The sequence below is a fragment of the Acidiphilium sp. 20-67-58 genome, from assembly GCF_002255515.1.
In the GTDB taxonomy this organism is placed as follows: Bacteria; Pseudomonadota; Alphaproteobacteria; order Acetobacterales; family Acetobacteraceae; genus Acidiphilium.
This window is the reverse complement of the sequence record NZ_NCAS01000003.1, coordinates 1-56205: the sequence shown is the minus strand read 5'-3', so window position 1 is coordinate 56205 and position 56205 is coordinate 1. Positions and strand designations below refer to the sequence as shown.

General features: G+C 69.7%; 49 protein-coding genes and 1 tRNA gene. 28 read left to right on the top strand and 22 right to left on the bottom strand.

Annotated elements, in window-relative coordinates:
- Positions 1-99: 99 nt before the first annotated feature.
- Entirely contained in the window at positions 100-1839 is a 1740-nt protein-coding gene (locus tag B7Z76_RS02260) for an ATP-binding protein (RefSeq protein WP_291341875.1), read from the top strand.
- 51 nt (positions 1840-1890) lie between these two features.
- Here B7Z76_RS02260 and B7Z76_RS02255 read toward each other — a convergent pair whose 3' ends face one another.
- The 4 genes from B7Z76_RS02255 to B7Z76_RS02240 all read right to left on the bottom strand — a co-directional run bounded on the left by B7Z76_RS02255 (position 1891) and on the right by B7Z76_RS02240 (position 4989).
- The gene (locus tag B7Z76_RS02255; protein WP_291341874.1) at positions 1891-2913 is read right to left on the bottom strand and encodes a glycosyltransferase family 4 protein; all 1023 of its coding nucleotides are present in this window, start codon (positions 2911-2913) and stop codon (positions 1891-1893) included.
- Positions 2914-2990: 77 nt separating this feature from the next.
- Positions 2991-3398 (bottom strand): hypothetical protein, encoded by a 408-nt coding sequence (locus tag B7Z76_RS02250; protein ID WP_291341873.1) that lies wholly within the window; start codon positions 3396-3398, stop codon positions 2991-2993.
- Positions 3395-3826, bottom strand: a complete 432-nt coding sequence (locus B7Z76_RS02245) for a rod-binding protein (RefSeq protein ID WP_291341872.1) — start codon at positions 3824-3826, stop codon at positions 3395-3397. Before B7Z76_RS02245 ends, B7Z76_RS02250 begins: the two co-directional genes overlap by 4 nt.
- Positions 3823-4989, bottom strand: a complete 1167-nt coding sequence (locus B7Z76_RS02240; protein WP_291341871.1) for a flagellar basal body P-ring protein FlgI — start codon at positions 4987-4989, stop codon at positions 3823-3825. Before B7Z76_RS02240 ends, B7Z76_RS02245 begins: the two co-directional genes overlap by 4 nt.
- 122 nt (positions 4990-5111) lie before the next feature.
- Here B7Z76_RS02240 and B7Z76_RS02235 point away from each other — a divergent pair, with 122 nt between their 5' ends.
- Together B7Z76_RS02235 and dksA are read left to right on the top strand one after the other, a co-directional pair.
- A complete protein-coding gene (locus B7Z76_RS02235) occupies positions 5112-5507 on the top strand; it encodes a flagellar assembly protein FliX (RefSeq protein ID WP_174504516.1) in 396 nt (131 codons plus the stop codon).
- Between the two features lie 121 nt (positions 5508-5628).
- Positions 5629-6045, top strand: a complete 417-nt coding sequence (gene dksA, locus B7Z76_RS02230) for an RNA polymerase-binding protein DksA (RefSeq protein ID WP_174504515.1) — start codon at positions 5629-5631, stop codon at positions 6043-6045.
- 148 nt (positions 6046-6193) lie between these two features.
- Here the strand turns inward: dksA and ligA are convergent, their stop codons facing one another.
- From ligA to B7Z76_RS02215, 3 genes are read right to left on the bottom strand one after another with little or no spacing between them, the layout of a single operon-like run.
- On the bottom strand, positions 6194-8233 hold the full coding sequence (gene ligA, locus B7Z76_RS02225; RefSeq protein WP_291341868.1) for an NAD-dependent DNA ligase LigA: 2040 nt from the start codon (positions 8231-8233) through the stop codon (positions 6194-6196).
- Positions 8230-9909 (bottom strand): DNA repair protein RecN, encoded by a 1680-nt coding sequence (gene recN, locus B7Z76_RS02220; protein ID WP_291341866.1) that lies wholly within the window; start codon positions 9907-9909, stop codon positions 8230-8232. The genes ligA and recN overlap by 4 nt, the downstream gene beginning before the upstream one ends.
- Before the next feature lie 18 nt (positions 9910-9927).
- A complete protein-coding gene (locus B7Z76_RS02215) occupies positions 9928-10842 on the bottom strand; it encodes an outer membrane protein assembly factor BamD (RefSeq protein ID WP_291341864.1) in 915 nt (304 codons plus the stop codon).
- A gap of 382 nt (positions 10843-11224) precedes the next feature.
- On the opposite strand from B7Z76_RS02215, the gene rpsA reads away from it, so the two are divergent.
- Positions 11225-12952, top strand: coding sequence for a 30S ribosomal protein S1 (gene rpsA / locus B7Z76_RS02210; protein WP_174504512.1), 1728 nt, complete (start codon positions 11225-11227; stop codon positions 12950-12952).
- Between the two features lie 388 nt (positions 12953-13340).
- On the opposite strand, the gene B7Z76_RS02205 is transcribed toward rpsA, so the two are convergent.
- Entirely contained in the window at positions 13341-13694 is a 354-nt protein-coding gene (locus B7Z76_RS02205; protein WP_291341862.1) for a hypothetical protein, read from the bottom strand.
- A gap of 144 nt (positions 13695-13838) precedes the next feature.
- On the opposite strand from B7Z76_RS02205, the gene B7Z76_RS02200 reads away from it, so the two are divergent.
- The 3 genes from B7Z76_RS02200 to der are packed head-to-tail and all read left to right on the top strand — an operon-like array spanning position 13839 to position 17217.
- Positions 13839-14507 carry a tetratricopeptide repeat protein gene (locus tag B7Z76_RS02200; protein WP_174504511.1) on the top strand — a complete coding sequence of 223 codons (669 nt, stop codon included), beginning with the start codon at positions 13839-13841 and terminating at the stop codon, positions 14505-14507.
- Between the two features lie 11 nt (positions 14508-14518).
- Positions 14519-15865: a PQQ-binding-like beta-propeller repeat protein gene (locus B7Z76_RS02195; protein WP_291341859.1), complete on the top strand. Its 1347-nt coding sequence runs from the start codon at positions 14519-14521 to the stop codon at positions 15863-15865.
- Positions 15862-17217, top strand: coding sequence for a ribosome biogenesis GTPase Der (gene der / locus B7Z76_RS02190; RefSeq protein ID WP_291341857.1), 1356 nt, complete (start codon positions 15862-15864; stop codon positions 17215-17217). The genes B7Z76_RS02195 and der overlap by 4 nt, the downstream gene beginning before the upstream one ends.
- Before the next feature lie 229 nt (positions 17218-17446).
- Here the strand turns inward: der and B7Z76_RS02185 are convergent, their stop codons facing one another.
- The 3 genes from B7Z76_RS02185 to B7Z76_RS02175 all read right to left on the bottom strand — a co-directional run bounded on the left by B7Z76_RS02185 (position 17447) and on the right by B7Z76_RS02175 (position 20299).
- Complete coding sequence (locus B7Z76_RS02185; protein ID WP_291341856.1) at positions 17447-18013, bottom strand: YMGG-like glycine zipper-containing protein; 567 nt, start codon at positions 18011-18013, stop codon at positions 17447-17449.
- 378 nt (positions 18014-18391) lie between these two features.
- Positions 18392-19621: an argininosuccinate synthase gene (locus tag B7Z76_RS02180; protein WP_291341854.1), complete on the bottom strand. Its 1230-nt coding sequence runs from the start codon at positions 19619-19621 to the stop codon at positions 18392-18394.
- Between the two features lie 75 nt (positions 19622-19696).
- The gene (locus tag B7Z76_RS02175) at positions 19697-20299 is read right to left on the bottom strand and encodes a TlpA disulfide reductase family protein (RefSeq protein ID WP_174504504.1); all 603 of its coding nucleotides are present in this window, start codon (positions 20297-20299) and stop codon (positions 19697-19699) included.
- On the opposite strand from B7Z76_RS02175, the gene argH reads away from it, so the two are divergent.
- From argH to B7Z76_RS02155, 4 genes are read left to right on the top strand one after another with little or no spacing between them, the layout of a single operon-like run.
- Positions 20298-21743, top strand: a complete 1446-nt coding sequence (gene argH / locus B7Z76_RS02170; RefSeq protein WP_174504503.1) for an argininosuccinate lyase — start codon at positions 20298-20300, stop codon at positions 21741-21743. The two genes, B7Z76_RS02175 and argH, sit on opposite strands and share 2 nt — an antisense overlap.
- The gene (locus B7Z76_RS02165) at positions 21740-21868 is read left to right on the top strand and encodes a hypothetical protein (protein WP_255540109.1); all 129 of its coding nucleotides are present in this window, start codon (positions 21740-21742) and stop codon (positions 21866-21868) included. The genes argH and B7Z76_RS02165 overlap by 4 nt, the downstream gene beginning before the upstream one ends.
- On the top strand, positions 21865-23181 hold the full coding sequence (gene lysA, locus B7Z76_RS02160; RefSeq protein ID WP_291341853.1) for a diaminopimelate decarboxylase: 1317 nt from the start codon (positions 21865-21867) through the stop codon (positions 23179-23181). The genes B7Z76_RS02165 and lysA overlap by 4 nt, the downstream gene beginning before the upstream one ends.
- Positions 23181-25514 (top strand): DUF4175 family protein, encoded by a 2334-nt coding sequence (locus B7Z76_RS02155; protein WP_291341851.1) that lies wholly within the window; start codon positions 23181-23183, stop codon positions 25512-25514. The genes lysA and B7Z76_RS02155 overlap by 1 nt, the downstream gene beginning before the upstream one ends.
- Positions 25515-25602: 88 nt before the next feature.
- On the opposite strand, the gene B7Z76_RS02150 is transcribed toward B7Z76_RS02155, so the two are convergent.
- Together B7Z76_RS02150 and B7Z76_RS02145 are read right to left on the bottom strand one after the other, a co-directional pair.
- Positions 25603-27480 carry a ribonucleoside-diphosphate reductase subunit alpha gene (locus B7Z76_RS02150; protein WP_291341849.1) on the bottom strand — a complete coding sequence of 626 codons (1878 nt, stop codon included), beginning with the start codon at positions 27478-27480 and terminating at the stop codon, positions 25603-25605.
- Between the two features lie 318 nt (positions 27481-27798).
- Entirely contained in the window at positions 27799-29001 is a 1203-nt protein-coding gene (locus B7Z76_RS02145; protein ID WP_174504499.1) for a pyridoxal phosphate-dependent aminotransferase, read from the bottom strand.
- A 172-nt stretch (positions 29002-29173) separates the two neighbouring features.
- Here B7Z76_RS02145 and B7Z76_RS02140 point away from each other — a divergent pair.
- The 4 genes from B7Z76_RS02140 to B7Z76_RS02125 all read left to right on the top strand — a co-directional run bounded on the left by B7Z76_RS02140 (position 29174) and on the right by B7Z76_RS02125 (position 32304).
- Positions 29174-29248, top strand: a tRNA-Gln gene (locus tag B7Z76_RS02140).
- 67 nt (positions 29249-29315) lie between these two features.
- Positions 29316-30197 carry an ABC transporter permease gene (locus B7Z76_RS02135; RefSeq protein WP_174504498.1) on the top strand — a complete coding sequence of 294 codons (882 nt, stop codon included), beginning with the start codon at positions 29316-29318 and terminating at the stop codon, positions 30195-30197.
- Positions 30198-30200: 3 nt separating this feature from the next.
- Entirely contained in the window at positions 30201-31010 is an 810-nt protein-coding gene (locus tag B7Z76_RS02130) for an ABC transporter ATP-binding protein (protein ID WP_174504497.1), read from the top strand.
- A 277-nt stretch (positions 31011-31287) separates the two neighbouring features.
- Positions 31288-32304: a ribonucleotide-diphosphate reductase subunit beta gene (locus B7Z76_RS02125; RefSeq protein ID WP_291341845.1), complete on the top strand. Its 1017-nt coding sequence runs from the start codon at positions 31288-31290 to the stop codon at positions 32302-32304.
- 177 nt (positions 32305-32481) lie between these two features.
- Here the strand turns inward: B7Z76_RS02125 and B7Z76_RS02120 are convergent, their stop codons facing one another.
- Positions 32482-32625: a hypothetical protein gene (locus tag B7Z76_RS02120; protein WP_174504495.1), complete on the bottom strand. Its 144-nt coding sequence runs from the start codon at positions 32623-32625 to the stop codon at positions 32482-32484.
- 504 nt (positions 32626-33129) lie between these two features.
- Here B7Z76_RS02120 and B7Z76_RS02115 point away from each other — a divergent pair.
- Positions 33130-34380 (top strand): DNA methyltransferase, encoded by a 1251-nt coding sequence (locus B7Z76_RS02115; protein WP_291341842.1) that lies wholly within the window; start codon positions 33130-33132, stop codon positions 34378-34380.
- Between the two features lie 181 nt (positions 34381-34561).
- Here the strand turns inward: B7Z76_RS02115 and B7Z76_RS02110 are convergent, their stop codons facing one another.
- Positions 34562-35362, bottom strand: coding sequence for a carbon-nitrogen hydrolase family protein (locus tag B7Z76_RS02110; protein ID WP_291341839.1), 801 nt, complete (start codon positions 35360-35362; stop codon positions 34562-34564).
- 54 nt (positions 35363-35416) lie between these two features.
- Positions 35417-35647: a hypothetical protein gene (locus B7Z76_RS02105; RefSeq protein ID WP_174504492.1), complete on the bottom strand. Its 231-nt coding sequence runs from the start codon at positions 35645-35647 to the stop codon at positions 35417-35419.
- A gap of 152 nt (positions 35648-35799) precedes the next feature.
- Here B7Z76_RS02105 and B7Z76_RS02095 point away from each other — a divergent pair, with 152 nt between their 5' ends.
- The 6 genes from B7Z76_RS02095 to topA are packed head-to-tail and all read left to right on the top strand — an operon-like array spanning position 35800 to position 43305.
- On the top strand, positions 35800-36633 hold the full coding sequence (locus B7Z76_RS02095) for a S24 family peptidase (protein ID WP_408736361.1): 834 nt from the start codon (positions 35800-35802) through the stop codon (positions 36631-36633).
- Between the two features lie 45 nt (positions 36634-36678).
- Entirely contained in the window at positions 36679-37614 is a 936-nt protein-coding gene (locus B7Z76_RS02090) for an aspartate carbamoyltransferase catalytic subunit (RefSeq protein ID WP_174504490.1), read from the top strand.
- A complete protein-coding gene (locus tag B7Z76_RS02085) occupies positions 37607-38893 on the top strand; it encodes a dihydroorotase family protein (protein ID WP_174504489.1) in 1287 nt (428 codons plus the stop codon). The genes B7Z76_RS02090 and B7Z76_RS02085 overlap by 8 nt, the downstream gene beginning before the upstream one ends.
- Positions 38890-39468 carry a glycerol-3-phosphate 1-O-acyltransferase PlsY gene (gene plsY, locus B7Z76_RS02080; protein WP_174504488.1) on the top strand — a complete coding sequence of 193 codons (579 nt, stop codon included), beginning with the start codon at positions 38890-38892 and terminating at the stop codon, positions 39466-39468. Before B7Z76_RS02085 ends, plsY begins: the two co-directional genes overlap by 4 nt.
- Positions 39465-40586 (top strand): DNA-processing protein DprA, encoded by a 1122-nt coding sequence (dprA, locus tag B7Z76_RS02075; protein WP_291341837.1) that lies wholly within the window; start codon positions 39465-39467, stop codon positions 40584-40586. The genes plsY and dprA overlap by 4 nt, the downstream gene beginning before the upstream one ends.
- Before the next feature lie 19 nt (positions 40587-40605).
- Positions 40606-43305, top strand: a complete 2700-nt coding sequence (gene topA / locus B7Z76_RS02070) for a type I DNA topoisomerase (protein ID WP_174504486.1) — start codon at positions 40606-40608, stop codon at positions 43303-43305.
- 24 nt (positions 43306-43329) lie between these two features.
- On the opposite strand, the gene B7Z76_RS02065 is transcribed toward topA, so the two are convergent.
- Positions 43330-44406: an anhydro-N-acetylmuramic acid kinase gene (locus B7Z76_RS02065; protein WP_174504943.1), complete on the bottom strand. Its 1077-nt coding sequence runs from the start codon at positions 44404-44406 to the stop codon at positions 43330-43332.
- A gap of 99 nt (positions 44407-44505) precedes the next feature.
- Between B7Z76_RS02065 and B7Z76_RS02060 the strand changes: the two genes are divergently transcribed.
- The 3 genes from B7Z76_RS02060 to B7Z76_RS02050 are packed head-to-tail and all read left to right on the top strand — an operon-like array spanning position 44506 to position 47505.
- Entirely contained in the window at positions 44506-45774 is a 1269-nt protein-coding gene (locus tag B7Z76_RS02060; RefSeq protein ID WP_291341836.1) for a glycosyltransferase family 87 protein, read from the top strand.
- Positions 45775-45817: 43 nt separating this feature from the next.
- Positions 45818-47071 carry a tyrosine--tRNA ligase gene (gene tyrS, locus B7Z76_RS02055; RefSeq protein WP_291341835.1) on the top strand — a complete coding sequence of 418 codons (1254 nt, stop codon included), beginning with the start codon at positions 45818-45820 and terminating at the stop codon, positions 47069-47071.
- Entirely contained in the window at positions 47068-47505 is a 438-nt protein-coding gene (locus tag B7Z76_RS02050; RefSeq protein WP_291341834.1) for a SufE family protein, read from the top strand. Before tyrS ends, B7Z76_RS02050 begins: the two co-directional genes overlap by 4 nt.
- Here B7Z76_RS02050 and B7Z76_RS02045 read toward each other — a convergent pair.
- Together B7Z76_RS02045 and B7Z76_RS02040 are read right to left on the bottom strand one after the other, a co-directional pair.
- Positions 47500-48459: a glycosyltransferase family 2 protein gene (locus B7Z76_RS02045; protein WP_291341833.1), complete on the bottom strand. Its 960-nt coding sequence runs from the start codon at positions 48457-48459 to the stop codon at positions 47500-47502. The genes B7Z76_RS02050 and B7Z76_RS02045 overlap by 6 nt on opposite strands.
- A gap of 154 nt (positions 48460-48613) precedes the next feature.
- Positions 48614-50068: a DUF2142 domain-containing protein gene (locus B7Z76_RS02040; RefSeq protein WP_291341832.1), complete on the bottom strand. Its 1455-nt coding sequence runs from the start codon at positions 50066-50068 to the stop codon at positions 48614-48616.
- Positions 50069-50292: 224 nt separating this feature from the next.
- Between B7Z76_RS02040 and B7Z76_RS02035 the strand changes: the two genes are divergently transcribed.
- The 3 genes from B7Z76_RS02035 to B7Z76_RS02025 are packed head-to-tail and all read left to right on the top strand — an operon-like array spanning position 50293 to position 53065.
- The gene (locus tag B7Z76_RS02035; RefSeq protein ID WP_291341831.1) at positions 50293-51141 is read left to right on the top strand and encodes an undecaprenyl-diphosphate phosphatase; all 849 of its coding nucleotides are present in this window, start codon (positions 50293-50295) and stop codon (positions 51139-51141) included.
- The gene (locus tag B7Z76_RS02030; RefSeq protein WP_291341830.1) at positions 51141-52319 is read left to right on the top strand and encodes an MFS transporter; all 1179 of its coding nucleotides are present in this window, start codon (positions 51141-51143) and stop codon (positions 52317-52319) included. Before B7Z76_RS02035 ends, B7Z76_RS02030 begins: the two co-directional genes overlap by 1 nt.
- Positions 52316-53065, top strand: coding sequence for a GDSL-type esterase/lipase family protein (locus tag B7Z76_RS02025; RefSeq protein ID WP_291341829.1), 750 nt, complete (start codon positions 52316-52318; stop codon positions 53063-53065). Before B7Z76_RS02030 ends, B7Z76_RS02025 begins: the two co-directional genes overlap by 4 nt.
- Positions 53066-53107: 42 nt before the next feature.
- Here B7Z76_RS02025 and B7Z76_RS02020 read toward each other — a convergent pair whose 3' ends face one another.
- The 3 genes from B7Z76_RS02020 to B7Z76_RS02010 form a co-directional block, all read right to left on the bottom strand.
- Positions 53108-54670: a lysine--tRNA ligase gene (locus B7Z76_RS02020; RefSeq protein WP_291341828.1), complete on the bottom strand. Its 1563-nt coding sequence runs from the start codon at positions 54668-54670 to the stop codon at positions 53108-53110.
- A gap of 86 nt (positions 54671-54756) precedes the next feature.
- On the bottom strand, positions 54757-55422 hold the full coding sequence (locus B7Z76_RS02015; RefSeq protein ID WP_291341827.1) for a hypothetical protein: 666 nt from the start codon (positions 55420-55422) through the stop codon (positions 54757-54759).
- Positions 55423-55503: 81 nt separating this feature from the next.
- Positions 55504-55998, bottom strand: a complete 495-nt coding sequence (locus tag B7Z76_RS02010) for a restriction endonuclease (protein ID WP_291341826.1) — start codon at positions 55996-55998, stop codon at positions 55504-55506.
- Between the last annotated feature and the right edge of the window lie 207 nt (positions 55999-56205).

Here is a 56205-nt window from a genome sequence, read left to right as displayed (position 1 = left end):
AGGGACCGCGATGCGGAACGCGGCGTCCGAACGGCCACTCCGATGGTGGCAAGCCTGCGGCGGGATCCGCCCGCATCGCAGGATGGAGGCGAACACAACATGACGGTCGGTTCCATTCCGCTGACCCTGGCGCGCGTCAGCCAGGTGCACGCGCCGCAGCCCGATCGAGCCGCGCCGATCCCGCTGCGCGCGCTGATCGAGGCGTTTGACTGGGGGGCCACGCCGCTCGGGCCGATCGGCTCGTGGCCGGCGATCCGCCGCCGCCGGATCGAGCTGATCTGCGCCTCGCAGACCGCCATCGCCACCATGTGGGGCAAGGAGGGCGTGCTGATCTACAACGATGCCTGCGCCGCATTGCTCGGGCGGTGGCATCCGCACAGCCTCGGGCGGATGGCGCGCGAGGCGCCGGGCGGGGTGCGGCGGCTCATCCTCGACATTCTGCGCCGGACGCTGGAGGGCGAATGCGTGATCCTGCCGGATCATTGCCTCGTCGCCGACCGCAACGGCAGGCCGGAGCGGGTCTGGCTGGGCCTGTCCTCGGTACCGATCATCGACGGCGCCGGACGGATCGACGGCGCGCATGTCGTGCTGCGCGACACCACGGCGGAGGTGCGCGGGCGCGCGGCGGTGGAGGCGGAGCTGCGGCAGGCGCACAAGATGGACGCCATCGGCCAGATGACCGGCGGAATCTCGCATGATTTCAACAATATCCTGACCGGGATCCTCGGCAATCTCGACATGCTGGCGGCACGGCTGGAGCAGGGTGAGATGGCGGTCGCGCGGTCGTATCTCGAAGGAGCGCGCAGCGCCGCCGCCCGCGCCGCCGGCCTCACCCAGCGCCTGCTCGCCTTCGCGCGGCGGCAGACGCTGGCCCCCGCCGCGATCGACATCCCCGCGCTGATCGAGGACATGCACGAGCTGATCGACCGCATGGCGGGGCCGGCAATCGCGGTGCGGACAATCTGCCCGCCCGATATCCGGCCCGGCTTCTGCGACCGCAACCAGCTGGAAAACGCGCTGCTCAACCTCGCGATCAACGCGCGCGACGCCATGCCGGAGGGCGGGGTGCTGACGCTGGCGGCGGCCAACGCGATGCTCGGCCCGCCGCCACGCGGCCAGCGCCGGGGCGAAGGGGCGTATGTGCGGATCGGCATCGCCGATACCGGCAAAGGCATGACGGAGGCGGTGATGGCGCAGGCCTTCGAGCCGTTCTTCACCACCAAGCCGGCCGGCCAGGGCACCGGGCTCGGCCTGTCGATGGTCTATGGCTTCGTCCAGCAATCGGGCGGGCATGTCGAGATCGCCAGCCGGATCGGCGAGGGCACCACCGTCGACCTGTTCATCCCCTGCCCCGCCGCGGACATGCCGGCCGCACCGGCGACAGAGACGCAGGCCGAGGTGGCCCCGCTCGCCTCACGCCTGCCGGCGGGGCGCGACGTGGTGCTGATCGTCGATGACGAGGACGCGCTGCGGTCGCTGCTGGCCGACATGCTGGGCGAGCAGGGATTTGCCGTGCGGCAGGCGGCGGAGGCCGAATCCGGCCTCGACTGGCTGCGCGCCGATGCGACGATCGGCCTGCTGATCGCCGATATCGGCCTGCCCGGCGCGATGAACGGGCTCGCCCTCGCCGCCAGCGCGCGCGAGATGCGGCCGGATCTGCCGGTGCTGTTCGTCACCGGGCTCGCCGAGGAGGCGGGAGAGGTGGCGGCAGGAGATTCGGTGACAGGGGATGGGGCGGCGCGGACGGCGATGCTGCGCAAGCCATTCACCTTCGAGTGCCTGTGCCGGCAGCTTTTTCTCCTGCTGCACGGCGATGATGACAAACCGCCGATAGGATGAGTGGGCGACGCGCGGCGGCGGTCAGGCCGATGCTATGCCGGGCGGCGGCGGTCAGGCCGCCGCGAGCGCGAGACCGCGCAGCGCCCGGGCCTGGTCCGGCCAATGGGGCAGGCCGCGCGCGTGTTTCCAGGCGATCGCCCCCATCTGCGCCCGCAGCGCGGGGCTGAAGACGAGCCGGCGCATCGCCTTGCCCAGCTGGGCCACGTCATCCACCGGAGCGACGATGCCGGCCCCGGTCGGCACCAGTTCGCCGGCGGCACCGCCATCGGTGATCGCGACCGGCAGGCCCCGCGCCATCGCCTCGGCGACCGCCATGCCAAACCCCTCGAAGCGGGTGGCGAGGGCGAAGAGATCGGCTTCGGCCCAGGCATTCTCCAGCGCGCTGCCGGTGAGCGGGCCCCGCCGCTCCACCCTCGACGCGACGCCAAGCTCGGCGGCAAGCCGGTCGAGACCCTCGGCATAATCAGGGTCGCGCAGCTCGCCGGCGATCACCAGCCGCCAGTCGAGATCGTGCAGCGAGGCGAGCGCGCGGATCAGGACATCGTGCCCCTTGCGATAGGTCAGCGTGCCGAGGGAAAGCACCGCGCAGGGGCTGCCATCGGGCAGGACCGGGTTGAGCGTGCGGCATTCGTAGCGGTCGGTGCCCGGGACGAGAACGCTGATCCGGTCGTGCAGCACGCCGAATTCGGCGGACAGGCGCCCGGCGATCGGCTCGCTCGCGGCGATGACCCGGGCGAAGCCGGGCAACGCCTCCCGCTCCAGCGACTTGAACGCCTGCCGCACATCTTCCGGCGTGCCGGGTTCGAGCGAGGTCGGGTGATGGATGAGGGCGAAGGCGCCGCGCGCCTGCAGCGCCGGGATCGCGGCGCGGGCATGGGCGAAGGCCGCGCCCTCCAGCAGGATCGGGCCATCTGGCCGCAGCCGATCGGCGAAATCGGGGCCGATCGGTTGATCGAGCGCGAAGATCTCGACGCCGCCGCCCGCCTCGCGCCAGGCGGCGAGCAGGCGGCGATGGTAGAACGAGGCCCCGGTCACCGAGTCGAACGGGGCTTCCGTGATCAGGATCAGCTTCATTTGCCGGCCATGCCACAGCCGCCCCGATCTGGCCAGAGAGGCATGCCAGAGAGGCGTGTCGGAGAGGTGTGGCGCGATCAGGCGCGCAGGTTGAAGGCGACCGGCGGAACCGGCCTGCCGGCGGCGTCCTGCGCATAGGATTGCAGCGGCTCGACCGCGGCGCGGCTGGTGTCGAGCGCCTGCATGACGGTGCGGATCACGCGCTGCTGGGTCTCGATCGCATCGCGCAGGAGCGCGCCATTGGCGCTGACCGCCTTCTCCAGCCGGCGCTGCGCCGCCTCGGCCTGCCGGCGCTCGCGCGGCGGCAGCTTCGCGCCGGCTTCCACCGCCGCCTCGAACGCGGCGATGGCCCCGCGCTTGGCCGCTTCCAGCGTGGCGCTGGCGGCGAAATCGTGCAGGGAAAGACGGCGGTTTTCTTCCTCGAGAATGGCGGCAAGGGCGTCCGCGGCGGCGATGGGGCCGCAGGGCGAGGTTTCGGTGTTCATGATCCGGCTCCTGGGGATGAGGATGGGGCGACCGATCCGCCGGGGGCGGGGACGGAGCTGGAAGGGGAGGTCGCCGTGGCGGGCTGGGGCTTGGTGCTGTCGCGCTCGGCCAGGAGCGCCTGTTCGATCATCGGCGCGAGGCCGAGGCCGCCGCGCGCCTCGATCGATTTCGCGACCGCGTTGATGAAGAAGGGGCGGAACGATTTTTCCACCGCGCCGCCGCTGAACGGTGCCGCGGCGGAGCCGGCGGAGGCGAACATCGGCTTGAGCAGCTGGGCGATCGCCATCGCCTCGAATTTGTGGGCGGCCTGGACGATGGCCTGATTGCTCATCGGCGCGGTGCCGCGGGCGGGCGGGGTTGCTACGGGCCTGGTGAGCTGATCGAGTGAAACGGCCGATGCGGCGCCGGGGATCGGGCTCAGGCTCATTGCACGACCAGCCGCGCCTGCAGGGCGCCGGCCGCCTTGATCGCCTGGAGGATGCTGATCATGTCGTGCGGCGCGACGCCGAGCGCGTTCAGGCTGGAGACCAGCTGCTGCAGGCTGATATTGCCCTGGACGATGTCCATTCTCTTGCCTTTCCCCTTCTTGACGGAAATCGAGGTCTGCGCGGTCGAGACCGTGTTGCCGCCGGCCAGCGCGTTGGGCTGGCTGACCACCGGGGTGTTCTTTACCGTGACGGTGATGTTGCCCTCGTCGATGGCGACGGTGCTGATGCGAACATTCGCCCCCATCACGATCGTGCCCGTCGCCTCGTCGACGACGACAACCGCCGGCGTGGAGGGCTGGACCCGCAGATCCTCGATATCGGCGAGGTTCTGCACGACGTTGCGCCCCTCGAGGTCGAGGGTGATGGTGCGCGGATCGTCGACCGTGGCGATGCCGGGGCCGAGCCGCGCGTTGATGACCTGGGCAATGCGCGTCGCGGTGGTGAAATCGGGGTTGCGCAGTTCGAGCTTGGGCTGCTTCTGCGCGGCAAGCTTGAAATTCACCGAGCGCTCGACGATGGCGCCATTGGTGATGCGGCCGACGGTGGGCACGCCCTGGGTGAAGGAGGCGTTCGCCCCCGCCGCCTGGATCGCGCCGGTGACCAGCGAGCCCTGCGCCACGGCATAGACCCGGCCATCGGCGCCGAGCAGCGGGGTGACGAGCAGGGTGCCGCCGGTCAGGTCGGTCGCATCGCCCATCGCCGAGACCGTGACGTCGATCGTCTCGCCGCTATGGACGAAGGCGGGCAGGTTCGCCGTCACCATCACCGCGGCGATGTCCTTGGTCTGCAGGTTGGCCGCCTGGCTCTGGGTGTTGACGCCGAGGCGCTCGAGCATGCCGATCAGCGACTGGCGGGTGAACACCGAGTTGTTGAGCGAATCGCCGGTGCCCTTGAGACCGACCACCAGCCCGTAGCCGACCAGCTGGTTGTTGCGGATCCCCTGGATGTCGGTGATGTCCTTGATCCGCACCTCGGCGAAGGCCGGCCGCGCGCAGGCGAACAGCAGATAGAAAGCTGCCCAGAGCAGCAGAATTGCCGCGCGCCAGCGATGGCGGCCGCGGAGGCAGATATCAGCGAAATCCGAGGTGAAATTCAGGTTCATCTGGCGCGATCATTTTGGTCACAGGACGCAGTTTCGCAGGAAAAGGTTAATATTTTGCCTCTATGAGACAGGCTGACCGAAGGAAAGCGGCGCGCCCGCGCGAGGCGCCCAGGGAGGTGAGGATGACACGGGTTTCAGGACTGGGCGGGCCGGGCGGCATCGGCGGCACCGCGCGCGGCGGCACGGCGCGGCCGGCCGGCGAGAGCTTCAGCCTCGCCGCCCCGGCGCAGCACGCCACCGCCGCCCTCGCCCCGGTGAGCATCGCCGCGCTGATCGGGTTGCAGGACGAGGGCGGCGAGGCCCGCCGGCAGGGAGCAGCGAAACGCGCCGGCGAACGCGCGCTCGGCGCGCTGGCCGCGTTGCAACGGGCGGTTCTCGGCGGCGGCGCGCCGGATCTCGACGCGCTGGCGCGGAGTGCTGCAGAGATCGAGCTGCCGGCCGACCCGGCGCTGCGCGCCATCGTCGGCGCCATCCGCCTGCGCGCGCGGGTCGAGCTCGCCCGCCACGGCAGGTTGTGACCATAAGGTGAATTGCACCCTCCCCGCCCTTGGCGGCGGCGGTCGGCACGGGTATAAGCCGCCAGCCTGAGGCCTCACCCTTACTGACCCCGGGGCCCGTGCGTTGGAGGAAGTGACAGTCATGTTAATTACTCTTGCACCGGACTACATCCCGAGCGATGATGAAGAGTTCATGAACCCGACCCAGGTCGAGTTCTTCCGGCAGAAGCTGCTCCGCTGGCGGCACGACCTGCTGATGGAGGCGAACGGAACCCTCGCCAGCCTGTCCGAAGGCGGCATCCTCGAGCCCGACATCACCGACCGCGCGAGCGTCGAGACCGACCGCGCGCTCGAACTGCGCACCCGCGACCGCGCGCGCAAGCTGATCGGCAAGATCGACCAGGCGCTGGCGCGGGTCGAGAACGGCACCTATGGCTATTGCGAGGAAACCGGCGAGCCGATCGGGCTGAAGCGGCTGATGGCGCGGCCGATCGCGACCCTGTCGATCGAGGCGCAGGAACGCCACGAGCGGCAGGAACGCATCCAGCGGGACGACTGAGTGCTGCAGACCGCCGATCCATCCGGATCGGGGCGTGTTCTGCCTGGCAACAAGATAGAGCACTACATCCGATCCATCAGGATCGGAAAGTGCTCAAGTTATTAGAGAGTAGAGCACTACATCCGATCCATCAGGATCGGAAAGTGCTCTACAACCCCGCGATCTCGCGGAATTCAGTTTCGCTCAGCATGGTCACGCCGAGGCTCGCGGCCTTTGCCGCCTTCGAGCCGGCTTCCGCCCCCACCACGACGAAATCGGTCTTTTTCGAGACCGATTCGGTGACTTTGGCGCCCAACGCCTCGGCCCGCGCCTTCGCCTCCGGGCGGGTCAGCGTTTCCAGCGTGCCGGTGAAGACGATCGTCTTGCCGGCGAGCGCGCCGCCTTCCGCCGCAACCTCGTCCTCGATGGTCAGCATCGGCACCAGCCGGTCGAGCAGGTCGCGGTTGTGCGGCTCGGCGAAGAAGCCGGCGAGTTCCTCGGCGATCGACGGGCCGATGCCGGAAATCGAGCCGAGTTCCAGCCGCGCATCCGAGCCGATCACGCCGGCCTGCTCCATCTGCTGGCGCCAGGCGGCATAGGAGGAATAGTGGCGGGCCAGCAGCTTGGCGTTCTGCTCGCCGATCCGCCTGATGCCGAGGGCGAAGATGAAGCGCGCGAACGGCACACGCCGGCGCGCCTCGATCGCGGCGACGAGCTTGCGCGCCGAAACCTCGCCCCAGCCCTCCAGTGCCGCGATCGCGGCCTCGCGGTCGCGCAGGGCAAAAATATCCGCAGGGCTCCGGAGCCAGCCGAGGGCGTGGAACTGCTCGACCGTCCGCTCCCCCATCCCCTCGATGTCGAAGGCGGGGCGCGCGCAGAAATGGATCAGCCGCTCGACCACCTGGGCCGGGCAGCTCAGCCCGCCGGTGCAGCGGCGCACCACCTCGCCGGCCGGGCGGATCGCCAGCGCGCCGCAGGCCGGGCAGTGATCGGGGAAGACGAAGGGCACCGAATCGGCCGGCCGGCGCTCGGGCAGGGCGCGGAGGATCTGCGGAATGACGTCGCCGGCGCGCTGAAGCTCCACCGTGTCGCCGATCCGCACATCCTTGCGGGCGATCTCGTCCTCGTTGTGCAGGGTCGCGTGGCTGACCAGCACGCCGCCGACATTGACCGGGTCGAGCCGGGCGCGGGGGGTGAGCGCGCCGGTGCGGCCGACCTGGATGTCGATCCCGCGCAGGGTGGTCAGCGCCCGCTCGGCGGGGAATTTCCAGGCCACCGCCCAGCGCGGTGCGCGGCCGGCGAAGCCGAGGCGCTCCTGCAGCGCGAGATCGTCGATTTTATAGACGACGCCGTCGATATCGTAGTCGAGCCCGGCGCGGCGCTCGGCCACCGAGCGCTGGAACGCCTCGGCCTGCGCCTCGCTCACCCGTTCGGCCAGCGGGTTCACCGGGAAGCCCCAGCGCCGCAGCGTGGCGAGATAGTCCCAATGGGTCTCGCCCACCGCAGCACTCGCAGCCCCCCGCGCATAGGCGAAGAGCGAGAGGCGGCGGGCGGCGGTGATCGCGGGGTCGAGCTGGCGGAGGCTGCCGGCGGCGGCGTTGCGCGGGTTGGCGAACTGGCGGGACTGGCCCTGGTTGAGGGCGATGAAATCCGTCTTGGTCATGTAGACCTCGCCGCGGATCTCGATGAAATCGGGCGCGTCGTCCGGCAGGGTGGCGGGCAGCTCGCGCAGGGTGCGGAGGTTTTCGGTGACGTCCTCGCCCTCGGTGCCGTCGCCGCGCGTGGCGCCGCGCATGAAGCGGCGGTTCCCGTAGGTCAGCGAGATCGACAGGCCGTCGATCTTGGGTTCGGCGACGAAGGCGAGCGGGGCCGCGCCGAGGCCGAGAAAGCGGCGGATGCTGGCGCAGAACTCGGCGAAATCCGCAGGCTCGAACACGTTGTCGAGCGAGAGCATGGGCACGCGGTGGCGCAGCTTGCCGAAGGCGCCGGAGGGGGTGGCGCCGACCTGGTCGAGGGCTGCGGCGCTTTCGGGATGGGCGGCGCGCAGCGACTCGGCCTCGCGCCGCAGGGCGTCATAGGCGGCGTCGTCCATGATCGGCGCATCGTCGCGGTAATAGGCGGCGTCCGCCGCGGCGAGGCGGGCGAGCAGCTCGGCGAGGCGGGCCTGCGGGTCGGCCGCATCGGGCAGGCCAGGCGGGCGGGCGCTCACGAGTGGCCCAGCAGGCTGCGCGCGGCGTCGCGCGCGGCATCGGTAATCGTTTCTCCGGCAAGCATGCGGGCGATTTCCTCCTGCCGTGCAGCGGCGTCAAGCCGGCTGATGAGCGTCATCGCGCGGTCGCGCCCGCTCGCCTTGCTGACCTGGAAGTGGGAATCGGCGCGGGCGGCGACCTGCGGCGAATGGGTGACGACAAGAACCTGGGTGTCGCGCGCGATCCGGGCGAGGCGATCGCCGACCGCCGCCGCGGTGGCGCCGCCGATGCCGCTGTCCACCTCGTCGAAGATCAGGGCGGCGACGGGCGATTCGCCGGCCAGCACCACGTTCAGCGCCAGCAGCAGGCGCGACAGCTCGCCGCCGGAGGCAACCTTGTCGAGCAGGCCGGGCGCGCTGCCGGGATTGGTGGCGACGAGGAAGCGCACCGAATCGGCGCCGTTCGCGTTCCACTGCGCCTCCGCGAGGTCGGTGCGGGCGACGAGGAAGCGGGCGCGATCGAGCCGGAGCGGGGGAAGCTCGGCGGCGATGGCGGCGGCGAGGCGCTCGGCCGCCGCCTGCCGGGCGGCACTCAGCGTCGCGGCCGCCGCGCCATAGGCGGTGCGGGCGGTGCGGCTCGCCGCCTCGGCGCGGGACAGAGCCTCGGTGCCGGCATCGAGCGTGGCGAGGCGGGCGCGGAACCGTTCGAGCAGGGCGGGCAGTTCGACGACGGGCACCGCGTGCTTGCGCGCCATGCCGCGCAGGGCGAACAGCCGCTCCTCGATCGCCTCCAGCCCGCGCGGATCGGCCTCGGCCTCGGACACGGCGCGGGAGAGCAGGGTCTCGGCCTCGGCCAGGGCTTCCTCGGCGCGCTCGATCGCGGCGAGTGCGGGGCCAATGGACGCGCCCTGCTCGGCCTCGGCGATGCGGGCGAGCGCGCGGGCGGCCGCACGCAGCGTCGCCGCCGGTCCGGCAGAGCGGCGCTCGCGCGGGGCAAGCTCGGCAAGCGCGCCGCCGATCGCCTCGGCGCGGCGCTCCGCCCCTTGCAGGCGCTGGCGGGCGGCGGCGAGTTCCTCCTCCTCGCCGGCGCGCGGCGCGAGTGTTGCGAGTTCGTCGGCCGCGTGGCGGAGGAATTCCTCGTCGCGCCGGGCGGCATCGAGCGCGGCTTCGGCCTCTTCGCGCGCCGCCTCCGCGGCGCGCCAGGTGGAGAAGGCGGCGGCCACCTCGTCGCGCAGCGCGGGCGCGACGCCGAAGCGGTCGAGCATCTCGCGCTGGGTTGCGGGGTCGGTCAGGCCGAACTGGGCGTGCTGGCCCTGGATCTCGATCAGCAGGTCCGCGACCCGGCGCAGCAGGGCCACGCTCACCGGCTGGTCGTTGACCAGGGCGCGGGACTTGCCATCGCGCGCGACGATGCGGCGGAGCAGGATTTCATCGCCGGTCTCGATCCCCTGCTCGGCCAGCAGCGCCAGCGCCGGATGGGTGGCGGGAATGGCGAAGGAGGCGGTGACCACCGCGCGGGCCGCACCGGCGCGCACCAGCCCGGCATCGGCGCGGTCGCCCAGGGCGAGGCCGAGCGAATCGAGCAGGATGGACTTGCCGGCGCCGGTTTCGCCGGTGAAGACGGTCAGGCCCGGTTCGAAGCCGATATCCAGCCGGTCGATCAGGACGACGTCGCGGATGGACAGCGCCGTGAGCATGGCTCCGCCCGCCCCCGGTCAGAGCAGGCCGAAGAGGAACCCGCCCGTGGCCTTCGGCTTCGCCGCGTCGGTCACAAGCCCGTGCCGGCGCAGCGTGTCATAGGCGTGAAGGTACCAGCGCGAGCCGGGATAATTATGGCCGAGCACGGCGGCGTTCCGCCGCGCTTCCTTGACCAGCCCGAGATCGAGATAGCACTCCACCAGCCGGTCCAGCGCCTCGGGGGCGAAGGTCGTGGTCTGGTATTGCTGGACCACGACCTGGTAGCGGCTGATCGCCGCGGCGTAGAGATTCTGCCGCTGGTAGAAGCGGCCGATCTCCATCTGGTGGCCGGCGAGACGGTTCTCGACCAGGCGGAGCTTGATCCGGGCGTCGCGAGCATAGGCGCTGTCGGGGAAGCGGGAGACCACGTCCTGCAAGGCCTGGGCGGCTTCGAGGGTGAAGGTCTGGTCGCGCTGGACGTCCTCGATCTGCTCGTAGAAGCAGAGCGCCTTCAGGTAATAGGCGTAGGCGGCTTCGGGGCTTGCCGGGTGCAGCTCGATGAAGCGGTTCAGCGCGCTTACCGCGGAGTCGAAATTCTGCCGGCGGTATTGCGCGTAGCCCTGGAGCAGCTCGGCGTGGCTCGCCCAGGTCGAGTACGGGTAGTTGACCTCGATCTCGCCGAAGAGCTGGGCGGCCTTCTTGTTCTCGCCCTTGTGCAGCTGGGCGATGCCCTCGGCATAGAGGGCGTCGGCCGGTTGCAGCGGCTTGGCGGCGTGCTTGTGCGCGGCCGCGTCGGCGCCGGTCTTGGCGCTGCCGCCGAACAGGCCGCAACCGCCGAGGGCGAGCGGCGAGAGCAGAAGCAGGGCCGGCAGCGCGCGCGGGCGGCGCCGGCGCGTGCGCGGCTGCGAGGGGGTGAGGCGGGCCGGCCGAGCCGGAGTCTGCGAATGCGTCATCGGGGCCGGCTTATAGCATGTGATTCGGCGCCGCGAAGCCTCTGGCCCGCCCGCGCGCGGCGAAACGTGCGGGAAAGCTTGCAAATCCGGGCGAAAAAGCCTATTCCCGCGACAGTCGCGGACATGGTGTCCACGGCTTGTCGCCAGACCGATGCCGGGACGAATTGGACTATCCCGGCCGGAACAGCGCGCGGTTCTGCGGATTTCCCGCTCGGGGGATTCGCGGAGTGCCGGCGCCGCCCCGGAACGGTCCGCCACGGCGGCACCCGAAACCTCGTCCGGACAGATCCGGACAGTCGTGACCGCACCGGATGAAACTCCGCGCGGCGCGCCAGCCAAACCGGCCGCAAGACGGTCTCGTTTCAAGGATTCAAACCGCTTCATGGGTTCAACCGCAACTGCCATGCGCTCGCAGGGCGCTGATCATAATTCCGGCACCGAGGATTTCGCCGCGCTGCTCGACAGCACGCTCGGCAGCAATACCGGCTTCGAGGGCTCGGTCGTCTCTGGCCGGGTGTCGCGCATCGATGATGATTTCGTCGTCGTCGATGTCGGTCTGAAGAGCGAGGGCCGCGTGCCGCTGAAGGAATTCGGTGGCCAGGAGATCAAGTCCGGTGACACGTTCGACCTGTATATCGAGCGCTACGAGGACAAGGACGGCTCGATCGTGCTGTCGCGCGAGAAGGCGCGTCGCGAGGAGGCATGGACGGCACTGGAGCGCGCCTATGAGCAGCAGGCCCGCGTCAACGGCGTGATCCACGGCCGCGTCAAGGGCGGCTTCACCGTCGATCTCGGCGGCGCCACGGCGTTCCTGCCGGGCAGCCAGGTCGATATCCGCCCGGTGCGCGACGTCACCCCGCTGATGGGCGTGCAGCAGCCGTTCCAGATCCTCAAGATGGACCGCGCGCGCGGCAACATCGTGGTCTCGCGCCGCGCCGTGCTCGAGGAAACCCGGGCGGAACAGCGCAGCGAGCTGATCCAGGGCCTCAAGGAAGGCCAGATCCTCGATGGCGTGGTGAAGAACATCACCGATTACGGCGCCTTCGTCGATCTCGGCGGCGTCGATGGCCTGCTGCACGTGACCGACATCGCCTGGCGCCGCATCAACCATCCGGCCGAGGCGCTGACCATCGGCCAGCCGGTGCGGGTGCAGGTGATCCGCTTCAACCCGGACACGCAGCGCATCAGCCTCGGCATGAAGCAGCTCGAGACCGATCCCTGGGAAGGCGTGGACGTCAAGTATCCGCCCGGAATCAAGGCGACCGGCCGGGTCACCAATATCACCGACTACGGCGCCTTCGTGGAGCTGGAGCCGGGCGTCGAGGGTCTCGTGCACGTCTCCGAGATGTCGTGGACCAAGAAGAACGCGCATCCCGGCAAGATCGTCGCGACGAGCCAGGAAGTCGAGGTCATGGTGCTCGACGTGGATGCCGGCAAGCGCCGCATCTCGCTCGGTCTCAAGCAGGTCCAGCGCAACCCGTGGGAGCAGTTCCTCGACGAGCATCCGGTTGGCTCGATCGTCGAAGGCGAGATCCGCAACATGACCGAGTTCGGTCTGTTCGTCGGCCTCGCGCCGGAAATCGACGGCATGGTCCACATGTCCGACCTGTCGTGGGACGAGCCGGGCGAACTTGCCATGGCGAAGTTCAACAAGGGCGACATGGTCAAGGCGAAGGTTCTCGACGTCGATGTCGAGAAGGAGCGCATCAGCCTCGGCGTGAAGCAGCTTGAGGAAGATCCCGCCGCCGGCGTGCTCGACCGTGTCCACAAGGGCATGATCGTGACCTGCGTGATCACCGCCGTGCAGGCGAACGGCCTCGAGGTGAAGGTGGACGACGTTCTCACCGGCTTCATCCGCCGCGCCGAACTCGCCCGCGACAAGGCCGATCAGCGGCCGGAGAAGTTCGCTCCGGGCGAGAAGATCGACGCCAAGATCACCGCCGTCGACCGCGCCGCGCGCAAGCTGCAGCTCACGGTCAAGGGCAAGGAGATCGACGAGGAGAAGCAGGCGATGGCCGATTACGGCTCGTCCGACTCGGGCGCCTCGCTCGGCGACATCCTCGGCGCCGCCATCCGCCGCCGCAACCAGCAGGCGCAGGGCGAGAACTGAACCGGCGCGCGCCCGGCTCCGGCGCCATGCCGGGTCCGGGCGATGCCGGGCGGCGCCTTTGCTCCGCAGGACCAACGCGAACGCCGCCCCCCCCCAGGGGCGGCGTTTGTCGTTGCGGTGTTTGTCGTTGCGGATGTTGTTCGGGACGCGGCATGATCCGTGATGCCGGGCGGGAGGCGTGCCCTATCGTATCGATAAACAGAGCATCCTTATCCGATCGGATGATGCTCTATTTATCAAAAAGATAGAGCACTACATCCGATCCAATCGGATCGGAAAGTGCTCTAGAGCATCATCCGATCAGATGGAATCATCTGATCGGATAAAGATGCTCTATTTATCAAAAAGATAGAGCACTACATCCGATCCGATCGGATCGGAAAGTGCTCTAGGGCCAGCGACCCTCGGCGCTTTCGATCTGCGCGCGGGTGGTCAGGCGGTAGGGGCCTTCGGCGATTTCCGGCGCGTGGTCCGGCAGTTTTTCGGGATCGGCCCAGCATTCGGGGGCGCCCAGGGTCTGGGTGCAGTAGGGCGGCGGCGGCGGCGGGATGTATTTCGGCGCGCAATAGCTCTTGTCCCGGTCGAGCCGGACCATCGAGCAGTCGCGCCCGGTGACCAGCGAGACGACCGCATCCGGCACGGTGCGGTGGATCGTGGTCAGGGTGACGACATTCGCGGCCACGGTGGCACCCGCGCCGATGCCGCACCCGGCGAGCGGAATTGCACAGAGCATGACAAGCATTCGTCGCATTAGCGGCAGAATGCCATGAAAAAATGAAGACCTGGTTACGTTGCCCAACGTGCCGCGCGCGGCTATGGTCCGCCGCGATGACCCGATCCAGCCCGCGGGATACCCCTCCCCGGCGCCAAGCGAGCGAGAGCCCGAGTGCCCGATATTTTCGATGAAGTCGCCGAAGACCTGCGTGCCGAGCGCACGCGGCAGTTCCTCGTCCGGTATGCCGGCGCGATGGCTGCCGCCGCACTGGTCGTGCTGGCCGCGATCGGCGGATGGAAGGCGTGGCAGTGGCACCGCCATCAGCTCGATGTGCGGGCGGCGGAAGGCTACACCGCGCTGATCGCCGAGATCGGCCAGCAGGCTGGCGGAGCGACCAAGGCGGGCGATCTCGCCGATGCGAAGCGCCTCGCGGGATATGCCGCCACCGCGCCGGCCGGCTATGCCAATCTCGCCCGGCTGCGCGCCGCAGCGCTCTATGAGCAGGGCGGCGATGGCCAGGCCGCGCAGCGCCAGTGGTCGGCGATCGCGGCGCCGGGCAGCGGCGCGCTGCCGACGATCCGCGATCTCGCGATCCTGCTCGGCGCGCAGCACGAGATGGGGGCGAAGGACGATGCCGCCGCCCGCGCCGGGCTGCAGACGCTGAACCGGCCCGGCAATCCGTGGCAGCCGCTGGCCCAGCTCGATCTCGCCCTGCTCGACATCAAGGCCGGCAAGACCGCCCCTGCCAGCGCGCTGCTGGCGGAGGTCAGCGCCAATCCCGCCTCCGCGCCCAATCTGCGCAATCTCGCCCAGGGCCTGATTGCGAAACTGAAGGGATGACCCTCCGGACCATGACCGATCTTCGCGCCCTTTCCACCATCGGGCGGCGCGGCGCGCTGCTGTCCTCGCTGGCGATGCTCTCGGGCTGCGGCCTGCTCTCGACGCCGCCGAAACCGCCTGTGCCGGGCCGCAAGATCCCGGTGCTGCCGCCACACAACCCGCTGCGCGCCGGCGCCGCGGCGCCACCGGTGACGCTGCCGGCGCCGCAGACGCGGACGGTGTGGGGCCAGGCCGGCGCCACCGCCGCGCATGATGCCGGCGTGAGCGCCCTGCCCGCGCGGCTGCGCATGGCCTGGCGCGACGATGTCGGCGCTGGCGCGACCTATCGCCGCACGCTGCACGCAGCCCCCGTGGTCGCCGCCGGGCGGGTGTTCACCATGGATGCCAATGGCGTGGTCGAGGCCCGCGCGGTTGCCGACGGGCACCGGCTGTGGCGGCGCCCGATGCGCCCGCGACACGACAACAGCTTCGCCTATGGCGGCGGGATCGCGGCGGATGACGCGGCGCTGTATGTCGCCTCGGGCTTCGGCCAGCTCCTCGCCCTCGATCCGGCGAGCGGCAAGCCGCGCTGGACCAAGACGCTCGACCAGCCGTTCCGCTCGGCCCCCGGGCTCGGCGGCGGGATGATCTTCGTGACCATGCTCGACAACACGCTCCAGGCCTTCGATGCGAAGACCGGCGCCTTCGCCTGGCGGTTCCCGACCGGGACTGGCGCCGCCGGGTCGATGTTCGGCGCCGGCACGCCGGCCTATCAGGATGGCATCGTGGTCGCCGGTTTCGGCTCGGGCGTGCTGGCCGGGGTGAACGCTACCGGCGGCTCCGCCGTGTGGGAGCAGAGCCTTGCCGCGGGCTATGACCAGACCAATCCGCTCGATGTCTCCAGCATCGTCGCGAGCCCGGTGATCGCCGGGGGGCTGGCGATCGCCACCGGGCTCGCCGGCACCACCGTCGCCTTCGACCTGCGCTCGGGACGGCGGATCTGGAGCATCGGCGCCGGCGGCGGCGAAACCCCCGCCATTGCCGGCGACTGGCTGTTCCTGCTGACCGAGGGGCAGCGCCTCGCGGCGATCCGGGTGGCGGACGGCGCCGTTGGCTGGGTGACCGACCTGCCGGCCTATGGCAATCCGGCGCGGCGGCGCCAGCCGCTCACCTGGCACGGCCCGCTGGTGGCCGGCGCGGGGCTGCTGCTGACCGGCTCGGACCGGCGGATGATCGTGGTCGACGCCGTGACCGGCCGGCTGCTCACCCCGCCCGACCAGGGTCTGGCCCTCAATGGCGAGGCCGACCTCGCCGCGATCACCGCTGCGGGGACGCTGTTCGCGCTGACCCGCAACGCGGTGCTGACCGCGTATCGATGACCACCTCCCCTGCCCGCACCCCGCGGGTCGCGATCTGCGGGCGGCCGAATGTCGGCAAATCCACCCTGTTCAACCGGCTGGCGGGCAAGCGCATCGCGCTCGTCGCCGACGAGCCGGGGGTCACGCGCGACCGCAAGGAAGCCTGGGGTGAGCTTGCCGGGGTGAAGGTGCAGCTGATCGACACCGCAGGGCTGGAGGAAGCGCCGCCGGACACGTTGCCGGGGCGGATGCGCGCCTCGACCGGGACGGCGGTGGACGAGGCCGATCTCGTGCTGTTCGTGTTCGACGCCCGCGCCGGGCTGCTGCCGGAGGACCGGCATTTCGCCACCTGGCTGCGCCGGGCGGGCAAGCCGGTGATCGTCGTCGCCAACAAGGCGGAGGGGCGCAGCGGCAGCAATGCGGCGCTGGAGGCCTATGCGCTCGGCCTCGGCGAGCCGGTGCCGGTTTCGGCCGAGCATAACGAGGGCGTCTCCGACCTGGTCGACCGCATCGTCGAGGCGCTGCCGGAGGCGGACGGCGCTGCGGAGGAGGATGGCGAGCGGCCGTTGCATCTGGCCATCGTCGGGCGGCCGAATGCCGGCAAGTCGACGCTGATGAACCGGCTGCTGGGCGAACAGCGGGTGATCACCGGCCCCGAACCGGGCCTGACGCGCGATGCGATCGCCGCCGAGCTGACCGATTCGGACGGGCGGGTCTACCGGCTGTTCGACACGGCCGGGCTGCGCCGGCGCGCGCGGGTCGAGGCGGGGCTGGAGAGGCTTTCGACCTCATCGACGATCGAGGCGCTGAAATTCGCCGATACGGTGGTGCTCGCGATCGATGCGCATGAGGGGCTGCACGACCAGGATTTCACCATTGCCCGGCTGATCGAGCGCGAGGGGCGCGCCTGCGTGATCGCGCTGACCAAATGGGACCTGGTGGAAGATCGCGACCGCACCCGCCGCGCCATTCTCGAACGGCTGGAACACTCGCTCTCGCAGATGAAGGGGATCACGCTGGTGCCGCTTTCGGGCGAAACCGGCGAAGGCGTCAGGAAACTGCTGCCGGCGGTGCGCGAGGCGGACCGGATCTGGAACACGCGGGTGACCACCTCCGCCCTCAACCGCTGGTTCGAGAGCGCGCTGGAGCGGTTTCCGCCGCCGCTGGTCGAAGGTCGGCGGCTCAAGCTGCGCTATATCACCCAGGTGAAGGCGCGACCGCCGAGCTTCGCGGTGTTCGGCACGCGGGCGGAGCTGACGCCGGACAGCTACCAGCGCTACCTGGTGAACTCGCTGCGCGAGCGGTTCAGCCTCGAGGGCGCGCCGATCCGGCTTTCGCTGCGCGGCACCAAGAACCCCTACGTGGACGAATAGGCCGGCGGACCGGCGGCGCGGACAGAGCATCATCCGATCAGATGGGATCATCTGATCGGATAAAGATGCTCTGGTTATCAACGAGATAGAGCACGACATCCGATCCGTGAGGATCGGAAAATGCTCTACTGCGTGATCCGACCAGATGGAAGCATCTGATCGGATAAAGACGCTCTGGTTATCAACGAGATAGAGCACGACATCCGATCCGTGAGGATCGGGAGATGCTCTAATATTGGCCGTTCTGGTAGCCGTTACCCTGATTGTAGGGGGTTCCCTGATTATAAGGGTTGCCCTGATTGTAGGGAGTCCCCTGGTTGTACGGGTTGCCCTGGTCGGGAGCGCCGTTGTCATAGCGGTCACGGTGATCCTGCCGGTATTGGCCGTTCTGTTGATACTGGCTGTCCTGCCGGTATTGGCCATTCTGCGGGTACTGATTGCCCTGCTGATACTGGCCGCCCTGCCGGTACTGGTTGTACTGGCGATACTGGTCGCCTTGCGGCCCGTCGGGGCGACGATAGGTGCCATAGGCGCCGGGCGGCGGGGCGGGTTGCGGGGTTGTCAGCGCGCCACCGAGGGCGCCGACCGCGCCGCCGATCAGCGCGCCGGTCGCGGGGCTGCCGCCGGTGGCCGCCCCGATCGCGGCCCCCGTGCCGGCGCCGATCGCCGCTCCGCCCAGGGCGCGCTGGCCGGGATCATAGGGGTTGGTGCAGCCGGCCAGCGCCAGTGCGACGGCGATAGTCGCGGCGGCGGCGCCGGAGCGGCGCAGGGAAAGGCGGGACGGGATCGGGGTCATGCTCTGCTCCTCCACAAATGGACTGCATCTCTCGCCGGACCGACCGGACCGGACCGCACGCAGCCATGAAAACTCCGTGCGGGCAAGAGATGGCCCGGCGATGGTGGAAATGTGGCGATTGTGGAGCAGGTCATCCACGCCGCAAGGGGAGGCGCAGCCTGTCCGACCGGATGGAGACATCCGGCCGGACCGATGCTCTGGTCATCAGCAAGATAGGGTATCAGCAAGATAGGGCGCGACGTCCGATCCGTCGGGATCGGGCCGCGCCCAGCTCCTAGAGCACGTTCCGATCCGGTTGGATCGGATATCGTGCTCTATCTTGTTGATAACCAGAGCATCTTTATCCGATCAGATGAGTCCATCTGATCGGATGATGCTCTACAGCGCGCCGCCGCGCCGGCCGATGGCGCCGCCCAGGCGCAGGCGCAGGGCGTTCAGCTTGATGAAGCCCGCCGCGTCCTGCTGGTTGTAGGCGCCCTCGTCATCCTCGAAGGTGACCATCCGCGCCGAGTAGAGCGAGTTGGGGCTTTCGCGGCCGGCGACGATCACGTTGCCCTTGTAGAGTTTCAGGCGCACCCGGCCGGTGACCGAGTTCTGGCTGGCGTCGATCAGCGCCTGCAGCATCCGCCGCTCGGGGCTGAACCAGAAGCCGTTATAGATCAGCTCGGCATAGCGCGGCATCAGGCTGTCCTTCAGGTGCGCGGCCTCGCGGTCGAGCGTGATGCTCTCGATGGCGCGATGCGCCGCGAGCAGGATCGTGCCGCCCGGGGTTTCATACACGCCGCGCGACTTCATGCCGACGAACCGGTTCTCGACGAGGTCGAGCCGGCCGATGCCGTTGTCGCGGCCCAGCTCGTTGAGCCTGGTCAGCAGTGTGGCCGGCGAGAGTGCAACGCCGTTGAGCGCGACCGCATCACCCTGCGCGAAATCGATGCTGATTTCAGTGACCACATCCGGCGCCGCCTCGGGGCTGATCGTCCGCTGGTAGACGATCTCGTCCGGCGCCTCGGCGGGGTCTTCGAGGATCTTGCCCTCGGAGGAGGAGTGCAGCAGGTTGGCATCGACCGAGAACGGCGCCTCGCCGCGCTTGTCGCGGGAGATGGGGATCTGGTGCGCCTCGGCGAATTCGAGCAGCTTCGTGCGGCTGGTCAGGTTCCACTCGCGCCAGGGGGCGACGACCTTCACATCCGGCTTCAGCGCGTAATAGGCGAGTTCGAAGCGGACCTGGTCGTTGCCCTTGCCGGTCGCGCCATGGGCCACCGCATCCGCCCCCACCGCCTCGGCGATCTCGATCTGGCGCTGCGCGATCAGCGGCCGGGCGATCGAGGTGCCGAGCAGGTACTGGCCCTCGTAGAGCGCGTTGGCGCGGAACATCGGGAAGACGAAATCCTTCACGAAGGTCTCGCGCAGATCCTCGACGAAGATTTCCTTGACGCCGAACATCTCGGCCTTGCGCCGCGCCGGCTCCAGCTCCTCGCCCTGGCCGAGATCGGCGGTGAAGGTGACGACCTCCGCCCCGCGCTCGGTCTGCAGCCAGCGGAGAATGACACTGGTATCGAGCCCGCCCGAATAGGCCAGCACAACTTTCTTTACGGTGTTTTCAGCCATCGTTCTCTGTCCCGGTTCTGCCTCAGGCGCGGCCTATCAGCCGGATCGCGGCGCGGCAAGAGCCGGCGCGGCGGATCAGGTCGACGTGGTGGACGGTGCGGCGTGCGATTTCGGCCCCACCAGCCGGCGCAGCCGCGCGATGGTCGCCGGCGTGTCCCAATCCCCCGCCCCTTGCAGCGAGGCGACCATCTGCCCCGCGCGGTCGACGATCACGGTGAAGGGGATGCCGCCGATGTTGAACGCATCGAGCGCGCTCGAACTCGGGTCGAGCAGCATCGGCACGCCGGTGATGTGGTGGCGGGCGAAATAGGGGCGCACCGCCTTGATCCCCTGGCTGTCCACCGAGATCGGCAGGACGCGCAGGCCATCGGCGCGGATCTTCGGGTCGAGCGCCAGCAGGGTCGGCAGTTCGGCGCGGCAGGGCGGGCACCAGGTGGCCCAGAAATTCACCACCAGCCCCTCGCCGCGGAAGGCGGCCAGCGTCATCCGCCGGCCGGAGGCGTCGAGGAAATGGAAATCCGGCACCGGCTGCGGCACGGTGGCGTCGAGATTGGGGCCGACATCCGGCAGCGTCATCGCCGCGGCGGATTTGCCGATCCCGGCGAGCGAAGTTAAGTCAGGCAGGACAAGACCCGCACCCAGTTGCGCGAACCGCCGCCGAGAAAGCCCGAAACGCATGACCGCCGATACCTCTTCCAATCCGAATACGACGAATTCTGGTGCCGAACCGGCCGGAGCGCAACCATCCCGCCTGCAATGGGGCGGACGTTTCGCCGCCGGTCCCGCATCCGTGATGCAGGCGATCAACGCCTCGATCGGGTTCGACCAGCGGCTCTGGCAGGAGGATATCGAGGGCAGCCTCGCCCATGCCGGCATGCTGGCGGCGCAGGGCATCATCTCGACCGAGGACGAGGCGGCGATCCGCGCCGGGCTCGGCGAGATCGCCGGGGCGATCGCCGATGGCGCCTTTACCTTCGACCCCGCACTCGAGGACATCCATACCAATATCGAGGCCTGGCTGGTCGCGCGGATCGGCGAGGCCGGGCGGCGGCTGCATACCGGGCGCAGCCGCAACGACCAGGTGGCGACCGATTTCAGGCTCTGGGTGCGCAAGGCGATCGACAGTCTCGACGAGCAGGTGCGCGGGCTGATGCGCGCGCTGGCGGACCGCGCGGCCGAGCACGCGGCGACGATCATGCCCGGCTTCACCCATCTGCAGACCGCCCAGCCGGTGACGCTCGGGCATCACCTGCTCGCCTATGTCGAGATGCTCGGGCGCGACCGCGGCCGCCTTGCCGATGCGCGCCGGCGGCTGAACGAATGCCCGCTCGGCGCCGCGGCCCTTGCCGGCACCACCTTCCCGATCGATCGCGGCATGACCGCCGCCGCCCTCGGCTTCGACCGGCCGACCGCGAATTCGCTCGATTCGGTGTCCGACCGCGACTTCGCGCTTGAATTCCTGTCCGCCCTCTCCATCCTCGCGGTGCATCTTTCGCGCTTCGCCGAGGAGATCATCATCTGGACCAGCGCGCCCTATCGCTTCATCCGGCTGTCCGACGCCTATACCACCGGCTCGTCGATCATGCCGCAGAAGCGCAATCCTGACGCCGCCGAGCTGGCCCGGGCCAAGGCGGGGCGGATTTTCGGCGCGCTCACCGGGCTGCTCGCGGTGATGAAGGGGCTGCCGCTCGCCTATGCGAAGGACATGCAGGAGGACAAGGAGCCGGTGTTCGACGCCGCCGACGCCGCCGAGCTGTGCCTGGCCGCGATGACCGGCATGGTGCGCGACATGGAGCCGGACGCAGCACGGATGCGCGCGGTGGCTGGCGCCGATTTCGCCACCGCGACGGATCTTGCCGATTATCTCGTGCGCGATCTCGGCCTGCCCTTCCGCACCGCCCATCACGTCACCGGGCAGATCGTGAGTGCGGCGGAATCGCGCGGGCTCGACCTCGTCGCCCTGCCGCTCGCGGTGATGCAGGAGATCGAGCCGCGGATCACCGAGGCGGTGTATGACGTGCTGACCATCGAGGCCTCGGTCGCCGCGCGGCGTACCCTGGGCGGCACCGCGCCGGACAATGTCGCCCGCGCCGCGGCGCGCTGGCAGGAGGCGCTGGCATGACCCGCGGGCTGCTGCTCGTCCTGTTCGCCTGCGCCGCCCTCGCCGCCTGCGGCCGCGCCGGCGCGCCCTCGCCGCCCGGCCCGGCGGGGCAGATCACCTATCCTCACCAATATCCCTCCGAATGATGAACGCCCTCACCAGCGACCAGGCCTGGCGCCGCCTCGTTGCCGCCCGGCCGAACCTGTCGTTCCACGCGATGGACGGGCTGTGCCTCGATGGCGTGCCGCTCGCCGCCATCGCCGCCGCCCATGGCACGCCGAGCTGGGTCTATAGCGCCGCGACGATCGAGGGGCGGCTCGCCGGCCTGCGCGCCGCGTTCGCAGCCGAGGGGCTGGCGCCGGCGATCCGCTACGCGGTGAAGGCGAACGACCATCTCGCCATTCTGAGCCTGGTCCGGGCCGGCGGCGCCGGGGCGGATGTGACCAGTGCCGGCGAGTTCGCCCGCGCCGCCGCCGCCGGGATCGTGCCGGGGGCGATGGTGTTCTCCGGCGTGGGCAAGCGGGAGGATGAGCTGCGCCGCGCGCTCGAAGCCGGGATCGGCCAGATCAACGTCGAGAGCGCCGAGGAGCTGGAGATGATCTCCGGCATCGCCGCTTCGATGGGGGGTGCGGCACCGGTCGCGCTGCGGGTGAACCCGGATGTCGCCGCCGGCGGGCACGACAAGATCAGCACCGGCCGCAAGGGCGACAAGTTCGGCATCGGCTTCGATGACGCGGGCGCGCTCTACCGCCGCGCCGCCATCCTGCCCGGCATCGCGGCGGTCGGGTTTTCCACCCATATCGGCAGCCAGATCTTCGCCCCCGCCGCCTTCGAGGCGGCGTATCAGCGGGTGCTCGGGCTGATCCAGACGCTGCGCGGCGAGGGGCTGGCGGTGCGCCGCTTTGATCTCGGCGGCGGATTCGGCATTCCCTATGACGACGGCGCCGCCTTCCCCTTCGCGGCGCAGGCGGCGATGGTGCGCCGCGTGCTCGGCGGCCAGGATCTGGAGCTGATCGTCGAGCCCGGCCGCTGGCTGGTCGGCCCGGCCGGCGTGCTGATCGCCCGGGTGACGCTCGTCAAGCGCGCCGGTGCCGAGCGATTCGTCGTGCTCGATGCCGGGATGAACGACCTGATGCGCCCGGCGCTCTATGGCGCGCTTCACGGCATCGTCCCCGTCGCCGCCGCCGATGCCGCCGGCGCGCCGCTGCCGGCCGAGGCGGTCGGCCCGGTCTGCGAGAGCAGCGACCGGTTCGGCAGTTACGAGTTGCCCGATCTCGCGCCCGGCGCGCTGGTCGCCCTGCTCGATGCCGGGGCCTATGGCGCGACGATGAGCAGCACCTATAACGGTCGGCCGCTGGCAGCCCAGGTGATGATCGCCGATGGCGCGCCGCAGCTGATCCGCCGGCGGCAGGCGCTCGACGATCTCTGGCGCGACGAGATCGTGCCGCAGCGCCGGTAATGCCGGCGACGCGCCTCGCCCGGCTGCGGCGGCGGGCGCGCCGCGTTCTGGTGATCGAGGCCGTCGCCCTCGCCGCGATGCTGCCGGCCGGCGTAATCGCGATATTCCTCATCGTCGGGCTTGCCGGGTTCGGCGGCTGGCGGGCCGATCTCGCCGCGCTGATCGGCCTTGGCCTCGCGCTGCGCCACGCGATCACGCACTATCGCCCGCCCGCGCCGGAGGCAGCCGACCGAAGGATCGAGCGCGATTCCCACCTGCCGCACCGCCCGCTCGCAGCCCTTGGCGACGAGCCGGCGCTGGCCGGCGCGGCACCGCTCTGGGAAGCGCATCGCGCCCGCACCGATCGCGCCCTCGCCACCGCCAGGGTGGGTTTGCCACGGCCGGATTTCGCCGCACACGATCCGTTCGCGCTGCGCTTCCTGCTCCTGCTCGGCGTGATCGCCGCCTGGATCGCCGCCGGATCGCAGGCCGGATCGCGGCTCGCGGCCAGTGTCGAGTTCACCTCGCCCTTCGCCCGGCCGGGCCTTGCGGTACAGGCCTGGATCACGCCGCCGCGCTGGGCGGGGGCGACGCCGCGCCTGATCGGCGCCGGCACGGACAAGGTGACGGCACTTGCCGGCTCCACGCTCGCCATCATCGTCACCGGCGCCGGCAATGCCGCGCCGGCGGCCTGGATCGGCGGCAAGGCGCTGGGTTTCGCCGGGATCGGCACCGGCAGTTTCCGCGCGCAGCAGACGCTCGACCGCTCGACGACGCTCAGCATCGGGCCGTTCTGGAACCGGATCGCCCGGAAGACGATCACCGTGATCGCGCCGACGCCGCCGCGAATCGGCTTCGCCGCGCCACCGGCGCCGACCCCGGCGGCGCGGCGCGTCGGCCTCGCCTGGCGCGGCAGCAGCCGCTACGGGCTGACCCGTCTCGGCCTCATGCTGCGGCCGGTGGAAGCGCCGGGGGGCGTCGCCGACCGGGCCGCCCTGCCGGTGGCAAAGCCGCAGGGCGAGGATTTCGCCGGCAGCGCCCGGCTCGACCTGCTGGCCAGCCCGCTCGCCGGCATGAAGGTGGCGGCGACGCTGGAGGCGGTGAACCGCGACGGCCAGACCGGCTCATCGGCGCCGGCGCAACTCATCCTGCCCGCGCCCGCGCTGCACGACCCGACGGCGCGGGCGCTGGAGGCGATCCGCCAGGCGCTGGAGCGCGGCACCCCGGGGCGCGCGGCGCTCGGTGCGCGGCTCCGCAGCCTCGCCGCCGCGCCGCCGGGCAAGCTGACGCCGGAGACGCGCGCGGCACTCGCCCGTTTCGCCGCCGGATTCGGGCCGAAAACCCCGGATTACGCTCAGGCCGAGGCGGGGCTGTGGACGCTGGTGCAGCGCGCCGAGCTTGGCACCGCCTACGAGGCGACGCGCCAGCTCGACGCGGCGGCGCAGGCGCTGCGCCATGAGCTTTCCCGGGAATTATCCCATCCCATGTCCGGCCAGAAGACGGCGCCTTCGCGGTTTCGGCAGCTGATGCAGCGGCTCGACCGGGCGATGCAGGCGCGGCAGGACGCCACGCCACGGTCCGCGCGCGGCGATCAGGCACAGCAGGCGGCGCAGCGGGCGGCGATCGACCGGCTGGCGCACCAGATCCGGCAGGAGCTGGCCTCCGGGCAGACGGCGCAGGCCGAGCGCGACATGGCAAGGCTCAGGCAGATGCTGAACCGGCTGACCGCGCCGCAGGCGAGCGGTTCGGCGGCAGCACAACAGCAACAGCAGCAGCGGCAAGCGGCCGCACGCCGGCTGGCCGCGATCATGCGCGGGGAAGCGAAGCTGATGGACCGGACCGCGCGGCGCGACGCGATGCCGGCGCCGGGTGGCCAGCCCGCTTTGCCGGCGCAGCCCGGTGCTGCCGGCCTTGCACAGAGTCAGGAGGGGCTGCGCAGCCAGCTTGCCGCCGCCGCCCGGGCGATGCAGGGGGCCGGCCTGCCCGGCCAGTCCACGCTCGGCCAGGGCGAGCTGGCGATGACCGCCGCGCGTAACGCGCTCGGCACCGGCGATATTCCGGCGGCGCTTTCCGGCGAGCGGCAGGCGATCGCCGCACTGCAACAGGCGGCGGGCGCGCTGGCGGCGATGGCGGGACAGAGCCCGGCGGGCGGCGGGCAGGTGGCGGCGGGGCAGAACGCGGCCGGCGGCGAGGGCGCGTTCGGCAACCAGAACGCCAGCGATGTCAGCCTCGGCAAGGCGGGGCAGCATTCCACCGCGCGGCAGATCGAGAACGCGCTGATCCGCCGCGACCAGACGCCGGACCTGCCGGCGGAGGCGCACCGCTATTACGGCAGGCTGCTGGGCGGGGAGTGAGGCGCGGCGCCGAACGGCGTAAGGCCGCCGGCAATGCGCGGCGGCCTTCGGAAATATCTCTATTCTCCGTGCTTTATCGGCACTCGCTCTACTGGCAGGCGAGGCATTCCTCGTAATCGGTGGTGCTGGTCGCCGCGGCGGCGGGCGGCAGCTTGGCGATAGGGGCGGCGTCCCCATGCTCGTGGCGCTGCACCTTCTCGCTCACCGTGTCGGCCCGCTGGATCGACAGCGAGCGGCAGTAATAGAGCGACTTCACGCCCTTCTTCCAGGCCTGGAAATGGATCTGGTGCAGGTCCCGCTTGTGCACATTGGCGGGCAGGAACACGTTGATCGACTGGCTCTGGCAGATATAGGGCGTGCGGTCGGCGGCGTGCTCGATCACCCAGCGTTGGTCGAGCTCGAAGGCGGTCTTGAAGACGGCTTTCTCATCGTCGGTCAGGAAGTCGAGATGCTGGACCGAGCCCTTGTTGACGGTGATGTTCGACCAGGTTTCCTCATCGTCGCGGCCCTTGGCGGCGAGGAGAAGCTGGAGGTGGCGGTTGCGCACCGAGAAGCTGCCGGACAGGGTCTTCTGCAGGAACACGTTGGCGGCGATCGGCTCGATTCCCGGGCTGGAATTGCCGGCGATGATCGAGATCGAGGCGGTCGGCGCGATCGCCATCTTGTGGGAGAAGCGCTCCATCACGCCATATTCGGCGGCATCCGGGCAGGGCCCGCGTTCCTCGGCGAGCTTGCGCGAGGCGGCATCGGCGCCGGCGCGGATGTGGCGGAAGATGCGGATGTTCCACGCCTTCGCCATCGCGCTCTCGAAGGGGATGCCGAGCGCTTGCAGCAGCGAGTGGAAGCCCATCACGCCGAGGCCGACCGAGCGCTCGCGCATCGCGGCGTATTTGGCGCGGGCCATCGAATCAGGCGCGTTGTCGATGAAATCCTGCAGCACATTGTCGAGGAAGCGCATCACGTCCTCGATGAATTGCGGATTGTCGTGCCATTCGAGCCAGGTCTCGAGATTGATCGAGGACAGGCAGCAGACCGCGGTGCGCTGCTGGCCGTGCTGGTCGAGCCCGGTGGGCAGGGTGATCTCGGCGCAGAGATTGGAGGTTTTCACCTCGAGGCCGGCGAGCTTGTGGTGCTCGGGGCGGGCGTTGTTCACATGGTCGCCGAAGATGATGTAGGGCTCGCCGGTCTCGATCCTCGCGGTGAGGATGCGGATCCAGAGCGAGCGGGCAGAGACGGAGCGGACATGCGCGCCGTCCTTGGGCGAGGTGAGCGACCACATCTCGTCCGCCTCGACGGCGCGCATGAACGCGTCGGAGACCAGGATGCCGTGATGCAGGTTGAGCGCCTTGCGGTTCGGGTCGCCGCCGGTGGGGCGGCGGATCTCGATGAATTCCTCGACCTCGGGATGCGAGATCGGCAGGTACACGGCGGCCGAGCCGCGGCGCAGCGAGCCCTGGCTGATCGCCAGCGTCAGGCTGTCCATCACCCGGATGAAGGGAACCACGCCGGAGGTCTTGCCGTTCTGGCCGACCTTCTCGCCGATCGAGCGGAGATTGCCCCAGTAGGAGCCGATGCCCCCGCCCTTGGAGGCGAGCCAGACATTCTCGTTCCAGAGATCGACGATGCCTTCGAGACTATCCGACGCTTCGTTGAGGAAGCAGGAGATCGGCAGGCCGCGCTTGGTGCCGCCGTTCGAGAGCACCGGGGTGGCCGGCATGAACCACAGCTTGCTGATGTAGTCATACAGCCGCTGGGCGTGCTCGGCGTCGTCGCCGTAATAGGAGGCGACGCGGGCGAACAGGTCCTGATAGCCCTCGCCGGGCATCAGGTAGCGGTCGTTCAGCGTGGCGCGGCCGAATTCGGTGAGCAGCTGGTCGCGCGAGCGGTCGACCCTGATCTGGTGGCCCCCGCGGATCTGGACATCCGTGTCGAGCAATGCGGGTTCGGGTCGGTTGATCGCGTTCATCGCAGTTGCAGCTCCTCGGTTCAGCGCGCCCCCATCACTACATATTGGGCAGGCCGCGCGCAATCGACACTAGATCAAGTTGGTCCAAAAAATTTCTCTTGCCCCGAGTCGGTGCCGCGGCGGCAAGCGTGTTCATTGTTTGTTCCAAGGATAGCCAAGACGCCGGAGGCCGGCAAGCGCGGACAGCAAGCGCGGACAGCAAGCGCGGACAGCACTGGGCAAAAGAAAACCCGCGCGAATCGCATCGCGCGGGTTCTGGAGCACGTTCCGCTCCTTTCGGATCGGAACGTTCCCCAATCTGTTGTCAACCAGTGGCGCTCAGCGCAGCCCCTGGCAGAAGGTCTGGATCCGGGTGCAGGCGTCGCGCAGCGCCTCGGTCGAGGTGGCGTAGCTGACCCGGAAATAGCCGGGATAGACGAAGGCGCTGCCATGCACGGCGGCGACGCCCTGCTCTTCGAGCAGCGCGGTGACGAAGGCCTCGTCATCGACGATCTTCGTGCCGCCCGCGGAGGTCTTGCCGAGGCAGCCGGCGATCGAGGGGAAGACGTAGAACGCGCCCTCGGGCCGCGCGCAGGTGATGCCCGGCGCCTCGTTCAGCATGGCGACCACGAGGTCGCGCCGCTCGCGATAGGCGGCGCGCATGACATCGATCGCATCCTCCGGGCCTTCCAGCGCGGCGAGGGCCGCGGCCTGGCTGACCGAGGAGGTGTTCGAGGTGGACTGGCTCTGCAGCTTGTCCATCGCCTTGGTAAGCGCGAGCGGCGCGCCGCAGAAGCCGATTCGCCAGCCGGTCATCGCATAGGCCTTGGAGCAGCCGTTCATCGTCACCGTGCGCTCGCGCAGCTTCGGCTCGACGCCGACGATGGTGGCGGGCTTGAACCCGTCATAGACGAGCTTCTCGTAGATGTCGTCGGTGAACACCCAGATGTCGGGGTGGCGGAGCAGCACGTCGCAGATCGGACGGAGGTCTTCCGCCGAATAGGCAGCCCCGGTCGGGTTCGAGGGCGAGTTCAGCATCAGCCACTTGGTCTTCGGCGTGATCGCCGCCTCGAGATCCTCGGCGCGCAGCTTGAAGCCGTTGTTCTGGCTGCACGGCACGAAGACCGGCTTGCCCTCGGCGAGCTGGACGATGTCGGGGTAGCTGACCCAGCACGGCGTCGGGATGATCACCTCGTCGCCGGCCTCGATCGTGGCGAGCATGGCGTTGAAGATGACCTGCTTGCCGCCGGTCGAGACGATGATTTCCTGCGGCGTGTAGTCGATCCCGTTGTCGCGCTTGAACTTCGCGGCGACGGCCTTGCGCAGCGCCATGGTGCCGGCGACGTCGGTATATTTGGTCTCGCCCGCCTCGATCGCGGCGATGGCGGCGCGCTTGATGTGGTCGGGCGTGTCGAAATCCGGCTCGCCGGCGGAGAGGCTGATGATGTCGCGCCCCTCGGCCTTGAGCTGACGCGCCTTGGTCGAGATGGCGATCGTCTGGCTCGGGCTGATGCGATTGAGGCGTGCGGCGATCAGGTTCATGTGCGATACTCCCCGTGACAACGGCCTCGATGTAACCGAACTATGGTGCGATGAACATGGGCGCGGCGTGGCATCCGGCCCGAATTGCACACATGGCGGGACATGGCCGCACATGACTGCACATGGCGGGACTTGCCGAGCCGGCGGCAACGCCATATCAGTCAGGCCCGGATGGGGTGTAGCCAAGCGGTAAGGCAGCGGATTTTGATTCCGCCATGCGGAGGTTCGAATCCTCCCACCCCAGCCAGCGCCGGCGGGCTTCGCCTCTGGCCTGGATCAGGACGGCCCGGACCGGGCAGGAGCAGGGTTCCGACATGAACGAAACACAGACCGCAGCGCCGCTGCCGACCAGCTTCCGCGGCACGGCGCATTTCACCCTCTCGGCCGATCGCGGCTGGGGGCAGCGGGCGCGGCTCGCGCTCGCCGACATGGCGGAGGGCGTGCGGCTGTGGCAGCTGGTCTGGACGCTGGCGTTCTACGACATCAAGCTGCGCTATCGCGGCTCGGCGCTCGGCCCGTTCTGGCTGACCATCTCGACCGGCGTGCAGGTCGGCGCCATGGCCTTTCTCTACGGCGTGCTGTTCCACACCGATATCCATACCTACCTGCCCTATCTCGCGATCTCGCTGGTGCTGTGGACCTATCTCAACACGCTGATCTCGGAGGGGAGCACCTGCTTCACCCAGACCGACACGCTGATCAAGGGCACGCGCATGCCCTTCAGCGTGCACGCCGCGCGCAATGTGGTGCGCAACACGATCGTGCTCGGGCATAACCTGATCGTGATCGTCGTCGTGTTCCTGATCATGGGCGTGCATCAGAGCCTGTATTCGCTGCTGGCGATCCCGGCCCTGGCGCTCTGGATGATCGACGCGCTGGCGATCTCGCTGCTGATGGGCGCGCTCTGCGCGCGGTTCCGCGACCTGCCGCAGATCATCCTCTCGGTGATGCAGATCGCCTTCTTCATCACCCCGGTGATCTGGTACGCCAAGGTGCTGGACAGCCACCCGATCGGCCGGCTGCTGATCGATCTCAACCCGTTCTATCCCATCCTCGAAATCCTGCGCGCCCCGCTGCTCGGCACCCCGATCAGCACCCGGCTGGTGCTGGCCGCGATCGGCGTCTCGGCGCTGCTGGTGGGCGTCGCGGCAATCGGCTTCGCGCGGATGCGCGGCCGCGTGGCCTACTGGGTCTAGACCATGGCATATCTGACCGCCTTCGACATTTCGGTGGATTTTCCGCTCTATCACGGGGATAGCCGGTCGCTGAAGAAAACCCTGCTCGGCCATGCCTCGTCGCGCTTCGCGCAGGACCGGCGCAGCCGCCCGGTGGTGCAGGCGCTGCGCAACATCTCCTTCTCGCTGAAGACCGGCGACCGGCTCGGGCTGATCGGCTCGAACGGCTCGGGCAAGACCACCCTGCTGCGCGCCCTCTCGGGCATCTACCAGCCGACCGCAGGCTCCCTGTCGATGGAAGGGCGGCTGCAATCGCTGCTCGATCCCGGGCAGGGCATGAACCCCGATCTCACGGGGCGGGAGAACATCCGCCTGCGCGGCCGCTTCCTCGGCCTGCCGCGGCCGGAGATCGACCGGCTGGAGGCGGATGTCGAGGATTTCTCCGAGCTTGGCCAGTTCCTCGACCTGCCGGTGCGCAATTATTCCTCCGGCATGGTGGTGCGCCTCGCCTTCGCGATGGCGACCGCCTTTCCCCCCGAGATCCTGCTGATGGACGAGTGGATTCTCGCCGGCGACGCCGCCTTCATGGAAAAGGCGCGCGGGCGGGTCGAGGGCATGGTGCGCCATGCCGACATCCTCGTGCTCGCCAGCCACAGCCCCTCGATCCTGGTGGAGTGGTGCAACCGGCTGCTCTGGCTGGAGGGCGGGCAGATCCGCGCCGATGGCCTGCCGATGCAGGTCCTCGCGGACTATCTGCCGCCGCAGCAATACGACGAGCTGGTTGCCGCGCATGGCCGGAGCGATGTCGCCGACCGGCTGCCGGCGCAGGACTGAGCGCTGCCACAGGACGCCGCGCCCTCCACAACATATTGTGGATAAGCCAGCACTCGCCACAAGATCGGGTGAAAATCGGCATGAGGCGCCGCCGATCCGGGTTGCCGGATGGCGGCTCTGCCCCCATAGTGTGGGGAGCGAATCAAACCGGTGATCATGCCCCCTTCCCTGCAACCGAGCCGCCGCCGCACCGGTGGACGGCGCGCCAGGGGCCGGCCGCCGGGGTCACCGTCGCCCGCCTGATGTCTGCCTCTCACGCCCTCAAGGATCGTCCCGAATGTCCGTTACCCTGCCCGACACCGCCGCCCCCATTCCGGTCGAGACGCCGCCGCATTTCGACCTGCTGACCGAAAACCCGGTCTACAAGCCGTTCCGCTACCCCTGGGCCTACGAATCGTGGCTGACCCAGCAGCGCGTGCACTGGCTGCCCGAGGAAGTCCCCCTCGCGGACGACGTGAAGGACTGGCACCGGAACCTCACCGAGGGCGAGCGCAACCTGCTCACCCAGATCTTCCGCTTCTTCACCCAGGCGGATGTCGAGGTGAACAATTGCTACATGAAGCACTACAGCCAGGTGTTCAAACCGACCGAGGTGCTGATGATGCTCTCGGCCTTCTCGAACATCGAGACCATCCACATCGCCGCCTACTCGCATCTGCTCGACACCATCGGCATGCCCGAAGTCGAATACTCGGCCTTCCTCAAATACAAGGAGATGAAGGACAAGTACGACTACATGCAGGAATTCCGCGTCGACTCGAAGCACGAGATCGCCAAGACGCTGGCCGCCTTCGGCGCCTTCACCGAGGGGCTGCAGCTCTTCGCCTCCTTCGCGATCCTGCTGAACTTCCCGCGCTTCAACAAGATGAAGGGGATGGGCCAGATCGTCTCCTGGTCGGTGCGCGACGAGAGCCTGCACTGCCTGTCAATCATCCGGCTGTTCCGCACCTTCGTCGCCGAGAACCCGGAAATCTGGACCGAGACGCTCCGCCAGGAACTCTATACGTGCTGTGCCACCATCGTCGAGCATGAGGACGCCTTCATCGACCTCGCGTTCGAGTTCGGCGCGGTGGAAGGGCTGACCGGGGAAGAGGTGAAGCGCTATATCCGCTACATCGCCGATCGCCGGCTGCTGCAGCTCGGTCTCGACCCGCTTTTCAATGTCGACAAGAACCCGCTGCCCTGGCTCGACGAGATGCTGAACGCGGTCGAGCACGCGAATTTCTTCGAGAACCGCGCCACCGAATACAGCAAGGCCTCGACGGTCGGCTCCTGGGAAGAGGCCTGGACCTGATCTGATCTGATCTGGGCCCAGCCGGGGCGCGCAGCGGAGCAGGATGTCCGATCCGTCAGGATCGGACAGTGTCCTAGAGCACTTTCCGATCCTTTTGGATCGGATGTAGTGCTCTGTCATACTGATAAACCGAGCATCTTTATCCGATCAGATGATTCCATCTGATCGGATGATGCTCTACGCCGCGTTCTCCTCGCTCTCGCGCTCCTGCCGGGGCGCGGGGTGGAGGGCAGCCCGGCCGCGGCGGCGGCGATAGGGGAAGAGCTGCGGCCAGAGCAGCCTGTCCTCGGGCGGCAGGAACCGCGGTTCGGATCGGGACACGGAGCGGGACTCGGCACGAGTTTCAGTACGCGCTTCGGGGCGGGATTGGGGCCGCGATCCGGGACGGTCGGGCGGCGGGGCTTCGTCGGTGAGAGCAGACATGGCGACCTGTCATCAGTTGGTGGAGACACTACCGCGAACCCGGCGCGCGGACGCGGCAGCAATAGGCGGGCGACGTTAACAAACCGTTTCGCTTCCGGTGCGAGAACCGGAAACGATACGGAAGATTCCGCATCTTGTTCTGTTAGAGCAACGTCCGCCCTCGCGGGCCGGGCGCATCACTCTATCGTGTTGATAATGGTTGTATCCTTGCCAAATCGGACAGGATCATCCCATCGGGTAGTCGTGGGAGCCTCGAACCGCATCGATCGTTCGTGACGCGCGCTTCTAACAGCCGGCGCCGCACGGGCAAATGAAGACTTGATGTCATCTCCCCCATGATGCCCGGTTCAGCCGGCGATCTCGCCGCTTGGAGCCGCAGCGCCGGGCTGATATGGTTCAGCCATGCGCCAAACGCAGCCCGCCCTTGCCGCGGACTCTGCTCTGGTTCGCGACATTCTCGCTTTCGCCGCGCCCGGCAGCGCGACGCTCCACGAACGCGCCGAGGGAATCGATTATTTCGTCAATGCGTTCTGGACCGCGGGGCAGCGCCAGGCGCATGCGATCCACGAGATTTCCTATCGCGCCTGCTTCAAGCCGCAACTGCCGGAATTCTTCATCTCCCGCCTCACCGCCCCCGGCGATCTCGTCTTCGACCCGTTCATGGGGCGCGGCACCACGCCGCTGCAGGCCGCCCTGATGGGACGGCGCGCCGGCGGCAACGACATCAGCGGGCTTGGGGTGATGATGTGCCGCCCACGGCTGCGGCCGGTCGGGCCCGACGCGGTCGAGGCGGCGCTGCGCCGGGTCGACTGGTCGCGCGGCGCGGTCCGCCGGCCCGAGCTGCTCGCCTTCTACCACCCGGCAACCCTGGCCCGGCTCGAGGCGCTGCGGGACTGGATCGACGCCCGCGCGCCGCCCGGCGACGACCGCCCCGATCCGGTCGCGGACTGGATTCGCATGGTGGCGCTCAACCGCCTCGCCGGCCACTCCCCCGGCTTCTTCTCCGGCCGCTCGATGCCGCCCAACCAGGCGGTGTCGGTCGCATCGCAATTGCGGATCAACGCGCGGCTCGGCCTCGCGCCGCCGGAGCGCGATATCGCCGCGCTGATCCTGCGCAAATCCCGCGCCCTGCTGCGCGACGGCATGATGCCGGGTGGTGCCGTGTTGGGCGGCGCGCACCCCTGCCTGTTCACCGGCCCGGCCTGGGACATCCCGCTCGAGGCCGGCGCGGTCGCGCTCGCGGTGACCTCGCCGCCCTTTCTCGATGTCGTCGACTACGCGGCGGATAACTGGCTGCGCTGCTGGTTCGCCGGGCTCGATGCCGGCGCCGCGGCGCTCGGCCAGCACCGCGGCGCGGCGGGCTGGATGGCGATGATCCGGCGCGCGCTCGCCGAGCTGGCCCGGCTGGTCCGGCCGGGCGGGCATGTCGCCTTCGAGGTGGGCGAGGTGCGAGGCGGGCGAATCCTGCTCGAACGGCAGGTCTGGCAGGCGGCGGCGGGCCTGCCGTTCGAGCGGCTGGGCGTGCTGGTCAACCGGCAGCTTTTCACCAAGACGTCGAATTGCTGGGGGGTGAGCAATTTCACCCGCGGGACGAATTCAAACCGCGTCGTGCTGCTGCGCCGGAGCGGGGGCGGCGGTCAGAGCATCACCTGATCGGATGATGCTCTGTTTATCAATATGGTAGAGCACGGCATCCGATCCGAGAGGATCGGAAAGCGCTCTAGTGTCCCGAATCTGAAATCCATCGGATTTCAGATTCGGGACACTAGAAAAAACAATAGTTTAGTGGCCTGCTTGTCCCTGAAATTCACCCACGAATTTCAGGGGCAGGACACTAGGACGCGATGGCGCCGTAGAGCGCCGGCCGGCGGTCGGCCAGCAGCGTGTCGCGCCGGCGGGTTTCGGCCAGATGGGCAGGATCGATGCGGGCCAGCAGCCGGGTCGGCGTCGCCCCCGCCCGGGCCAGCACCGCGCCATCCGGCCCGCAGATCGAGGACTGGCCGATATAGTCGAGGCCCGGCTCGCTGCCGCAGCGATTGGCATAGGCGATGTAGACCTGGTTCTCATAGGCGCGGGCGGGGATCAGCGCCTCCGCCACCACGTGATAGGGCGGCATCAGCGCCGTCGGCACCAGAACGAGGTCGGCCCCCGCCAGCGCCATCACCCGCGCGGTTTCGGGGAATTCGATGTCATAGCAGATCGCCACGCCAAGGCTGAGCCCGCGCCAGGCGACCAGCGGAAACCCCTCGCCCCGCACGGCGAACATGTCGCGGTCGAGATCGCCGAAGAGATGCGCCTTGCGATACATCAGTCGCACGCCGCCGGCCTCGTCGATCAGCGCCGCGCTGTTCGCCACCGCATCGCCCACCAGCTCGGGGAAGCCGAAACAGAGCGCGAGGCCTTCCGCGCGGGCGATCTCCTGCGCCCGGGCCAGCGCCGGGCTCTCGGGGGCGAGGGCCAGCGCCCGCGCCCGGGCCGGACCGAGATTGTAGCCGGAGAGAAACAATTCGGGCAGCACCAGGAGGTCGGCGCCAGCCGAGGCGGCATCCCGCGCCTCGGCGGCGAGCAGGTCGAGTGCGCCCGCCGGATCGGCGAACCGCCCCTCGGTCTGGCAGAGGGCGAGGGTGATGCTCATGCCCCGATGCATAGACCCGCCCCGGCAGCGGGGCAATCGGCGCGGCGCCCGCCCTTACATCGATGCCAGAACCAGCTGGTCGCCGCTGCGGGCGATCGCCCCCATCCGCGCCCCGGCGGCGCCCGAGGCCATCACGATGTCGCCCGGCGCGATCAGGTCGGCGGCCGGGCCGAAAAAGCCGACATCGCCCAGCGTGTCGAGCGCCCCCTCCCCTGCGCGGTAGTGCCAGAGAGTGAAGCCGTTGGCATAGGCGAGGACGGAAAGGTTGCGCAGGATGAAAGCCATGGTCTGTCTCCTCAGCGTGACCACCGGCCGGCTGGCCGATAGGAACATAACAAGAACAAAATAACCACAGGTTGTATTATGCGCAAGCATTAACTGTCCGTTTACCGCAAATCTTTCTTCCCAAACCGGGTAAATCCGTTAAGACCAACGCGATGCAGCATGACGATATCTGGCGTGCGATCGACGCCCTGGCGGCGCAGCGCGGGCTCTCGCCCTCCGCGCTCGCGCGCAGCGCCGGGCTCGACCCGACCAGCTTCAACCTCTCCAAGCGGCGCGCGCCGGACGGGCGGCTGCGCTGGCCTTCCACCGAGAGCATCGCCAAGATCCTGGCCGCCAGCCAAACCGGATTCGAAACCTTCGCGGCACTGGCCGCTGGCAGCCCGCTCGCGATGACGGACGCGGCTCAAGCCGCGATGACGGACGCGGCTCAGGCCGCGAGGCCGGACGCGGCACCGGCCATGATTACTGACGCGGCTCAGGCCGCGATGATCCCCGACGAACCGCTGGCGGAAGCCGGGCCCGCAACGCCTGACGACGCGCCGCCCGAGACGCTGGCGGAGCCCGACGCCGTCCAGCCCGGCACGGTCTGGCGCGCGGTGCCGGTGATCGGCCTCGGCGCGGCCGATGACGAGTCCTTCGACGACGAGGGTTATCCCAGCGGCACAGGCTGGCGCCGGCTGGAACGGGTCATTGCCGAGGCCGGCATCGTCGATGATCCGCATCTCTTCGCCCTCGTGGTGGAGGACGATTCGCTGGAGCCGGTCTGCCGGCGCGGCCATGTCGTCATCGTCCCGCCGGATGCGCCGGTGCGGATGGGCGATCTCGTGGTGGCCCGGCTTGCGCCGGGCGGCCTCGTCGCCGGCCGCCTGCTCCGCCGCACCATCTCGCGGATCGACCTTGCCGCGCTCACCCCCGCCGCCGCGCCGCGCGCATTGCCGGCCGAGGCGGTCGTAGCCCTCCAGCGCATCGTATGGATCAGCCAGTAGACCGCGCTCTTCCCGCCGGCGCGGCGGGGCTGTAAGGAGACCGTCATGCGGTTGCCGACGCGCCATCTCCTGGGAATCGAAGGTCTTCACCCGCGCGACATTTCCGCCCTGCTCGACCTCGCCGAGAGCTACGTGCTGCTCAACCGGTCAGGCAAGACGCGGCGGGACGTGCTGCGCGGCCGGACCCTGATCAACCTGTTCTTCGAGGATTCCACCCGCACCCGCACGAGCTTCGAGCTCGCCGGCAAGCGGCTCGGCGCCGATGTGATCAACATGTCGGTCTCGACCTCCTCGGTCTCCAAGGGCGAGACCCTGCTCGACACCGCGGCGACGCTGAACGCGATGAACTGCGACCTGCTGGTGGTCCGCCACAAGGCCTCCGGCGCGCCCGCGCTGCTCGCCCAGAAGGTGGATGCCGCGGTGATCAACGCCGGCGACGGGATGCACGAACACCCGACCCAGGCGCTGCTCGACGCGCTGACGATCCGCCGCAACAAGGGCACGCTCGCCGGCCTCACCGTCGCCATCTGCGGCGATATCGCGCATTCCCGCGTCGCCCGCTCGAACCTGCTGCTGCTCACCGCGATGGGCAGCCGGGTGCGCGTGGTTGGCCCGCCGACGCTGATCCCCTCGGGGATCGATCAGTTCGGCGCCACCGTGTTCCATGACATGCGCGAGGGCCTGCGCGACGCCGACATCGTGATGGCGCTGCGGTTGCAGACCGAGCGGATGAGCGCCGGGCTGATCCCCAGCGCGCGCGAGTTCTTCACCTTCTACGGGCTCGATGCCGCGAAGCTCGCCGTGGCGAAGCCGGACGCGCTGGTGATGCATCCCGGCCCGATGAATCGCGGCGTCGAGATCGACAGCCAGGTGGCCGACGACCCCACCCGCTCGGTGATTCGCGAGCAGGTGGAGATGGGCGTCGCCATCCGCATGGCGGTGCTCGACGTGCTGGCCCGGACGGCGCTCGCCCATGCATGACACGCCCCCCGACACGCTGATCCGCGGCGCGCGGATCGTCGATCCCGCCACCGGCCACGACGCGGTGGGCGACCTGCTGGTGCGCGACGGCGTCATCGCCGATTTCGGCGCCGGTCTCGGCCGGCCGGATGGGGCGGTGATGATCGACGCCGGCGAGCAGATCCTCTGCCCCGGCCTGGTCGATGCCCGCGCCTCGCTCGGCGAGCCCGGCTATGAATACCGCGAGACCATCGCCACCGCCGCCGAGGCCGCCAATGCCGCCGGCATCACCACCATCGCCGTGCTGCCGGACAATATCCCCGCCACCGACGACCCGGCGCTGGTCCGCGCCCTTGCCGGTGCAGGGGCAGCGACCGGACGGCTCACCATCGCCCCCTACGGCGCGGCGACGCGCGGCTGCAAGGGCGAGATGATCGCCGAATACGGCCTGCTGCGCGCGGCCGGCGCGGTCGCCTTCTCCGATGGCGCGCGGGCGATCGGCCCGGCCGGGCTGATGCGCCGCGCCCTGTCCTACGCGCGCGGCTTCGGCGCCATGATCGTCCAGCATCCGGAGGAGCCGAGCCTTGCCGCCGGCGGTGCGGCGACCGCCGGGGCACGGGCGACGCTGATGGGCCTGCCCGGAATCCCGGCCTGCGCCGAGGCGATGATGGTCGCGCGCGACATCCGCCTTGCCGAACTCACCGGCGGCGCGGTGCATTTCGCCCATGTCTCGACCGGCGAGGCGCTCGACCTGATCCGTGGCGCGAAACGGCGGGGCCTCGCGATCACCTGCGACACCGCGCCGCCCTATTTCGACCTCAACGAGAACGCGATCGGCGATTTCCGCACCTATGCGAAGCTGTCGCCGCCGCTGCGCAGCGAGGCCGACCGCCTCGCCGTCTGCGCCGCTCTGGCCGATGGCACGATCGACGCCGTGGTCTCCGACCACCAGCCGCGCGACGCCGACGACAAGCGCCTGCCCTTCGCCGAGGCCGCCCCTGGCGGCGCCGGCCTCGCCACCCTGCTCGCGGTGACGCTGGCGCAGGTGCAGTCCGGCGGGCTCGGGCTGATCGCGGCACTCTCCCTGCTGACCGACCGGCCGGCGCGGCTGTTCGGGCTGGATGCCGGGCGCATCGCCCGCGGTGTCGCGGCCGATCTCTGCCTGTTCGCCCCCGAGCGGCCCTGGCGGATCGAGGCCGGCGCCCTGCCCGGCAAGGCGCAGAACACGCCCTTCGACGGACGGCCGGTCGAAGGGGTGGTCAGCTTCACGTGGAAGGCCGGGCGGCGGGTGCACGGATGATCGCGCTGTACGCCCTGCTCGGCTACCTGCTCGGTTCGATCCCCTTCGGCCTGCTGCTCACCCGCGCGGCCGGGCTCGGCGATGTGCGGCGGATCGGCTCGGGCAATATCGGTGCGACCAACGTGCTGCGCACCGGGCGCAAGAGCCTCGCCGCGCTGACCCTGCTGCTCGATGGCGGCAAGGGCGCCGCCGCCGTGCTGCTCGCCCGCCATGCCGGCGGCACGGCCGCCGATCTCGCCGCGCTGTTCGCGGTGATCGGCCATCTCTACCCCGTCTGGCTCGGCTTTCGCGGCGGCAAGGGGGTGGCGACCGGGCTCGGCGTGCTGCTCGCCCTCGTCTTTCCGGTCGGCGCCGCCTGCTGCCTGATCTGGCTCGCCATGGCGTTCTGGCGGAAGATTTCCTCCCTCGCCGCGCTGACCGCCTTCGCCGCGGCCCCGCTGCTCGCCCTGCTGTCCGGGCGCTTCCATGCGGCGCCGGTCGCCCTCGCCATCGCCGCCCTCGTCGTCTTCAAGCACCGGGCGAACATCGCGCGGCTGCGCGCCGGCACCGAGCCGAGGATCAGGCTGTCGGCGTGAGCGATCCGGCGACGCTTCTGCGCCTGATCCGCACCGAGGGCGTGGGGCCCCAGACCTTCCGCCGCCTGCGCGAGCGCTTCGCCAGCCCCGCGGAGGCGCTGGACGCGCTGCCCGGCCTCGCGCGCATGGGCGGGCGGCGGGGCGCCCTGCGGATTCCCGCTCCCGCCGACATCCACCGCGAGCTGGACCGCCATGCCGAACTCGGCGCAAGGCTGCTCTTTCTCGGCGATGCGGATTATCCGCCGCTGCTCGCCTTGCTGCCGGACGCGCCGCCGGTCATCGCGGTGAAAGGCGACATCGCCCTGCTCCACCGGCCGATCGTCGCCGTGGTCGGCGCGCGCAACGCCACGACCAATGGACGGCGGATCGCCGCGGACATCGCCGGCGAGATCGCCGCCGCCGGGCATCCGGTGGTCTCCGGCCTCGCCCGCGGGATCGACGCCGCTGCCCACGCGGCGGCGCTGCGCGAGGGTACCACCATCGCGGCCATTCCCGGCGGGCTCGACATGGTCTACCCGCCCGAACACCGCGACCTGCAGGCCCGCATCGCCGAGGCGGGCGCCGTGATCGCCGAGGCGCCGCCCGGCACCGCACCGCTCGCCCGGCATTTCCCCAAGCGCAACCGCATCATCGCCGGCCTCGCCCTCGGCGTCGTCGTCATCGAGGCGGCGCTGCGCTCGGGCAGCCTGCTCACCGCCCGCTTCGCGCGCGACTATGGCCGCGAGCTGTTCGCCGTGCCCGGCTCGCCGCTCGACGAGCGCGCCCGCGGCGGCAACGAGCTGATACGCCAGGGCGCATGGCTTGCCGAATCAGCCGCCGACATCCTCGCCAACCTGCCGCCCCGGCCCGGCGCGCTGTTTCCCGACGCGCGGATCGCCGCCCCGCCCGCCGGCCTCGCCGAGCCGCCGATGGCGGAGCCCGAGCCGGGCGACGCGCTCGACCGCGCCCGACGCGAAATCCCGCCGCTGCTCTCCGCCAGCCCGGTCGGTGTTGACGAACTGGCACGGCACTGCCAGTTCTCCACACCGATCATTGTTGCCGTGCTGGCCGAGCTTGAACTTGCCGGCCGGATCGAAACCCTGCCGGGCAACCGGGTCTGTCTGCTCTCAGAGTGCTGAACGGGACACCGCGCTAGACATGAATGCCATCGTCGTCGTTGAATCTCCGGCCAAGGCCAAGACGATCAACAAATATCTCGGCGACGGGTTCACCGTCCTCGCCTCCTTCGGCCATGTCCGCGACCTGCCGCCGAAGGATGGCTCGGTGCGCCCGGACGAGGATTTCGCGATGTCGTGGGAGGAGGATGCCCGCGGCGACCGCCAGGTGGCCGCCATCGCCAAGGCGCTGAAAGGGGCGGACACGCTCTACCTCGCCACCGACCCGGATCGCGAGGGTGAGGCGATTTCCTGGCATGTCCGCGCCATGCTCGAGGCGCGCAACGTGCTCAAGGGCAAGCAGGTCCACCGCATCACCTTCAACGAGATCACCAAATCGGCGGTGCAGGCGGCGTTGCGCGCCCCGCGCGACCTCGACACGCCGCTGATCGAAGCCTATCTCGCCCGCCGCGCGCTGGATTATCTGGTCGGCTTCACCCTCTCGCCGGTGCTCTGGCGCAAGCTGCCCGGCAGCAAGAGCGCCGGGCGCGTGCAGTCGGTCGCGCTGCGGCTGATCTGCGAGCGCGAGGCCGAGATCGAGCTGTTCCGCCCGCGCGAATACTGGACGATCGAGGCCGAGTTCCGCACCCCCGCCGGCGCGCCGTTCCGCGCCCGCCTCACCCATCTCGACGGCCGCAAGCTCGACCAGTTCGACCTTGCGGACAAGGCAGCGGCCGATGCGGCGAAGGCGGCGGTCGAACGCGGCACCTTCAGCGTCGTCTCGATCGAGAAGAAGCGCGTCCGCCGCAACCCGCCGCCGCCCTTCACCACCTCGACCCTGCAACAGGACGCCTCGCGCAAGCTGCATATGACGGCGCAATCCATCATGCGCACCGCCCAGCAGCTCTACGAGGGGGTGGAGATCGGCGGCGAGACGGTGGGCCTGATCACCTACATGCGAACCGACGGCGTGCAGATGGCGCGCGAGGCGATCACCGCCGCCCGCGACCAGGTGAAGAACGCGTTCGGTGCGAACTACCTGCCCGCCGCCCCGCGCGAATACCAGTCCAAGGCGAAGAACGCGCAGGAAGCCCACGAGGCGATCCGCCCGACCGATTTCGCCCTTACCCCCGAGCGCGCCGCCCGCCATCTCTCGCCCGAGCAGGCGCGGCTGTATGAGCTGATCTACAAGCGCGCCCTCGCCTCGCAGATGCAGTCGGCCGAGCTGGACCAGACCACGGTCGAGCTTGCCGATGCCGCCGGCACCACCCTGCGCGCCACCGGCTCGATCCTCGCCTTCGACGGTTTCCTCAAGCTCTACCGCGAGGGCATGGACGAGGACCCGGAGGACGAGACCGCGCGGCTGCTGCCGCCGATGGCGAAATCCGACCCGCTCGCCAGCGGGCCGGTGGCCGCCGAGCAGCATTTCACCCAGCCGCCGCCGCGCTTTTCCGAGGCCACCCTGGTCAAGCGGATGGAGGAGCTCGGCATCGGCCGGCCCTCGACCTATGCCTCGATCCTGACCGTGCTGCGCGAGCGCAACTATGTGCGGATGGAAAACCGCCGCTTCATCCCCGAGGATCGCGGCCGGCTGGTCACGGCCTTCCTGGTCGGCTTCTTCGGCCGGTACGTCGAGACCGGCTTCACCGCCAATCTGGAGGAGAAGCTCGACGAGGTCTCCGACGGCCGGCTCGACTGGCGGGCGGTGATGCGGGATTTCTGGGCCGATTTCTCCGGCGCGGTCGAGCAGATCAAGGATCTCAAGATCTCCGACGTGATCGACGCGCTGGACGAGGATCTCGGCCCGCATTTCTTCCCCGCCCGCGAGGACGGGTCGGACCCGCGGGTCTGCCAGGCCTGCGGCAGCGGCCGGCTCGGCCTGCGGCTCGGCCGCTTCGGCGCGTTCATCGGCTGCTCGAACTATCCCGAATGCCAGTATACCCGCCGCCTCGCCGTCGAGGGCGGCGAGGAGGAGGGCGAGCAGCTGCGCGACGGGATGAAGCAGCTCGGCGAAAATGCCGAGGGGATTCCCGTCACGCTGCGGCGCGGCCCCTATGGTCTCTATGTCCAGCTCGGCGAGCCCGATCCGGAGGACAAGAAGGCGAAGCCCCGCCGCGCCGCCCTGCCGCGCGGGATGACCGGCGAGGCGATCACGCTGGAGCAGGCGATCGGCCTGCTCTCGCTGCCGCGCGTGATCGGCGTGCATCCGGAGACGAAGCAGGAGATCCAGGCCGGCATCGGCCGGTTCGGCCCGTATGTGAAGATGGGCCCGATCTTCGCCTCGCTCGACAAGGATGACGACGTGCTGGCCGTCGGCCTCAACCGCGCGGTGATGGTGCTGGCGAAGAAGCAGGAAGGCATCCGCGATCTCGGCCCGCACCCGAAGGACAGCGAGAGCGTGACCGCGCGCAAGGGCCGCTTCGGCCCCTATGTCCAGCATGGCAAGACGGTCGCGACCCTGCCGCGCGGCAGCGAACTCGGCACGGTGACGCTGGAGGAGGCGGTCGCCCTGCTCGCCGAGAAGGGCAAGACGCTGGCGCCGCGCGGCCGCAAGGGCGCCAAGCCCGCAGCAAAGTCGCCCACAGCAAAGTCGCCCACAGCAAAGTCGAGGGACGCGGCGGCGCCGAAGGCCGCCAGCGCGAAGCCGAAAGCCGCCGCGAAGCCGAAGGCCGCTGCGAAACCGAAGGCGGCCGCCACCAAGGCAAAGCCCGCCGCCCGCAAGGCCGCGCGCTCCGGCGGCTGAGCCGCCCGCTTCCGGTTCCGACTCCTATTCTGACTCTGGGCCGGGCCGGACGATCCGTCCGCCCGCGAGCGGCGCCGGCACGCCGGTCGTCCCGGGCAGCGAGAGCGGCAGGCCGCGCAGGGCGCGAACCGCGAGAAACCCGAAACACTGCGCCTCCAGCGCATCGCCATCCCAGCCCACCGCCTCGACCGGCTCGACCGGGGCGGCGAAGTGCCGGCGCAGCGCCGCCATGATCGCGGCATTGTGCCGTCCGCCGCCGGCCACCAGCACGCGCAGCGGCGGCGCCGGCAGCGGCGAGGCCGCGATCGCCGCGGCGGTGAAGGCGGCGAGCAGCGCCGCCCCGTCCGCGGCGGACAATCCCTCCGTCGCCGCCGCGAGGCGGGTGGAGAAATGCAGCCGGTCGAGCGATTTCGGCGCCGGCCTCGCGAACCAGGGATCGTCCATCAGCCGCGCGAGACGCCGCTCATCCAGACGCCCGGCGGCGGCCAGCGCGCCGTCAGCGTCGAAGGCGGCGCCGGTGGCGCGCTGCACCCAGTCGTCCAGCGGGCCGTTGCCGGGCCCGGTGTCGCAGGCCAGTACCTCGCCCGCCGGGCCGAGCCAGGTGATGTTGGCGACCCCGCCGATATTGACCACCAGCAGCGGCTTCTCCAGCGCCTCGGCAAGGGCGGCGTGGAACAGCGGCGCGAGCGGCGCGCCCTGCCCGCCGGCGGCGACATCGGCGCTGCGGAAATCATGCACCACCGGCAGCCGCGTCTTGTGGGCGAGATGCGCCGCATCGCCGATCTGCCAGGTCCGCCGCCGGTCGGGGTCGTGCAGGATGGTCTGGCCGTGGAACCCCACCACATCGGCCCGGCTCGCCACCATCGCCACCGCCTCGGCATGGCGGTCGGCCAGCAGGCGGTCGAGCGCGCGGAGTTCCGGGTCGTCGGCCGGCAGTCCGGGGGCGGCGTCGAGCAGGGCGCGCAGCCGGGCGCGGAGCGGCTCCTCGTAGAACAGCGTGGCCGAGCGGCCGGTAGCGAGGATGCGCTCGCCATCGGTCCGGATCACCGCGGCATCGACCCCGTCGAGCGAGGTGCCGCTCATCAGGCCGATCGCGTGCAGCGCGGCGCCGTCGTTAGCGGTCTGGAAACCTGTTTCGGGCATGCTTCGCTTATCCGCCGCGGCGGCGGGGTTTACAAGAACCGGAGCAAAGGATCGGACGTGGAACCTCGCGCGGCGCGCGGCAGCTTCCGCCCGGCGGTCAACGGGCGCACCTTCCTGCCCTGGCTGTTGCTCGGCATCGCGAGCCTGGCCTGGCTGTCGCCGGCGCGGGCGATGCTCCATGTGCTGGGCGTGATCGCCGCCACCGTGTTCGAGGGGAAGCAGGTGGTGCCGGCGGTGCTGCCGAGCGATTTCTTCGCCTTCTGGCCGGCCGCGCATATCGCCGTCTCGGCCGCGCCGGCGAGCCTCTATACGCCGTCCCGCTTTCTTGGCTGGACGGCGGCGCATGTAGGGGCGGGGCTGCCGGGCTTCATGCAGTTCTTCTACCCGCCGCCGGCGCTTCTCGCGATGCTGCCGCTGGCCCCGCTCGCGCCCGGCGCCGGCCTGCTGGTGTGGACGATCCTGATCGCCCTGCCCTGCCCGTTCCTGCTGCGCCGCGCCGGCGCGCCATGGCCGGTCATCGCGGCGGGGCTGCTCGGGCCCGCGTCGCTCATCGGCGTGTCGATCGGTGAATTCGGCCCGCTCTCGGGCTGCATCTTCATCGCCGCACTCGCCGCGGCGTCGGCCCGGCAACCGGCGGCGGGCGCGCTGTTCGGGCTGCTCTCGCTCAAGCCGCAGGCCGGGCTGCTCGGCCCGGTGGTGCTGCTCGCGCGCGGCGACTGGCGGGGCCTTGCCACCGGCGCAGCACTGGCAGCCGCCCTGGCCGCCGCGATCACCCTGATCACCGGCCCGGCGATCTGGACGGCCTGGCTCGGCCCGGGCATGGCGGCGGCGCACGCCCATCTCGTCGCCCCGTTCCCGGCGCGCTACGAGCTGAACGGTGTGTCGGTGTTCTGGATGGCGCGCAGCCTCGGCGCCAGCGTGGTGCTGGCCGGCGCGGCGCAGGCCGCCGCGGCACTGGCCGCCGCGACCTGGTGCTGGCGGGCCTGGCGCGTTCCGGCGCCGGATCACGGCTCTCGCGTCCCGACGCCGGACCCGGTCGCCCGCGCCTCGCTCACCGTCTGCCTCACCCTGCTCGTCACGCCCTACGCCTATGTGAACGATATGGCCGCGCTTTCGGTGATGACCGCCTGGCTCGCCTGGCGGCGCGGCCGGCTGGAGCCGGCGGATGTGCTGCTCTGGCTCTGGCCGGTGCTCGGGCCGTTGCTGGCGAGCCTCGCGCATGTCGAGGCCGCCCCGCTGGCGATCCTGCTCGGCGCCCTGCGCGCCGCGCGTGCGACGGGCGGAATTGGCACGCCGGCCCCCGCGTGCTACCCCGCGCACATCTGAAGACAAACGGGCCGGTTGCGGCCACCCCGACCACGGCGGAACCATGATCATGACCGATACCGGCGATTTCCTGCGCGAGGCAGAGGCGCGCGGCTACATTTTCCAGTGCACCGACACCGAGGGGCTGCGCGAGGCGATGCGTGCCGGCCCGATCGCCGGCTATATCGGCTTCGACTGCACGGCCGACAGCCTGCATGTCGGCCACATGATCCAGATCATGATGCTCCGCCTGCTGCAGAAGCACGGGCACAAGCCGGTCGCCATTCTCGGCGGCGGCACCACCCGCATCGGCGACCCCTCCTTCCGCGAGGAAGCCCGCCAGCTCCTCACCGAGGAACAGATCGCGCTGAACATGGCCGGCATCCGCGACAACATCGCCGCCTATCTGCGCTTCGGCGACGGTCCCTCCGACGCCATCATGGTCAACAATGCCGACTGGCTGGATACGCTCGGCTATATCGACCTGCTGCGCGAGGTCGGCGTGCATTTCAGCGTCAACCGCATGCTGTCCTTTGACTCGGTCCGCTCGCGGCTGGAGCGCGAACAGGGGCTGACCTTCCTCGAATTCAACTACTCGATCCTGCAGGCCTATGATTTCCGCGAGCTGAACCGCCGCTACGGCGTGGTGCTCCAGATGGGCGGGTCGGACCAGTGGGGCAACATCGTCCAGGGCATCGACCTCGTCCGCCGCACCGACGCCAAGCAGGTCTATGGCCTGACCGCGCCGCTGATCACCACCGCCTCGGGGGCGAAGATGGGCAAGACCGCGGCCGGCGCCGTCTGGCTCTCGGCCGCAAGGCGCAGCCCGTTCGACTACTGGCAGTTCTGGCGCAACACCGAGGATGCGGATGTCGGCCGCTTCCTGCGCCTGTTCACCGACCTGCCGCTCGAAGAGATCGCCCGGCTGGAGGCGCTGCAAGGGGCCGAGATCAACGAGGCGAAGAAGATCCTCGCCACCGAGGCGACCGCGCTCTGCCACGGGCGCGCCGCCGCCGAGGCCGCGGCCGAGACCGCGCGCCGCACCTTCGAGGGCGGCGAGGCGGCGGAAACCCTGCCGGGGATCGATATCCCCGCCGCCGAGCTTGCAGCCGGCATTCCCGCCTTCGCCCTGCTGGTGAAAGCCGGGCTCGCCGCCAGCAACGGCGAGGCGCGCCGGCTGATCCGCGGCGGCGGCGCGCGGCTCAACGACGCCCCGATCGCCGAGGAGGCGCACATGGTCACCCTCGCCGACGTGATCGACGGCGCGGCCAAGCTCTCGTCCGGCCGGAAGCACCACCGCCTGGTCCGCCCGGCATGAGCGCGCCGCCCTTCGTCACCCCCGCGCAGGAAAGCGCTGCCGCGGCGATCGCCGCCCTGCATGACGAGCTGTTCCTGTTCGATGACTGGATGGACCGCTACCAGTTCATCATCGAACTCGGCCAGGCGCTGCCCGCCTTCCCCGAGGCGCTGAAGACCGACGACCGGCTGGTGCCCGGCTGCCAGAGCCGGGTCTGGCTGGAGCCGAAGCTCGCGGATGGGAAGCTCTATTTCGCCGGCGCGTCGGACGCCGCGATCGTCAGCGGCCTCGTCGCCATGCTGTTGCAGGTCTATTCCGGCCGCACCCCGGCGGAGATCCGCGCCACACCGCCGGTTTTCCTCAAGGAATGGGGGCTGATCGGCGCCTTGTCCGGCAATCGCGGCAACGGCGTCGCGGCGATGTCCGAACGCATCCAGCGCTTCGCCGCCTCATGAGTCCGGCGCGCTCCCGCCGATGACTTCGCGCACGATGTAGAGCGGCCGCTGCTTGCTCTCCTCGTAGAGCCGGCCGAGATATTCGCCGATCATGCCGAGGGCGATGAGCTGCACCCCGCCGAGGAACAGGATGGCGACCAGCAGCGAGGGATAGCCCTGCACCGGGTTGCCATAGACCAGCTTGCGAAAGATCGTCACCGCCGCGTAGACGAAGGCGAAGACCGAGACGGCGAAGCCGAGATAGGAAGCCAGCCGCAGCGGCGCGCTGGAAAACGAGGTCACCCCCTCCAGCGCGAAATTCCACAATTTCCAGTAGGTCCAGCTGGTCCGCCCGGCATGGCGCGGGGCGCGGTGATAGGCGATGGTGGTGGTGCGGAAGCCGATCCAGGCGAACAGTCCCTTCATGAACCGCCGCCGCTCCGGCAGCCGCTTCAGCGCCTCCAGCGCCGGCCGGGCGATCAGCCGGAAATCCCCGGTATCGCGCGGGATCGGCACATCGCTCAGCCGGTTCATCACCCGGTAGAACATGTGCGCGGTCCACCGCTTCACCGCGCCGTCGCCCTCGCGCGAGACCCGCGTGGCGTTGACCACGTCATAACCCTCGCGCCATTTCGCCAGCAGCGCGGGAATCGCCTCGGGCGGGTCCTGCAAATCGGCGTCGAGCGGAACCGCCACCGCGCCGCGCGCATGGTCGAGCCCGGCGGTCAGCGCCGCCTCCTTGCCGAAATTGCGCGACAGGTCGATCACCCGCACCCGCGCATCGCGCGCGGCGAGGCCGAGCAGGGCAGCGAGCGTCGCATCCCGGCTGCCGTCATTGACGCAGACCAGCTCCCAGCTCTCGCCGCTGCCATCGAGCACGGTGGCGAGCCGCTCGTAGAGCGGCGCCACATTGCCGGCCTCGTTGTGAAACGGCACGACGACCGAAACCGTGACCGGGCTTGCCTGTGCCGACACGACATGTCCCTTTCCTGCGCCATGCGCCATGCGCCATGCGCCATGCGCCGTGCGACCGCGCGCGCCGCGCAGAGGCCGGCGCCATCACAACCATAACGCGAGTGATTTCCTTTTATCGGCAAACCGGCGCCGCGGCAAACGGTGCCTGCACGGCTCAGTAAAAGATCCGGGCCAGGATCTGCGGCAACACGGCGAGATTGGCCAGCGCCATCACCGCCGCCGGCAGCGCGGCCAGCGTCTCGATCGCCTGACGCGAAGCCACCGTGCCCGGTCTCCAGCCCGGTCCGGGCCGCAGGAAAAGCAGAAACGGCAGGATCACCAGGAAATAGCGCCCCTGGATGCCGTCGATCCGGTCGTACCCGGTATAGGTCCAGCTCAGATAGACCGCGAGCATCATCGCCAGCACGCCGCCCAGCACCAGCAGCGCCGCGAACCCGGCATCGCCCGCCGAGCGACGGTCGGCGGGGCCGGCCAGCATCGTGCCGAGGAGTGCCACGAGCAGGGCGAGGCTCCAGCCCTGATAGTCCCATCGGGGCAGTATGACCGAGAGCCAGCCGAGTGTGCCGATCGCCTCGCGCAGGTAAAGCGGCGCGTTGGCGGCGAGGGCGTGGAGGGGCAGCAGGACCACCGCAAGCGGATGCGCGATCAGGCTGCGCAGGCCGGCGGCCGGATCGATCGTGGTCAGCCACAGGTCGTGCCGGCCGGGCCAGAGCGGCCCCGGATGGTAGGGGGCGACGTGATAGATGGGCGCCGCCGAGACATGATGCGCCACGCCGAGCCAGACCAGCGACGGCACCGCCAGCAGTGACAGCCGGGCCAGAACGGCGCGCCAGCGCGGCTGCGCCAGCGGCAGCAGGCCGATGAACAGCAGCGGCATGTAGGGCGGCTTGGTCATGATCATCAGCACGAGCAGCGCGGCGGCGAGCCAGCGCCGGGCGGGCTCACGCTCGGGATCGCTTGTCAGCAGCGCCGCCGCGAGCGCGGCCGCGCCGATCATCTGGCCATCGACGTTGAACGAGGCGGCGAGCGACACCGTCATCGGCAGCATCAGCATCGCGAACAGCAGGGCATGCCCCCAGCGCGCCAGCGCCAGCGCCGCCGCCCCCATGGCAAGAAACGCCGCCAGCATCAGGACCCGGCCGAGCAGCACCGTCCGCCAGGGCGACAGGCCGGCGAGCCAACCGGCGCCGAGCCCGATCGTCGCCGGCAGGAACAGCGCCGGAAAATACGCAACGGTGTTCGGACAATCCATGAGCGTCGTGCGACCGGACCACCTTACCGCCCGCGCGTGTGCCATCTGCGCCTGCGAGACCCGCTTGTTGCCTTCCCCGTTCTCCAGCATCAGCTGCCAAATACGGACGACGGCGGCGTTGTTGGTCACCGCGGAAGAGACATGGTGCTGGAGGGGATCTATCACCCGATGGCCGAGAAGCTGGCCATAGAGCAACCCATCGGCCCGCGCCATCTGACACGGCTCGTCGGCCACCTGGCCGATCGGCACGAGGAACGCGAGTTCCGTGCCGGTCGCCAATCCGAAACAGAGGAACAGCGCAACCAGTCTTCGCGGCCGGGCGAGCGCAGAGACCAGACGGCACAGGGGCTGAAACATCCGCAGCGGAGAGATCGACAATGGTGGTTTCCAAATTCAGCAATGCGGCGCCGGCACGCTCACGTCAGACCGCGAAAAACGGCTCCGGATAATGACGGAACTATGTGCGGCGGATGAAGGAATGGCAAGCAGGGCGGCGCCGGGTTGGCGGCCGCCACCCGGCCGCGTTGCCTTTGCGCCACTTGTTTGCCAAGGAAGCCGCACCCTCAACCGCCGGAGCCGCCATGACCCTGCTGACCGCAATCCTGTTCGCCTTCCTGCAAGGCGCCACGGAACTCTTTCCCGTCTCCAGCCTTGGCCATGTCGTGATCGTCCCCACCCTGCTGCACTGGCGGATCGACCAGGCCGCACCGTCCTTCCTGCCCTTCGTGGTGCTTCTGCATGTCGGCACCGCGACGGCGCTGCTGCTCTATTTCTGGCGTGAATGGTGGGCGATGTTCACCGGCCTGCTCGGCCGCGGCGACCCCGGCGAGGTCGATGCCCAGCGCGGCCTGCTGCTGCGCCTCGTCGTTGCCACGCTGCCCGCCGTGATCATCGGCTTCGCGCTGAAAAAGCCGATCCAGCATCTCTTCGCCAGTCCCGAAATCGCCGCCGCCTTCCTCATCGCCAACGGCGCGGTGCTGGTGATCGGCGAAAAGCTGCGTCGACGCCGCACCGGGAACGGGTTCGGCATCGGCCAGATGACGCTGCGCGACGCCATGATCATCGGCCTGTTCCAGTGCCTCGCCTTCCTGCCCGGCCTGTCGCGCTCGGGCTCGGCGATCGTGGGCGGCCTGACCCGCGGGCTCGACCACGAGGCCGCCGCCCGCTTCGCCTTCCTGATGGCGACCCCGGTGATCGCCGGCGCCGCCGTGGTCGAGGTGCCGCATCTGCTGCACCACGCCGCCGCCGCGCGGGGCATGTTCGGCACCGCCGTGATCGCCGCCATCGTCGCCGGGGTGGTGGCGTATCTCTCGACCGCCTTCCTGATGCGCTATTTCCGCGATCACGACCGCTGGGCGCTCGGCCCCTTCGCCATCTACTGCGCCGTTCTCGGCGGGCTGAGCCTGATCCTGATCCCGGCCGGCATCTGATGGCAACGGCGCGCCCCGACATCGCCCGCCTGATGGGCGCGCGCGGGGCGCGCAGCATCGCCCAGGGCGCGCTGGTGGTCGATTTCGCGCTTTATGTGACCAGGCTCGGCTGGAGTGCCACGCTGCTCGGCGTTGTCTTCGCCCTGTCGATCCTGTTCGCCGTTGCGGTGACGACGCTGGTCGGCCCCGCCAGCGACCGCTTCGGCCGCAAGCGCTTCGTCCTCGTCTACGAGGCGATCTCGGTGATTGCATCGCTGATCGGCCTGTTGACCCAGGCGACGCTGCCGCTCGCCTTCGCCGCGGTGATCGGCGGCTTCGGCCGGGGTGCGAACGGCGCCGCCGGCCCCTTTGCGCCGGCGGAACAATCCTGGCTGTCCGGCCTGATCGAGAAGCGGGAGTTCGGCACGGTGCTGTCGCTCAACACCGCGATCGGGTTTTTCGGCATGGCCATCGGCGCCGTGCTGGCTGGGCTGATCGGCGCGGCGCGGCCGATGTTCGCCCTGCCGCTCGCGGCCTCGCTGATCGCAACCCTGCTGCTCGCCCTCACCCCCGATCCGCCACGCCTGCCTGAAGCCGCCCGGGCCGAGGGGCACGAGGCCGTCTCGAAGGCGGAGAACAGCCTGCTGTGGAAACTCGCCGGGCTCAATGTTCTCAACGGCACCGGGATCGGCCTGTCCGGCCCGTTCATCTCCTGGTGGTTCGCCGCCCGCTTCCATGCAGGGGCTGCCGCCATCGGCCCCGCGCTCGCGATCGCCTTCGCCACGGCCGGGATCGCGGCGCTGACCACCGGGCGGCTGACCCGGCTTATCGGCACGGTGCGGGCGGTGGTGCTGATGCGCGGGATCGGGCTGGTCAGCCTGTTCGCCCTGCCCTTCGCGCCGAGCTTCGGCGTGGCACTGGTCATCTACGCCCTGCGCTCGGCCTTCAACCGCGGCACGGCCGGGGCGCGCCAGGCGGTCGCCCTCGGCATTGTGCGCAGCGAGCGGCGGGGGCTTGCCGCCAGCGTCAACACGATCTCGGTGCTCATCCCGCGCGGCGTCGCCCCGGCGCTGGCCGGCGTGCTGTTCGAGTCCGGCGCCCTCGCCGCACCCTTCCTGCTCGCCGGGCTGTTCCAGGGGGCGTATCTGTTCTTCTATCCTCGCGTCTTCGGGCGCCACGATCCATCGAGGTCCGCATGATCCTTCGCCTCTGCCTGCTGCTGGCATTGCTTGTTCCGCTCACCGCCCAGGCGCATGTCAATCTTGCCGCCGCGCCGATCGGGCGGATGGACCTGCCCTGGTGGCGGCAGCGCTTCGAGCACACGAAGCAGGAGGCGCGCGCGCATCCCAATGCGCGGCTGGTCTGGCTCGGCGATTCGATCACCGAATACTGGCATCGCGAGGGGAAGCACCCCTACCAGCAGATCCTGCCGATCTGGCGCCATTATTACGGGCGTTACGACGCGCTGAATTTCGGCCTGATCGGCGACACCACGGCGAGCGTGATCTGGCGGATCGACCATGGCGAGTTCGCCGGCCTGCATCCGAGACTCGTCGTGCTGCTGATCGGCGCCAACAATCTCGGCCGCACCCATTGGGGCGCCGGGCAGACGGTGCCGGGAATCGAGGCGGTGGTGGATGATCTGCACCGCCATGTTCCCCGCGCGCATGTGCTGCTGCTCGGCATCCTGCCCTCGATCCGCTCGGCGTGGATCAGCGCGCAGACCCGGACAATCAACGCGGCTCTCGCCCGCCACTATGCCGAAAGCTCGCTCGTGACGTTCCGCGATGTCGGGCATGTGCTGGAGACCGATGGCCGCCCCGACCCGGCACTCTATGTCGATCCGCGGATGCACCCCCCCGAGCCCGCGCTGCACCCGGATGCCGAGGGCATGCGCCGGATCGCCGCCGCGTTGCAGCCGACGATCGAGCGGCTGATGCGCTGACCTGAACGGCGCCCGCGATCAGGCCCGTGATCAGGCCCGCGATCAGGAGAGGGCGAGGCCCTGTTCGATCAGGCCGATCGTGGGGGCGATGCCGTACAGGGCGATGAAGCCGCCGAAACGCGGGCCCTCGGTCTGGCCGAGCAGGACCTGGTAGAGGCAGCCGAACCATTCGCGCAGGCTGGCGAAGGGGTGGCGCTTGCCGATGTCGTAGAGCAGGTTCTGCAGGGCTTCGGCGTCGGCATCATCGGGGATGGTTTTCAGAGCATCCGCGAGGTCGAGCAGGGCGGCGCGCTCCAGCTCGGTGGGGGGGCGGTATTGCTTCGCCGGCTTGATGAAATCCTGATAGTAGCGGACCGCGAAATCGACCAGCCGGGCGAGGAAGGGGGCGGTGTCCGGCGTTGCCTCGGGCCGGTAGGCGCGGATGAAGCCCCAGAGCAGGTCGGGGGTTTCGGCGTTCACCACCGAGGCGAGGTTGAGCAGCATGGCGAAGGGGATCGGGCTGCTCGACGCGGTGGGGATGTCGCCGCCATGGATGAACCAGGCGGGATTGTCCTCCGCCCTGCCCTTGCCTTCGCGCAGATTGTCCTGGTGGGTCAGGTATTCGTCGGTGGCGCGGGGGATGACGTCGAAATACAGGCGCTTGGCACGCTGGGGCGAAGCGAACATGAACTGGCCGAGGCTTTCGGCCGGGGCGTAGGTCAGCCATTGCTCGACCGAGAGGCCGTTACCCTTCGACTTGCTGATCTTCTGGCCGTGCTCGTCGAGGAACAGCTCGTAGGTGAAGCTTTCGGGCGGCTCGCCGCCGAGGGCGCGGACGATGGCGCTGGAGAGACGGACGGAATCGATCAGGTCCTTGCCGGACATTTCGTAGTCCACCCCGAGGGCGAACCAGCGCATCGCCCAGTCCGCCTTCCATTGCAGCTTGGCGCCGCCATCGAGGATCGAGGTTTCGTGGAGGATGCCGGTTTCCGGATCGCGCCAGGTGACGGTTGCGGCATCGACATCGACCTCGTCGATCGCGACCTGCATGACCTGGCCGGTGCGCGGGTGCAGCGGCAGGATGGGCGAATAGGTGGCGCGGCGCTCGGGGCCGAGGGTCGGGCGGATGATGTCGCGGATGACATCGTGCTTCGCGGCGACGGCGCGCAGCGCGTCGTTGAAGCGGCCGGAGGTGTAGTATTCGGTGGAGGAGGCGAATTCGTATTCGAAGCCGAAGGAGTCGAGGAAGGCTTGCAGCCGGGCGTTGTTGTGGGCGCCGAAGCTCGGATGGGTGCCGAAGGGGTCGGGCACGCGGGTGAGCGGCTGGCCGATGAATTCGCGCAGCATGTCCTGCTGCGGAACATTGCCGGGGACTTTGCGCAAGGCGTCCATGTCATCGGAGAAGGCGAGCAGCTTCGAGGGCAGGCAGGTGAGTCTGGTGAAGGCGAGCCTGATCCAGGAGGTGCGGGCGACCTCCATGAAGGTGCCGATATGCGGCAGGCCGGACGGGCCGTAGCCGGTTTCGAACAGGGCCGTGGATTTCCCCGATTTGTGCAGGCGGTGGACGACGCGTTCGGCTTCGCGGAAGGGCCAGCTCGTGGGGGTATCGGCTTCGGACTGTGTCATGCGTTGCGTTTAGGATTGGCGCGCGGCCGGGTCAAACGCTTGAATCGGGCATGGGTGTGCGGCCGGGCGCGGGGGGCGCCGGCTCGTCAGGTGCGGAGGCGGTGTGGGGGGATGAAGCGGCGGTCCGGCGGGCGGGGCCAGGGGGTGACTGGCTTGCCGCCGGGCGCAGGCGCCTGGTGCGGGGCGGCCAGGTTCATGCGGGTGTAGGTCGCCGCCGAAGCGGGATCGGGCGCGGGATCGGCTACGGATTTCGGCGCGGGATCGGGCACGGGTTTGGGCCGTGGTTTCCGCTCGCGGGGCGGCAGGGCGAGGATGGGCGGCAGGCGAAGGCCGAGCGTGTGGCAGAGCGGGCGGAGGATGCGGCCGGCGGTGGGGGTTGCGGCGATGAAGCCCTGCATGTCCGGCGTATCGAGCAGGGCGCGGAGCTGCGGCGCGAGGGCGGCGGCGGCGGGAAAGGTTTGCCGCAGCCAGCCGAAATCGCGCGGCAGGGGCGAGCGCGCGGCGGCGCGTGGCAGAGGTGAGCGCGCGGCGGCGCGGCCTGGACGGCGGGCGCGATGGCGCGGCGGCGCGGGCGGCCTGGCGGCGAGGGATTCGAAGCGGGCGCAGAGGCGGCGCAGGCGGGACCAGGCGAGAACGGTGACCGGGCCGCCGCGGCGGCAGCGCATGCCCTCGGCGGCGACGCAGGCGCAGAGTGCGGCGATGAAGCCGACAAAGCGGAGCAGAAAGCCCTGCGGTGCGGCTTCGGTTGTCATTTTTTCTAACAAGCACGATCGGCGGGGGGTGGGCAAGGAGCATGCGCGGGCGGGAAGGTGGTTGACAGGGCGGGCCCTGCTTCAGGCGAGGGCGGGGTTTGCCACTTCCTGATAGGCCTCGGTGATGCGGAGATTGTATTCGTCGAGATAGTTCTGCAATTCGACGCGGTCGATCAAGGCGATGCCGGCGGCGTTGGCGAGGTCGGTTGCGGATCTGGTGAAGTAGGCGTTGGTGACGACGATGGCGTCGTCGCAGGCGTAGACGTTGCGGGCGGAGATCGCGTCCTGCACGGCGGCGGCGGCGACGCTGCCGGACTCGCTGATCGCGTGGATGACGACGCGTTTGCCGAACTGGGTGCCGAACATCACGCTGCCGCGATCGCCGCCGGGCCGGGTTTCATCGATTTCGAAGCCGGCGATCCTGAACAGGGCGGCGAGGAATTTTTCGAAATCATCGGTGTTCATCGCATCGACATGGGCGATCGAGACGGTGCGGTCGGGGTCGAAATGCACCAGCCGGGCATCGAGGCGCTGGACCAGGAGATCGAGATGGATGGCTTCGCAGATGTCCAGCACGTCCCTGACACGCTGGCGGGGCAGCAGGGGCGTTCCGTAGGTCGTCGTCTGTGAACTATGTGATTTGGCGGTGGGCGAAGCCGAGGCTTGGTGAGCGGTTTGGGGCATAGAGCCATGCGACGAGGGCACAAAGAAGCCTGATCAGCCATCTGCGGAGGAGGCGGAGGTTGTGGCCGGCGCCGGCGAGGACGGCGTTGATGGCATCAC

Coding starts and splice junctions, on each gene's coding strand:
- B7Z76_RS02260 (WP_291341875.1), top strand. CDS start 100: ATGACGGTCGGTTCCATTCCGCTGACCCTGGCGCGCGTCAGCCAGGTG.
- B7Z76_RS02255 (WP_291341874.1), bottom strand. CDS start 2,913: ATGAAGCTGATCCTGATCACGGAAGCCCCGTTCGACTCGGTGACCGGG.
- B7Z76_RS02250 (WP_291341873.1), bottom strand. CDS start 3,398: ATGAACACCGAAACCTCGCCCTGCGGCCCCATCGCCGCCGCGGACGCC.
- B7Z76_RS02245 (WP_291341872.1), bottom strand. CDS start 3,826: ATGAGCCTGAGCCCGATCCCCGGCGCCGCATCGGCCGTTTCACTCGAT.
- B7Z76_RS02240 (WP_291341871.1), bottom strand. CDS start 4,989: ATGAACCTGAATTTCACCTCGGATTTCGCTGATATCTGCCTCCGCGGC.
- B7Z76_RS02235 (WP_174504516.1), top strand. CDS start 5,112: ATGACACGGGTTTCAGGACTGGGCGGGCCGGGCGGCATCGGCGGCACC.
- dksA (WP_174504515.1), top strand. CDS start 5,629: ATGTTAATTACTCTTGCACCGGACTACATCCCGAGCGATGATGAAGAG.
- recN (WP_291341866.1), bottom strand. CDS start 9,909: ATGCTCACGGCGCTGTCCATCCGCGACGTCGTCCTGATCGACCGGCTG.
- B7Z76_RS02215 (WP_291341864.1), bottom strand. CDS start 10,842: ATGACGCATTCGCAGACTCCGGCTCGGCCGGCCCGCCTCACCCCCTCG.
- rpsA (WP_174504512.1), top strand. CDS start 11,225: ATGGGTTCAACCGCAACTGCCATGCGCTCGCAGGGCGCTGATCATAAT.
- B7Z76_RS02205 (WP_291341862.1), bottom strand. CDS start 13,694: ATGCTTGTCATGCTCTGTGCAATTCCGCTCGCCGGGTGCGGCATCGGC.
- B7Z76_RS02195 (WP_291341859.1), top strand. CDS start 14,519: ATGACCGATCTTCGCGCCCTTTCCACCATCGGGCGGCGCGGCGCGCTG.
- der (WP_291341857.1), top strand. CDS start 15,862: ATGACCACCTCCCCTGCCCGCACCCCGCGGGTCGCGATCTGCGGGCGG.
- B7Z76_RS02185 (WP_291341856.1), bottom strand. CDS start 18,013: ATGACCCCGATCCCGTCCCGCCTTTCCCTGCGCCGCTCCGGCGCCGCC.
- B7Z76_RS02180 (WP_291341854.1), bottom strand. CDS start 19,621: ATGGCTGAAAACACCGTAAAGAAAGTTGTGCTGGCCTATTCGGGCGGG.
- argH (WP_174504503.1), top strand. CDS start 20,298: ATGACCGCCGATACCTCTTCCAATCCGAATACGACGAATTCTGGTGCC.
- B7Z76_RS02175 (WP_174504504.1), bottom strand. CDS start 20,299: ATGCGTTTCGGGCTTTCTCGGCGGCGGTTCGCGCAACTGGGTGCGGGT.
- B7Z76_RS02165 (WP_255540109.1), top strand. CDS start 21,740: ATGACCCGCGGGCTGCTGCTCGTCCTGTTCGCCTGCGCCGCCCTCGCC.
- lysA (WP_291341853.1), top strand. CDS start 21,865: ATGATGAACGCCCTCACCAGCGACCAGGCCTGGCGCCGCCTCGTTGCC.
- B7Z76_RS02155 (WP_291341851.1), top strand. CDS start 23,181: ATGCCGGCGACGCGCCTCGCCCGGCTGCGGCGGCGGGCGCGCCGCGTT.
- B7Z76_RS02150 (WP_291341849.1), bottom strand. CDS start 27,480: ATGAACGCGATCAACCGACCCGAACCCGCATTGCTCGACACGGATGTC.
- B7Z76_RS02145 (WP_174504499.1), bottom strand. CDS start 29,001: ATGAACCTGATCGCCGCACGCCTCAATCGCATCAGCCCGAGCCAGACG.
- B7Z76_RS02135 (WP_174504498.1), top strand. CDS start 29,316: ATGAACGAAACACAGACCGCAGCGCCGCTGCCGACCAGCTTCCGCGGC.
- B7Z76_RS02130 (WP_174504497.1), top strand. CDS start 30,201: ATGGCATATCTGACCGCCTTCGACATTTCGGTGGATTTTCCGCTCTAT.
- B7Z76_RS02125 (WP_291341845.1), top strand. CDS start 31,288: ATGTCCGTTACCCTGCCCGACACCGCCGCCCCCATTCCGGTCGAGACG.
- B7Z76_RS02115 (WP_291341842.1), top strand. CDS start 33,130: ATGCGCCAAACGCAGCCCGCCCTTGCCGCGGACTCTGCTCTGGTTCGC.
- B7Z76_RS02110 (WP_291341839.1), bottom strand. CDS start 35,362: ATGAGCATCACCCTCGCCCTCTGCCAGACCGAGGGGCGGTTCGCCGAT.
- B7Z76_RS02105 (WP_174504492.1), bottom strand. CDS start 35,647: ATGGCTTTCATCCTGCGCAACCTTTCCGTCCTCGCCTATGCCAACGGC.
- B7Z76_RS02095 (WP_408736361.1), top strand. CDS start 35,800: ATGCAGCATGACGATATCTGGCGTGCGATCGACGCCCTGGCGGCGCAG.
- B7Z76_RS02090 (WP_174504490.1), top strand. CDS start 36,679: ATGCGGTTGCCGACGCGCCATCTCCTGGGAATCGAAGGTCTTCACCCG.
- B7Z76_RS02085 (WP_174504489.1), top strand. CDS start 37,607: ATGCATGACACGCCCCCCGACACGCTGATCCGCGGCGCGCGGATCGTC.
- plsY (WP_174504488.1), top strand. CDS start 38,890: ATGATCGCGCTGTACGCCCTGCTCGGCTACCTGCTCGGTTCGATCCCC.
- topA (WP_174504486.1), top strand. CDS start 40,606: ATGAATGCCATCGTCGTCGTTGAATCTCCGGCCAAGGCCAAGACGATC.
- tyrS (WP_291341835.1), top strand. CDS start 45,818: ATGATCATGACCGATACCGGCGATTTCCTGCGCGAGGCAGAGGCGCGC.
- B7Z76_RS02050 (WP_291341834.1), top strand. CDS start 47,068: ATGAGCGCGCCGCCCTTCGTCACCCCCGCGCAGGAAAGCGCTGCCGCG.
- B7Z76_RS02040 (WP_291341832.1), bottom strand. CDS start 50,068: ATGTTTCAGCCCCTGTGCCGTCTGGTCTCTGCGCTCGCCCGGCCGCGA.
- B7Z76_RS02035 (WP_291341831.1), top strand. CDS start 50,293: ATGACCCTGCTGACCGCAATCCTGTTCGCCTTCCTGCAAGGCGCCACG.
- B7Z76_RS02030 (WP_291341830.1), top strand. CDS start 51,141: ATGGCAACGGCGCGCCCCGACATCGCCCGCCTGATGGGCGCGCGCGGG.
- B7Z76_RS02025 (WP_291341829.1), top strand. CDS start 52,316: ATGATCCTTCGCCTCTGCCTGCTGCTGGCATTGCTTGTTCCGCTCACC.
- B7Z76_RS02020 (WP_291341828.1), bottom strand. CDS start 54,670: ATGACACAGTCCGAAGCCGATACCCCCACGAGCTGGCCCTTCCGCGAA.
- B7Z76_RS02015 (WP_291341827.1), bottom strand. CDS start 55,422: ATGACAACCGAAGCCGCACCGCAGGGCTTTCTGCTCCGCTTTGTCGGC.